Source organism: Rhizocola hellebori (assembly GCF_016862955.1).
In the GTDB taxonomy this organism is placed as follows: domain Bacteria; phylum Actinomycetota; class Actinomycetes; order Mycobacteriales; family Micromonosporaceae; genus Rhizocola; species Rhizocola hellebori.
Genome location: NZ_BONY01000005.1, coordinates 113,354 through 171,024, shown reverse-complemented (window position 1 = coordinate 171,024; position 57,671 = coordinate 113,354). Strand labels below are relative to the sequence as shown.

The 57,671-nt window shown below is 66.2% G+C and carries 48 protein-coding genes and 1 pseudogene (2 of these 49 running past the window's edge); 23 read left to right on the top strand and 26 right to left on the bottom strand.

Features of this window, described 5'->3' with window-relative positions; translation table 11 throughout:
• Positions 1 to 1,292, bottom strand: a pseudogene (locus Rhe02_RS05635) (acetoacetate--CoA ligase); it reaches 688 nt to the left of the window's first position.
• Positions 1,289 to 2,077: a crotonase/enoyl-CoA hydratase family protein gene (locus Rhe02_RS05630; protein WP_203906987.1), complete on the bottom strand. Its 789-nt coding sequence runs from the start codon at positions 2,075 to 2,077 to the stop codon at positions 1,289 to 1,291. Before Rhe02_RS05630 ends, Rhe02_RS05635 begins: the two are co-directional and overlap by 4 nt.
• Before the next feature lie 196 nt (positions 2,078 to 2,273).
• On the opposite strand from Rhe02_RS05630, the gene Rhe02_RS05625 reads away from it, so the two are divergent.
• From Rhe02_RS05625 to Rhe02_RS05605, 5 genes are read left to right on the top strand one after another with little or no spacing between them, the layout of a single operon-like run.
• Positions 2,274 to 3,251, top strand: a complete 978-nt coding sequence (locus tag Rhe02_RS05625; RefSeq protein WP_203906986.1) for an ABC transporter substrate-binding protein — start codon at positions 2,274 to 2,276, stop codon at positions 3,249 to 3,251.
• 52 nt (positions 3,252 to 3,303) lie between these two features.
• Entirely contained in the window at positions 3,304 to 4,107 is an 804-nt protein-coding gene (locus Rhe02_RS05620) for an ABC transporter permease (RefSeq protein WP_203906985.1), read from the top strand.
• Complete coding sequence (locus Rhe02_RS05615; RefSeq protein ID WP_239123419.1) at positions 4,104 to 4,910, top strand: ABC transporter permease; 807 nt, start codon at positions 4,104 to 4,106, stop codon at positions 4,908 to 4,910. Before Rhe02_RS05620 ends, Rhe02_RS05615 begins: the two co-directional genes overlap by 4 nt.
• Positions 4,903 to 5,688, top strand: coding sequence for an ABC transporter ATP-binding protein (locus Rhe02_RS05610; RefSeq protein ID WP_239123417.1), 786 nt, complete (start codon positions 4,903 to 4,905; stop codon positions 5,686 to 5,688). Before Rhe02_RS05615 ends, Rhe02_RS05610 begins: the two co-directional genes overlap by 8 nt.
• 29 nt (positions 5,689 to 5,717) lie before the next feature.
• The gene (locus Rhe02_RS05605; RefSeq protein ID WP_203906984.1) at positions 5,718 to 6,599 is read left to right on the top strand and encodes a PaaX family transcriptional regulator; all 882 of its coding nucleotides are present in this window, start codon (positions 5,718 to 5,720) and stop codon (positions 6,597 to 6,599) included.
• Positions 6,600 to 6,610: 11 nt separating this feature from the next.
• Here Rhe02_RS05605 and Rhe02_RS05600 read toward each other — a convergent pair whose 3' ends face one another.
• The 4 genes from Rhe02_RS05600 to Rhe02_RS05585 are packed head-to-tail and all read right to left on the bottom strand — an operon-like array spanning position 6,611 to position 10,839.
• The gene (locus Rhe02_RS05600; RefSeq protein WP_203906983.1) at positions 6,611 to 7,792 is read right to left on the bottom strand and encodes a mandelate racemase/muconate lactonizing enzyme family protein; all 1,182 of its coding nucleotides are present in this window, start codon (positions 7,790 to 7,792) and stop codon (positions 6,611 to 6,613) included.
• 2 nt (positions 7,793 to 7,794) lie between these two features.
• Positions 7,795 to 8,622 carry a carbohydrate ABC transporter permease gene (locus Rhe02_RS05595; RefSeq protein WP_203906982.1) on the bottom strand — a complete coding sequence of 276 codons (828 nt, stop codon included), beginning with the start codon at positions 8,620 to 8,622 and terminating at the stop codon, positions 7,795 to 7,797.
• Complete coding sequence (locus Rhe02_RS05590; RefSeq protein ID WP_203906981.1) at positions 8,622 to 9,566, bottom strand: carbohydrate ABC transporter permease; 945 nt, start codon at positions 9,564 to 9,566, stop codon at positions 8,622 to 8,624. Before Rhe02_RS05590 ends, Rhe02_RS05595 begins: the two co-directional genes overlap by 1 nt.
• Before the next feature lie 4 nt (positions 9,567 to 9,570).
• Entirely contained in the window at positions 9,571 to 10,839 is a 1,269-nt protein-coding gene (locus tag Rhe02_RS05585) for an ABC transporter substrate-binding protein (protein WP_203906980.1), read from the bottom strand.
• Between the two features lie 144 nt (positions 10,840 to 10,983).
• On the opposite strand from Rhe02_RS05585, the gene Rhe02_RS05580 reads away from it, so the two are divergent.
• The 5 genes from Rhe02_RS05580 (at position 10,984) to Rhe02_RS05560 (ending at position 20,577) form a co-directional block, all read left to right on the top strand.
• The gene (locus Rhe02_RS05580; protein WP_203906979.1) at positions 10,984 to 11,754 is read left to right on the top strand and encodes a FadR/GntR family transcriptional regulator; all 771 of its coding nucleotides are present in this window, start codon (positions 10,984 to 10,986) and stop codon (positions 11,752 to 11,754) included.
• A gap of 159 nt (positions 11,755 to 11,913) precedes the next feature.
• Positions 11,914 to 14,301 (top strand): RICIN domain-containing protein, encoded by a 2,388-nt coding sequence (locus Rhe02_RS05575; RefSeq protein WP_203906978.1) that lies wholly within the window; start codon positions 11,914 to 11,916, stop codon positions 14,299 to 14,301.
• 96 nt (positions 14,302 to 14,397) lie between these two features.
• A complete protein-coding gene (locus tag Rhe02_RS05570; RefSeq protein WP_203906977.1) occupies positions 14,398 to 15,858 on the top strand; it encodes an arabinofuranosidase catalytic domain-containing protein in 1,461 nt (486 codons plus the stop codon).
• A gap of 27 nt (positions 15,859 to 15,885) precedes the next feature.
• Complete coding sequence (locus tag Rhe02_RS05565) at positions 15,886 to 19,014, top strand: glycoside hydrolase family 2 TIM barrel-domain containing protein (protein ID WP_203906976.1); 3,129 nt, start codon at positions 15,886 to 15,888, stop codon at positions 19,012 to 19,014.
• Positions 19,015 to 19,272: 258 nt separating this feature from the next.
• Positions 19,273 to 20,577 carry a ricin-type beta-trefoil lectin domain protein gene (locus tag Rhe02_RS05560; RefSeq protein ID WP_203907036.1) on the top strand — a complete coding sequence of 435 codons (1,305 nt, stop codon included), beginning with the start codon at positions 19,273 to 19,275 and terminating at the stop codon, positions 20,575 to 20,577.
• A 90-nt stretch (positions 20,578 to 20,667) separates the two neighbouring features.
• Here Rhe02_RS05560 and Rhe02_RS05555 read toward each other — a convergent pair whose 3' ends face one another.
• From Rhe02_RS05555 to Rhe02_RS05540, 4 genes are read right to left on the bottom strand one after another with little or no spacing between them, the layout of a single operon-like run.
• A complete protein-coding gene (locus Rhe02_RS05555) occupies positions 20,668 to 22,383 on the bottom strand; it encodes an amylo-alpha-1,6-glucosidase (protein WP_203906975.1) in 1,716 nt (571 codons plus the stop codon).
• 39 nt (positions 22,384 to 22,422) lie between these two features.
• Entirely contained in the window at positions 22,423 to 23,241 is an 819-nt protein-coding gene (locus Rhe02_RS05550; RefSeq protein WP_203906974.1) for a carbohydrate ABC transporter permease, read from the bottom strand.
• Complete coding sequence (locus tag Rhe02_RS05545; protein ID WP_203906973.1) at positions 23,238 to 24,212, bottom strand: carbohydrate ABC transporter permease; 975 nt, start codon at positions 24,210 to 24,212, stop codon at positions 23,238 to 23,240. The genes Rhe02_RS05550 and Rhe02_RS05545 overlap by 4 nt, the downstream gene beginning before the upstream one ends.
• Positions 24,213 to 24,234: 22 nt before the next feature.
• Positions 24,235 to 25,470, bottom strand: coding sequence for a sugar ABC transporter substrate-binding protein (locus tag Rhe02_RS05540; protein WP_373320598.1), 1,236 nt, complete (start codon positions 25,468 to 25,470; stop codon positions 24,235 to 24,237).
• Positions 25,471 to 25,668: 198 nt separating this feature from the next.
• On the opposite strand from Rhe02_RS05540, the gene Rhe02_RS05535 reads away from it, so the two are divergent.
• Both Rhe02_RS05535 and Rhe02_RS05530 read left to right on the top strand, forming a co-directional pair.
• Complete coding sequence (locus tag Rhe02_RS05535; RefSeq protein ID WP_203906971.1) at positions 25,669 to 26,679, top strand: LacI family DNA-binding transcriptional regulator; 1,011 nt, start codon at positions 25,669 to 25,671, stop codon at positions 26,677 to 26,679.
• Between the two features lie 205 nt (positions 26,680 to 26,884).
• Positions 26,885 to 28,723: an RICIN domain-containing protein gene (locus Rhe02_RS05530; protein ID WP_203906970.1), complete on the top strand. Its 1,839-nt coding sequence runs from the start codon at positions 26,885 to 26,887 to the stop codon at positions 28,721 to 28,723.
• 72 nt (positions 28,724 to 28,795) lie between these two features.
• Here Rhe02_RS05530 and Rhe02_RS05525 read toward each other — a convergent pair whose 3' ends face one another.
• Positions 28,796 to 30,178, bottom strand: coding sequence for an RICIN domain-containing protein (locus Rhe02_RS05525; protein WP_203906969.1), 1,383 nt, complete (start codon positions 30,176 to 30,178; stop codon positions 28,796 to 28,798).
• Positions 30,179 to 30,439: 261 nt separating this feature from the next.
• Between Rhe02_RS05525 and Rhe02_RS05520 the strand changes: the two genes are divergently transcribed.
• From Rhe02_RS05520 to Rhe02_RS05500, 5 genes are all read left to right on the top strand, one after another.
• Complete coding sequence (locus Rhe02_RS05520) at positions 30,440 to 31,483, top strand: LacI family DNA-binding transcriptional regulator (RefSeq protein WP_203906968.1); 1,044 nt, start codon at positions 30,440 to 30,442, stop codon at positions 31,481 to 31,483.
• 488 nt (positions 31,484 to 31,971) lie between these two features.
• Positions 31,972 to 33,264, top strand: a complete 1,293-nt coding sequence (locus Rhe02_RS05515) for an extracellular solute-binding protein (protein ID WP_203906967.1) — start codon at positions 31,972 to 31,974, stop codon at positions 33,262 to 33,264.
• Between the two features lie 13 nt (positions 33,265 to 33,277).
• The gene (locus Rhe02_RS05510; protein WP_308441982.1) at positions 33,278 to 34,270 is read left to right on the top strand and encodes a carbohydrate ABC transporter permease; all 993 of its coding nucleotides are present in this window, start codon (positions 33,278 to 33,280) and stop codon (positions 34,268 to 34,270) included.
• 92 nt (positions 34,271 to 34,362) lie between these two features.
• Positions 34,363 to 35,124, top strand: coding sequence for a carbohydrate ABC transporter permease (locus Rhe02_RS05505; protein ID WP_239123415.1), 762 nt, complete (start codon positions 34,363 to 34,365; stop codon positions 35,122 to 35,124).
• Between the two features lie 114 nt (positions 35,125 to 35,238).
• Positions 35,239 to 36,225, top strand: coding sequence for a LacI family DNA-binding transcriptional regulator (locus Rhe02_RS05500; protein WP_239123413.1), 987 nt, complete (start codon positions 35,239 to 35,241; stop codon positions 36,223 to 36,225).
• Here the strand turns inward: Rhe02_RS05500 and Rhe02_RS05495 are convergent.
• The 3 genes from Rhe02_RS05495 to Rhe02_RS50475 form a co-directional block, all read right to left on the bottom strand.
• Positions 36,222 to 37,226 carry a methyltransferase gene (locus Rhe02_RS05495; RefSeq protein WP_203906964.1) on the bottom strand — a complete coding sequence of 335 codons (1,005 nt, stop codon included), beginning with the start codon at positions 37,224 to 37,226 and terminating at the stop codon, positions 36,222 to 36,224. The genes Rhe02_RS05500 and Rhe02_RS05495 overlap by 4 nt on opposite strands.
• Positions 37,227 to 37,262: 36 nt before the next feature.
• Positions 37,263 to 37,547, bottom strand: a complete 285-nt coding sequence (locus Rhe02_RS05490; protein WP_239123410.1) for a hypothetical protein — start codon at positions 37,545 to 37,547, stop codon at positions 37,263 to 37,265.
• A 96-nt stretch (positions 37,548 to 37,643) separates the two neighbouring features.
• On the bottom strand, positions 37,644 to 37,772 hold the full coding sequence (locus tag Rhe02_RS50475; RefSeq protein WP_275412593.1) for a hypothetical protein: 129 nt from the start codon (positions 37,770 to 37,772) through the stop codon (positions 37,644 to 37,646).
• A gap of 312 nt (positions 37,773 to 38,084) precedes the next feature.
• On the opposite strand from Rhe02_RS50475, the gene Rhe02_RS05480 reads away from it, so the two are divergent.
• Positions 38,085 to 38,348, top strand: coding sequence for a C1orf53 family protein (locus Rhe02_RS05480; RefSeq protein ID WP_203906962.1), 264 nt, complete (start codon positions 38,085 to 38,087; stop codon positions 38,346 to 38,348).
• A 24-nt stretch (positions 38,349 to 38,372) separates the two neighbouring features.
• Here the strand turns inward: Rhe02_RS05480 and Rhe02_RS05475 are convergent, their stop codons facing one another.
• The 4 genes from Rhe02_RS05475 to Rhe02_RS05460 all read right to left on the bottom strand — a co-directional run bounded on the left by Rhe02_RS05475 (position 38,373) and on the right by Rhe02_RS05460 (position 42,809).
• Positions 38,373 to 39,068: a YcnI family copper-binding membrane protein gene (locus Rhe02_RS05475; protein WP_203906961.1), complete on the bottom strand. Its 696-nt coding sequence runs from the start codon at positions 39,066 to 39,068 to the stop codon at positions 38,373 to 38,375.
• Between the two features lie 120 nt (positions 39,069 to 39,188).
• Positions 39,189 to 39,587, bottom strand: coding sequence for a Fur family transcriptional regulator (locus Rhe02_RS05470; RefSeq protein WP_203907033.1), 399 nt, complete (start codon positions 39,585 to 39,587; stop codon positions 39,189 to 39,191).
• Positions 39,588 to 39,707: 120 nt separating this feature from the next.
• Positions 39,708 to 40,244: a DoxX family protein gene (locus Rhe02_RS05465; RefSeq protein ID WP_203906960.1), complete on the bottom strand. Its 537-nt coding sequence runs from the start codon at positions 40,242 to 40,244 to the stop codon at positions 39,708 to 39,710.
• A 276-nt stretch (positions 40,245 to 40,520) separates the two neighbouring features.
• On the bottom strand, positions 40,521 to 42,809 hold the full coding sequence (locus tag Rhe02_RS05460; RefSeq protein WP_203906959.1) for a beta propeller repeat protein: 2,289 nt from the start codon (positions 42,807 to 42,809) through the stop codon (positions 40,521 to 40,523).
• Positions 42,810 to 42,942: 133 nt separating this feature from the next.
• Between Rhe02_RS05460 and Rhe02_RS05455 the strand changes: the two genes are divergently transcribed.
• Positions 42,943 to 43,452, top strand: a complete 510-nt coding sequence (locus Rhe02_RS05455; protein WP_203906958.1) for a hypothetical protein — start codon at positions 42,943 to 42,945, stop codon at positions 43,450 to 43,452.
• A gap of 15 nt (positions 43,453 to 43,467) precedes the next feature.
• Here Rhe02_RS05455 and Rhe02_RS05450 read toward each other — a convergent pair whose 3' ends face one another.
• A complete protein-coding gene (locus tag Rhe02_RS05450; protein WP_203906957.1) occupies positions 43,468 to 44,730 on the bottom strand; it encodes an MFS transporter in 1,263 nt (420 codons plus the stop codon).
• Positions 44,731 to 44,872: 142 nt separating this feature from the next.
• On the opposite strand from Rhe02_RS05450, the gene Rhe02_RS05445 reads away from it, so the two are divergent.
• Both Rhe02_RS05445 and Rhe02_RS05440 read left to right on the top strand, forming a co-directional pair.
• Entirely contained in the window at positions 44,873 to 45,436 is a 564-nt protein-coding gene (locus tag Rhe02_RS05445; protein ID WP_239123409.1) for a SigE family RNA polymerase sigma factor, read from the top strand.
• A complete protein-coding gene (locus Rhe02_RS05440; RefSeq protein ID WP_203906956.1) occupies positions 45,433 to 46,185 on the top strand; it encodes a hypothetical protein in 753 nt (250 codons plus the stop codon). Before Rhe02_RS05445 ends, Rhe02_RS05440 begins: the two co-directional genes overlap by 4 nt.
• A 168-nt stretch (positions 46,186 to 46,353) precedes the next feature.
• Here Rhe02_RS05440 and Rhe02_RS05435 read toward each other — a convergent pair whose 3' ends face one another.
• A complete protein-coding gene (locus tag Rhe02_RS05435) occupies positions 46,354 to 48,513 on the bottom strand; it encodes a 3-hydroxyacyl-CoA dehydrogenase NAD-binding domain-containing protein (RefSeq protein ID WP_239123406.1) in 2,160 nt (719 codons plus the stop codon).
• A gap of 8 nt (positions 48,514 to 48,521) precedes the next feature.
• Positions 48,522 to 49,739: an acetyl-CoA C-acetyltransferase gene (locus tag Rhe02_RS05430; RefSeq protein ID WP_203906955.1), complete on the bottom strand. Its 1,218-nt coding sequence runs from the start codon at positions 49,737 to 49,739 to the stop codon at positions 48,522 to 48,524.
• 92 nt (positions 49,740 to 49,831) lie between these two features.
• On the opposite strand from Rhe02_RS05430, the gene Rhe02_RS05425 reads away from it, so the two are divergent.
• Positions 49,832 to 51,025: a TetR/AcrR family transcriptional regulator gene (locus Rhe02_RS05425; protein WP_239123404.1), complete on the top strand. Its 1,194-nt coding sequence runs from the start codon at positions 49,832 to 49,834 to the stop codon at positions 51,023 to 51,025.
• Positions 51,026 to 51,029: 4 nt separating this feature from the next.
• Here the strand turns inward: Rhe02_RS05425 and Rhe02_RS05420 are convergent, their stop codons facing one another.
• The 5 genes from Rhe02_RS05420 to Rhe02_RS05400 are packed head-to-tail and all read right to left on the bottom strand — an operon-like array spanning position 51,030 to position 57,073.
• Positions 51,030 to 51,863: an oxygenase MpaB family protein gene (locus tag Rhe02_RS05420; RefSeq protein ID WP_203906953.1), complete on the bottom strand. Its 834-nt coding sequence runs from the start codon at positions 51,861 to 51,863 to the stop codon at positions 51,030 to 51,032.
• Complete coding sequence (locus tag Rhe02_RS05415; RefSeq protein ID WP_203906952.1) at positions 51,860 to 52,336, bottom strand: (2Fe-2S)-binding protein; 477 nt, start codon at positions 52,334 to 52,336, stop codon at positions 51,860 to 51,862. The genes Rhe02_RS05420 and Rhe02_RS05415 overlap by 4 nt, the downstream gene beginning before the upstream one ends.
• 17 nt (positions 52,337 to 52,353) lie before the next feature.
• Complete coding sequence (locus Rhe02_RS05410) at positions 52,354 to 54,621, bottom strand: molybdopterin cofactor-binding domain-containing protein (protein WP_203906951.1); 2,268 nt, start codon at positions 54,619 to 54,621, stop codon at positions 52,354 to 52,356.
• Positions 54,622 to 54,652: 31 nt separating this feature from the next.
• Positions 54,653 to 55,825 carry an oxygenase MpaB family protein gene (locus Rhe02_RS05405; protein ID WP_239123403.1) on the bottom strand — a complete coding sequence of 391 codons (1,173 nt, stop codon included), beginning with the start codon at positions 55,823 to 55,825 and terminating at the stop codon, positions 54,653 to 54,655.
• 24 nt (positions 55,826 to 55,849) lie between these two features.
• Entirely contained in the window at positions 55,850 to 57,073 is a 1,224-nt protein-coding gene (locus Rhe02_RS05400; protein WP_203906949.1) for an oxygenase MpaB family protein, read from the bottom strand.
• A gap of 196 nt (positions 57,074 to 57,269) precedes the next feature.
• Here Rhe02_RS05400 and Rhe02_RS05395 point away from each other — a divergent pair, with 196 nt between their 5' ends.
• Positions 57,270 to 57,671, top strand: partial view of a TetR/AcrR family transcriptional regulator gene (locus tag Rhe02_RS05395; RefSeq protein WP_239123401.1) — the 5' portion only. 270 nt of this gene lie beyond the right edge of the window; the window shows 402 of its 672 coding nt (coding positions 1-402); the start codon lies at positions 57,270 to 57,272; its stop codon lies beyond the right edge, outside the window.

The window sequence follows — 57,671 nt, the reverse complement described above, 5'->3', positions numbered from 1 at the left end:
GCCTGAACCAGGCCGGTGCAGACGTCCGTGCCGCCGCTGCCCACGTTCAACAGCACCGCTTCCCCGAATTGTTCGGCCACCCAGCGGTAGCCCTCTGCCGGGAACGGGCTTCCCGCTACGCCGATCTGCCGGAGCCGGGAAAGATCGAATTGTTGCGCCGGGCGCAGCTCGGCCTTGCGGCACGCCATCAGGAAACTCGGGCTGGCACCCATGAGCGTGGCCCCGGTCTGCTCCGCCAAACGCCACTGCTGCAATAGATCGGGGTAGAGCGGGTTTCCGTCGATCATCACGAGTGAGGCCCGCACCAGCAGCGCCGAGACCAGAGAGTTCCACATCATCCAGGCGGTCGTGGTGAACCAGAGCAACCGGTCGCCCGGCCCGAGATCCCAATGCAGGGCCAGATTCTTCAGGTGCTCCAGCAGAATGCCGCCGTGCCCGTGCACGATCGCCTTGGCCCGGCCGGTGGTCCCGGACGAGAACAGGACGTAGAGCGGGTGGTCGAACGGCACCGGCACGAACTCCAGCGGCTCAGGTGTCGGGGCTGTCAGGTCGTCCCAGGCGACGGCTGCGGGCAGGTTGTGCGGACCGTAGGGCACATGCACGATGTGCCGAAGGGAGGGGATTTGGGCGCCGATCTCGGCGACCTCGCCGCGCCGGTCGATTTGCTTGTCGCCGTAGGTGTATCCCGCCACAGCGAACATCACGCTCGGTTCGATCTGGGCGAACCTGTCCACGACGCTGTGCGGGCCGAACTCGGGCGCGCAGCTGGCCCAGATGGCGCCCAGGCTGGCCGTGGCAAGGAAAGCTATCAGCGCCTCGGGACAGTTGGGCAGGTAACCGACCACCCGATCGCCGCTTTTCACGCCCAGCCCGCGCAGCCCTTCACGGACGCGGCGCACCTGCTCGGCGAGTTCGGCGAAGGTCAGCTGCACGGGAGAGCGGGTCTGCGAGTAGGCGACGACGGCGACGGTGTCCGCGTCTTCGGACGTGCCGAAGCAGTGCTGGGCGTAGTTGAGGGTGGCGCCGGGGAACCAGCGGGTGCCCGGCATCGTCCGCTCCCCCAGCACCTTCTCGTACGGTGTGGGGGCCTGGATCGCGAAATATTGCCAGACCGCCTCCTAGAAAATGTCCAAATGCGACACTGACCACGCGTGCAGGTCGGCATAGGAGGGCAGGTCCAGCCTTCGTTCCGTCGCGAGCCAACGCTGGAAGTCTCTGACGCGGGTGCGCGCGACCCGCTCGGGGGCCAGCTGGTAGAGAAGCTCGGGCCGCAATTGATCGTTCACGCTCATTCACCGACCTTGCGCCCGTGGCCGTTGAGGAACGCGTTCATCCGTTCCTTGGCTTCCTGACTGCTCTGCGCGACCGCGGCCATCAATGATTCCAGCAGCAGCCCGGTCTCCGGAGCGGCCTGCACGATCCGGGGCAGGGCATGGATTACCGCGTAGTTGGTGATCGCGGAGTTGCCGGCGATGGAGGTGGCCAGCTCGAGCGCCTTCGCCAGCCCTTCGCCATTGGCCACCCGATAGTTGACCAGCCCGGCCACCGCGCCTTCGTCCGCGGTCAGCACCCGGCCGGTCAGCATCATGTCGGTCATCCGGTGCGCCCCGACCAGCCGGGGTACCCGCACCGAAGCGCCGCCGCCGACGAAAAGCCCCCGCTGCCCCTCGGGCAGGGCGAAGAACGCCGATTCCTCGGCAACGCGCAGGTGCGCCGCGGCGGCGAGCTCGAGGCCCCCACCGACGACCGCGCCCGTAAGCACGGCAATGACCGGCAGCGTTCCCGACTCGATGCGCGCGAAGGCCTCGTGCCACATCCGCGAGTGAAAGAACCCGTCGACCGCGTCGCGTTCGGTCAGCTCGCCGAGGTCCAGTCCGGCCGAGAAGTGTGGCCCCACGGCGGCAAGCACGACGGCTCTGGCCCACGACGGCGGCCGGGCGAAGAACTCGCCAATGGCGACGATCGTGGCATCGTCCAGGGCGTTGCGTTTCTCGGGGCGGTTGAGCATCAGGACGGCCGCCTCGCCGCTGCGTTCCAGGATCAGCGAAGCGGGAAGGGCAACCACCTCATCCAACATGGACGGATGTTACATGGCATCCAGTCGACCGTCATCTTTCAACTGAACCAAGACGAGCGTTATAGAAATATTGACTTTGAGTGTGCCCTGGCCCACGATGAGCGAACATACGGGCGTCCCCGCGCAGTGGACCAGCGATTCCGCGGCCCGGGCGCCCACTGCCCGTCCCGCACCCCGTCCCTTGGAAGGGCCTCCTATGAAGAAGGTTCTTGCTCTATCGCTGATCGCCACCGTGGCGATCAGCCTGAGTGGATGCACCGACTCCGATGCGCCGACGAACACCGCCCCGACCAGCGCGGGCCTGCGCCACGTTCGCGTCGCGGCCCTGCCCATCGCCGAGACGGCCGCGCTCTGGGCCGGCATCTCGCAGGGCATTTTCACGCGCCATGGCCTGGAGGTGGAGGTGCTGCCCGCGCAGGGTGGCGCGCTCGCCATTCCCGCCCTCACCAAAGGTGATCTCGACTTCGCGATCGGGCAGCCGTTCGGCCCGTTCCGGGCGGACCTTCAGGATCTCGGCGTGGTCATCATCGGTAACTATGCCTCGTCTTACGCCACCGGCGACGACATCAACGCGGTCGTAGCTTCGAAAGCATCAGGCATCACCCGCCCACGGGATCTGGCCGGCCGCAAGGTTTCCGTCAACAGCCTTGGGGCAGCAGGGGATGTCACCATCATGGAGTCCGTGGCCAAGGACGGCGGCGACCCCAGCACCGTCAAGTTCGTCGAGGTCGCGTTCCCCGACGTGCCGGCCCAGCTCCAGGCTGGAAACATCGATGCCGGTTGGGTTCCCGAGCCCTTCGTGTCACAGCTCAAGGGACGTGGAGACACCTTCGTGGTGGCGCCCTACCAGAACACCATCGCGGGCCTCACCACGCTGACCACCTTCACCACCACCAAGCTGCTCACGGAGAAACCGGCAGTGGTCAACGACTTCGCCGCGGCGATGAAGGAGACCCTCGCGTGGGCGAAGGAGGCAGCGAACAATGCGGCGCTGCGCCAGGCGCTCAAGGCCGGCCTGACCTCACTCCCGCCGGCGGTTGCCGACTCCCTGCGCCTGCCGAACTACGGCTGGCAGGTCGACAAGGCGAGCCTGCAGAAACTGGTCGACCTCGCCGTCAAGTACAAGGTGCTCCCCAAGTCGCCGAACCTCGACCGTCTTGTCCAGCAGAAGTAACCAGTCATCGGGTGTGCCCTCCTTCCACGGTTTGGGTGAGGGCACACCCGGCATGTCCTTACGGTCCGTCCCCTTGTTGCGCCGCGCCCGCAAGCCGTTGCTGGGCGCCGCCGGACTGCTCGGTTTCCTGGCCGTCTGGCAACTGATCCCGATGCTGGGTCTGATCGACCGGGAGTACCTGCCCTACCCCACCGATGTCGCGGCACGGCTCACGCAAGAGCTGGTGGACCTGGCGTTCTGGCGTCGGCTGGGCCTCACGATGCAGGCATGGGCGATCGGCCTGACCATCGCTTCGCTGGCGGCGCTTGCCCTGGGCGCGGTCATCGGCCTGGTCCCCTTCCTGCGGCGCGCCACCCACACCACGGTCGAGTTCCTGCGGCCCATCCCGTCGGTGGCCATCGTGCCTGTCGCCGTCATCATCCAAGGCATCAGCATCGAGGCAGCACTGATCATTACTGTCTATGCGTCGTTCTGGCAGATGTTCGTCCAGGTTCTCTACGGCGTCGCCGATGTCGATGCCGTCGCCCGTGACACCGCCCGCAGTTTCGGCCTCACGATGACCGAACGGCTGACGAAACTGGTCCTGCCCACCGCCCTGCCCTACGTGATGACGGGTCTGCGCCTGGCCGCATCTGTCGCGCTCATCCTCGCCATCACCGCCGAAATGGTGATCGGCAACCCCGGGCTGGGAACACTGATCATGCTGTCTCGCTCAACACCTGGAGACGCAGCCGGTCTCTACGCCTTCGTCGTCGTCGCGGGCCTGCTCGGCGTCACCATCAACGCCGTCTTCCGTCGCATCGAACGCCGAGTGTTGCACTGGCACCAGTCCATCCGCGGGGAGGAGATCCTGTGAGCGCCGCCGCCCGGATCAAGACCATCGTTGCCAACCTGCTTTTCGCGGCCGGACTGCCGGTGCTGATCCTGGTCGCCTGGAACGCGCTGGCCAAGAAGCCCGACGAGGCGGTCGGCGCCGAGAAGTTCTACCCAGACCCGGTGACCGTCGGCCGCGCGTTCGCCGACAACTGGATCGGCCCCGCCTTCGCCCACGAGGTATTGCCAAGTCTCTACCGGCTCGGCATCGGAATCGTCGTGTCCATTGTCGCCGGCGTCGCCGCTGGCACGGTGATCGGTCTGTTGCCGTGGCTGCGCGAGCTCACCGAGCCGGTGCTGGAGTTCTTCCGCGCCATCCCACCTCCCGCCCTGATCCCCATCGTCATGTTGCTGTTAGGCATCACCGACACCATGAAGATTGCGGTCATCGTCTCCGGGGCGGTGTGGCCGATCCTTTTGAACACCATTGATGGGGTACGGGCCACCGACAGCATCATGACCGAAACCGCCGACGCGTTCCGGATCACCCGGTGGCAACGCCTGTGGTACCTCGTTTTGCCGGCCGCCAGCCCGCGCATCATGACCGGCGTGCGAACGGGCCTGTCGGTAGCGCTGATCCTGATGGTGATCTCGGAGATGTTCGCCTCGTCGTCGGGTCTGGGCTACCGGATCGTCTACTTCCAGCGCAACTTCCTCATCGCCGAAAGCTGGAGCGGCATCGTGTTGCTGGGCCTCACCGGCGTCCTCCTCGCGGCGATCTTCGGTTTCGCCGAACGTCGCATCCTTCGTTGGTACCACGGAATGCTGGAGGTCGAGCGTGGCTGAGCGGACCACCATGTTGCGGGTGGACCACCTGCGCAAGGTCTATGAATCGCCCAGGGGCGACGTCGAAGCCATCGGGGACCTCAGCTTCACCATGGGCGCAGGCGAGCTGGTCTGCATCGTGGGACCCTCCGGCTGCGGCAAGACCACACTGCTCAAGTGCATCGCGGGTCTGCTACGTCCCAGCGATGGCGTGGTCGAGATGGACGGCGTGCGGGTGACCGGACCGACCCCCTCGATGGCATTGGTATTCCAGGAGTACGGCCGCAGCCTCTACCCGTGGCTGACCGTTCGATCCAATGTGGAGCTTCCGCTGCGGCACAAGAAGCTCCCCCGCGCGCGGCGCGATCGGCTCATCGATGAGTCGCTGGAGGCGGTCGGCCTGGCCCACGCCGCAAAGAGCCACCCCTGGCAGCTTTCCGGGGGGATGCAGCAGCGGGTGGCGATCGCTCGCGCCATCGCCTACGAGCCCGAGATACTGATCATGGATGAACCGTTCGCCGCCGTCGATGCTCAAACCCGTGCCGATCTGGAAGATCTGGTTCGCGACCTACACCGCAGCCGAGGTGTGTCGATTCTGTTCGTCACCCACGACATCGATGAATCGGTGTACCTGGGCGAACGCGTCCTGGTCCTGTCCAAGTCCCCGACGCGCGTGGAGGAGAGCCTGAAGATCGATCTCCCGGATGACCGTGATCAGATCACGACGCGGGCCCTGCCACGCTTCACCGAGCTGCGCACCCATGTGTACGGTCACATCCAGCGGGCCAAAGCACGTTGATCACGCAGTCGGCAGGGAGGGACAGGACAGTGCGGAGTCGTCAGCCCAGGCAGCTTCTCTTCGCGTTCCTGGGCGAACACGTCCTCGACGACGACCCCGGCCCGATCCGGGCGAGTGTCCTGCTCAACGTGCTTGAAGGGGCCGGCATAGCGGCCCCCGCGACCCGCGCCACCCTCGACCGCCTCGTCACCTCCGGCTTCCTCGAACGCAGCCGCAGCGGGCGGGAGATCCTTTTCGCGCTCACCGAGCACGGCACCGCGGTGCTCAGAGAAGCCGCCGGACGCGTGCGCAGCTCCCATCCCTTCGACCCGGTGGGCAGCGGCTGGACGCTGGTGACCTTTTCGGTTCCCGAGGAGCAACGGACCCTGCGGCATCATCTTCGATCCACCCTGACCTGGGCGGGGTTTGCCCCTCTGCGCGACGGGCTCTGGCTCGCGCCCGGCGAAGTCGACCTCGCCTCGGCCCTGCAACCCTTGCGCGAGGAGCTTCCACCCAACGCCGTCCTCGCCTTCCACGCTCGGGAGCTTCCCGGCTACCCCGTCGCGGAGAGTGTCAAAGCCGCCTGGGACATCGAGGCGATCCGCGGTGAGCATCTCAGCTTCATCAAGACCTGGACCCGCTCGCCCTCTCTGAACGCGGGCACCGCGTTGAGTCTGCGCGCGATGCTGGTGGCCGACTGGCTGGCGCTGCTGCGAGTAGATCCCCGGCTGCCGCGCGAGTTCATGGACCCGAAGTGGCCGGCCAGCCGCAGCTATGAAACCTACCGCCGCGTGCACGACGCCGTCGCGGCCGACGCCGAGGCCGAGTTCCGGGCTCTGCTGGCCCAGAAACCAGGCGGAGCACCACCCCCAGCGCGCAGCGCTGCCACGCCAAGGCAAGACGGCACCCGAGCCGGTCGCGCGACTCGCTGAACCCCTGCGGCTCAATATGCCTTCGCGGCACCGGTTTGGGCCACATGGTTGGTCGCGGCCAGCAGACGCCGGCCAGCATGCTCCGGCCGGATATTGGGACTGCCGGATGCCGAGATGTCGGCTGGCAGACGGCACGCGGCAATCGTGTCTTCGTCGACCTGAATTCCCACTCCGGGTGAGTCGCCCAGCGTGAACCCACCGTCCTCAATGGACAGGTCGAGGGACAGCCCGACCGGCGGAGACAGGTCTTGCAGCTCGCTCGCAAGATGGTTGGGCACCGACGTGGCTGCGTGCAACAACCCGATCGGCATGTTTCCGATCGGGCTCACCGGAAGGTCATGGGCATGGGCCAGGGCGGCGACCCGGAGGAAGTGGGTCACCCCCCAGACTGCCGCGGTCTGCACGATGTCGACCGCTCCGGCGGCCAGCAGCGGGCGGAATTGCTCCAGCCCGGTGAGGTTCTCCCCGGTTGCCACCGACGCGCGGATCCCCCGCCCGACCATGGCCAGTCCCTCGGCGTCCCAGCGCCGCACGGGTTCCTCGACCCAGATCAGATCCAGGGTCTGCTCCAGCTCGCAGACGTGGCGGACGGCCTGCTTGCGGCTCCAGGCCTCGTTGGCGTCGAGCATCAGGCCGGGCCTGATGTCGTTGCCCGCCAAGGTAAGCACGTCTCGCACCAAGGTGAGCCGTTGTCGGTCTCGTTCGACGTCGAGCCCGCCTTTGAGTTTGGCCGCGCGCAGGCCCCGCTCGGCATACGCCTGGTACGCCACCGCCAGCTCGTCATCGGTCAGCGCGATGTCCAGACCGGAGGCGTAGGCGGTCACTCGCCGGTCGAGCCCGCCGAGTAGCCGCCACAGCGGCTGCCCGAGCGCCTTCGCCTTGATATCCCACAGGGCCGTGTCGATCGCGCCGATGGCGCCGAAGACGACTCCGGCGTGCCCGGCTTTGAAGGTCTGCCGCAGCATGCGATCGTAGAGCGCGGTGACACCGCGCGGGTCCTGGCCGTCGATGGCCGCGAAGATGGAGTCCAGCTCCACATGCGGTCCTATCCCGACACCCGAGATGCCCTCGTCGGTGTCCACCACCACGAGGGGAATGGTGACGACTCCTTTGGGGTAAACGCCATTGGCATCGCCAACGGGCCGGCCCCATTCCTGCACGGTGGTCAAGGCACGATACCCAATGATTCGCATACTCAGCCTTTCATCGAACCGGCGGTGACGGCCTCGGCGATCTGCCGCTGGAAGAACAGATAGACCGCCAAGACCGGCACCGCGGCGATCAGCACTCCCGCGGAGAAAGTGGGGATGTCTGAGGAGTACTGCCCACGCAGCGAGGTGACACCGATCATGAGCGTCCGATGTTGCGCCGACGGCATCATCAGCAGGGCAATGAGGACGTCGTTCCAGCAGAACAGGGCGTCGAGGATGCCGACCGACAGCAGCGCGGGCGCCCCCAGCGGCACCATGATCCGCCGGTACACCCCGAACGGGCCGTTCCCATCGATCCTGGCCGCGTCGACGATCTCAGCCGGTATCCCGTTGTAGTAACTGGCCATGAGATAGATCGTGAAGGGCAGGAACTGGGCCACGTAGGCGAGAATCAGTCCGGGATAGGTGTCCATCAAACCGGTGTCGGCCATGGTGCGGGCGAGGGGCACCATGATCACCTGGAACGGGATGAACAGCGCGGCCAAGCATGCCAAGAAGAGCGTGCGCGAGCCGCGAAACCGCAGATGGCTCAACGCGAATCCGGCCATCGAGCCGAACAGCAAGAGCAGCGCGACGGCAAAGCCCACCACGATGAGCGAATTGATGAAGTACCTGGAGATCCCGCCACTCGTCCACGCCGCGCCGAGGTTGTCCCACCGCAACGATTCGGTGAGCGAGAATCTGTCCAAAATGTACTCGTGTCTCGTCTTCAGGGCGACGTTGAGTGTGAAGATCAGCGGGTAGATGGTCGCCAACGCGATCGCCATCATCGGCACGGCGGCGACCCATTTGGTCACGCGAAGCTCGCGCATCAGTCCTCCCTCCCCGCCTTGCGAAGCAGGCCGATCTGGGCCAGGCCCACCACGAGCATGACGAGGAACAGCACTGTGGACGCGGCGGAAGCCAACGCGGGCCGGTTCATCTGTCCTTGCTGAATCCAGATGTAGTACTCCGGCAGGTAGGTCGACCCACCGGGCCCGCCACTGGTCATCACGTAGAGCAGGCCGAACATCGAGGTCAACATGCCGATCATGGTGGTGACGAACACGAACTGGATGGTGCGCGACAGGCCGGGAACGATCACGTGCCAGATCACTTGCGGCAGCGAGGCTCCGTCCGAGCGTGCCGCGTCCAGCAAGGTGGTGTCCAGCGTGGCGAAGCCGGCCAGGAAAACCACCAGCGCCATCCCGAAGGTCGCCCAGATGTGCACACCTACCACGGTGAATATGGCCACCTTCGGGTCGCCGAGCCAGTCCACCGAGCCCAGCCCGGCGGTCTGGAGAAGTTCATTGAGGGGACCGTCGTAGGCGAGCAGCAGATTGAAAATGGAACCGATGATCACCGGGGAGAGCACCGCGGGGAAGAAGTAAACCGTGCGATAGAGCCGATTTCCCGGTACCCGCAAAAAAATAAATGTCGCGAGCAGGCCGGGGATCGCGACCGCGACCGGAAGCAACAGCACCAGCAGGCCGACATTGCGCAACGCGATCCGGAAGACCGGGTCGTTCCACAGGTCGGTGTAGTTGTCGAGGCCCACCGGCGTGCCGTTGCGGTCGCCGTCGCCGGTGAACGAGAAGTTCACGCCGAGCAGCAGCGGCCACAACCGGAACAGCACGATGACCAGAACAGCGGGAGCGATCAGCAGGTAGGGCGCCAGCCGCTCCCATCGCGCCCGGCCGCGATGGCTGGTGATGGCCGGCCGGTTGGCCCGCCCCACGATAGGGCGGACCAACGGCGGTGCGTCCCCGATCGGCACGAGGTCAGCTCGTCTTGTCGGCGGCGGCCAATTGGGTGACGGTGTCGTCGACGCTGACCGAGCCGGACAGCAGCTGCTGAGACAACCGGCCCATCAGCTCCTGGGTCTTGGCGGAGAGCGCGACGTGCAGCGCGGGCTTGCCGGTCTTGAGCTGCGACACGATTTTTGCCGCGGCCGGACCGCTTCCCGAAGTGTCCACAGTGGTGTCCGAGACAATAGCGCCAGCGCCGGTGTAGAAGGCGCGCAAGGCTTCTGTCGAAGTCAGCGACCGCACCAGGTCCGCCGCGAGAGCCGGATCCTTGGTCCATTTGGCAACCCCATAGCCGATGCCGCCATCGTAGGGAAGGCTCGGCGTGGCGCCACTGGTAATCACGAGTGCCGGCATCACGCCGACGTTGTCCGCGCCGAGGAACTCGTTGAAGTCCTTCCAGTGCCCGATGTCCGACATCAAGCCGATCATGTGCGCGGCCTTGCTTGACTGGAAGACTGTGAACGCGTCGGTGAACAGCGCGGTCGAGTTGGCCCCCTGGTTGTTGAGGCCGGTGTCGTTGGCCTCCTTCCAGAGCTGGAAGATGCGCTTGACATTGGGCGACTGCCAATCCCGCTTCCCGGCGATCCAGTTGTCGTATTCCGGTGGGGTGAGAATGCCCGAACCCAGTCCCGACATGAAGAACTGTATGCCCGCGCCTTCCTTGTTGCCCACCGCGAAGCAACTGGCGCCGGACGCCTTCGTGATCGCGGCACAATCACCGGCCAGGCCGCTCCATGTGGTCGCCGGCTTCTCCGGATCGAGACCGGCCTTTTTGTACAGTGCCTTGTTGTAGTAGATCGGGTGGCCTTGCAGCGTCACGGGGGCGGCGTAGGTCTTGCCGCCGGTGGCGAAGGCTTCCCACCCGGCAAGCCGCTGCTTGTCCTTGGCCACATATTCGTCCAGCGGCAACAAGGAACTCACCCGGTCGCGGATCTGGCCACCCCCGTTGAAGAGAATGACATCGGGTCCTTTGCCGGCCTGGATGGCCGCGCCGAGCAGGGTGTAGTACTGATCGAACGGCTGCGCGACGAACTCCACCGTCACGCCCGGATGTGCTTTGGCGAAGTCGGCTTTTGCCTTCTCTACATAGCTCGCCGCGGTCTTGTCGCCGGACTTCCAGTCCCAGACCACGAGCTTGCCGCTCGTGTCGCCGGAATTCGAACCCGTCCCCGTGGCGCTGCCGCAGCCCGCCATGACCAGCGCCGCGACCAGGACGGCGAGCCACATTGATCGCTGTTTCATGGCTACTCGCTCTCGAAGTAGAGGCCATACGATGGCCGGTCAGTCAGAGATAGATAGCCGAAAACATAAGTCGTATGATGTATGATGTCAACTCCCGGACGGTACACTTCCCCCAAGTTCGGTTGTCGGCCACCGGAGGACGTCATGACGCTGCCTGCGCGATCGACCGCGAGCACCCGGCAGCCACCGGCCTGGGTGCAACGGCCGGCGAACCTCACCCAAGCGCTGGCGGCCGAGCTGGTGGAGCGGATCGTCCAAGGACGACACCCGTCGGGCAGCCCACTTCCCCCCGAACCTGCCCTGTGCGCCACGTTCGGCGTGAGCCGCACGGTCGTGCGCGAGGCCGTCAAAGTGTTGCAGGAGAAGGGATTGGTTCAGGTCCGTCAGGGGGCCGGGACCATCGTGACGGCGCCGACCAAGTGGAACATGCTCGACGAGCTGATCCTGGGCGCGACCATCGCAGAAGACGACAGCCTTTCGGTGCTCGACGACCTCGTGGTCACCCGGCGCCTCCTGGAATCAGATATGGCCAACATGGCGGCCCGGCTCGCGACCGAGGAAGTCGTCGAGCGGCTGGGCGTGCTGGTCGACAAGATGGACGAGCTGGTCGACGACACGGCGACCTACCACGATCACGACCGTGAGTTCCACGACGTGATCATGCAGAGCTCAGGCAACCGCATAGCGCGCGCCGTGGTGCGCTCCCTTGAACGCCAGGTCATCAACACGGCCAGGTACGTGGGCCGGACCGAACGCTCGCTATGCGTGGCGTCCAACCGTGGGCATCGCCGGGTCTACGAACGCATCGCCGCCCATGATCCGGCGGGGGCCGCCGAGGCCATGTTCACGCATATCACGGAGGCATGGCTGGTCCGTCGCGGCGCCTCAGGCGACCCGGTCCGGCTGCAGCGTTAGATAGTCACGTATATTTGCGAATTTGCGCGTCTCGACGTTGACATCATACATCATACGACTTATGTTGCCCCTGGCACCAAACTCACTCGCGCGCATTCCGAGTAGGCCGGGATCCTTCGAATGCGCCGGTCGATGCATCCTTTTCATTGAGGAGCTCCCATGTCTCTATCGCCCTCCGCCCTGCGGAGGCTAGCCGGATTAAGCGCCACGGCGTTGGCGACAGCAGCCGCACTAATGATCCAGATCCCGGAAGCCTCAGCAGCCACCACCACCCTCTTCGCCTCCCCGACCGGCACCGGCTCCACCTGCACGGCCGCCCAGCCGTGTTCGCTTTCCGGAGCACAAGCCGCGGTAAGAACGATGAATAGCTCGATGTCCGGCGACATAGTCGTGGAGCTGGCCGGCGGCACGTACCGAATGTCGGCGCCGATGCGATTGACCTCCGCCGACTCGGGCAACAACGGCTTCCGCGTGATCTGGCAAGCGGCCGCCTCAGCACGTCCGGTGATCACCGGTGCGCGGGCGGTCACCGGATGGACAGTGGCCGACTCGGGCCGCAACATCTGGCGGGCCACCGTCGGCACCGGGATCGACAGCCGTCACCTCTACGTGAACGGCGCCGCCGCCACCCGAGCCCGTACCAGTCTCAACCGCGGCGACTTCACCGCCAACAGCAGCGGGCTTCGCTGGACCAATGGCGCCCTGAACTACCTGAACTCTCTGGCCAACCAGAGCCGCGTCGAGCTGCAGAGCATCGGCTCATTCACCGACCGGTATGTTCCAGTGCAAAGCATCAGCGGCAACTTCATGACTCTGCAGCAGCCCGCGTGGAACAACAACACCTTCGGATACGACACGTTCTGGAGCCCGTTCCGGGCCGGGCCGCTCTACATCGAGAACGCCTACGAATTCCTCGACGCGGCCGGCGAGTGGTACCTAAACACGAGCACCGGGGTCCTCTACTACATCCCACGGTCGGGCGAGAACATGAGCAGCGCGAGCGTGGAGCTGCCGGCATTGCAGTCGCTGGCCCAAATCGGTGGCACGTATGGCGCGCCCGTGCATCACGTCTCGTTCTCCGGCATCACCTTCACCGGCACCAGCTGGCTGGGGCCCAGCAGCAACCAGGGTTACGCAGACCAGCAGACCGGCTCGTACATTTTCGGCAACTGGAACTGGCCCACGTTCGGGACCTGTACCTCCGGCTGCACGCAGTTCGAGGCTGTCCGTCCAAACTGGAGGCAGATGCCGGCCGCGGTGCAGGTGTCGGCCGCGAACAACATCACTTTCAGCTACGACCAGTTCGTCAACCTCGGACAGACCGCGCTGGGCATCGGCAACGACGCCAACGCGCACGCCAGCGGGGTGGGCCTCGGCGCCAGCAGCATCACGGTTACCCGCTCGGAATTCGCCACCGGCGCGGCCGGCGCGATCGTCGCGGGTGGAGTGCAGGCCGACGCGCATCACCCCAGCGACTCGCGGATGACCAACCGCGACTTCACGTTCAGCAACAACCGGGTACACGACATGGGATTGGACTATCGAGGCGTCTCCTCGTTCCTGCCCACGTACGTCACCAATGTGACCATCACCCACAACGAGATCTACAACATGCCGTATTCGGGGTTGACCGTCGGCTACGGGTGGGGCGCCAACGATGCGGGCGGCAGCAACGACTACGCCAATCGCGGCCTTTACAACTACCAGCCGCGCTACAGCACCGCCACCACGGCCTCCAACTACCAGATCACCGGCAACTACATCCATGACGTCATGCGGCAGATGACCGACGGCGGATGCATCTATACGCTGTCGGCCAACGCGAACGGGATGATCAGGGACAACTACTGTCTGAGGCTGAACGGGTGGTTCGGAGTCTACTTTGATGAGGGCTCACGCTTCTTCACCGCCACCAACAGCGTCTACTCCACCAACATCGGCTTCAACTGGGCCACCGTCAACTACTGCTGCAACAGCAATACCGGAAACCTCACGCTGACCAACAACTGGTATGACGGTGGTGGCACCAACGTCACCGATCCGGGGCACAACAACTCGGTATCCGGCAACACTCAGGTCAGCAACGGCAACTGGCCCACGGGCGCACGTTCGGTCATCGCCTCCGCCGGGATCCAACCCGACGGTGGTGGCGGACAGCAGAACGTGATGCTTGCCGGCGTGCAGTCAGGAAGATGCCTCGACGTGCCCGGCTCCAGCACCACCAACGGCACCCAGCTGCAGCTGTGGGACTGCCACGGCGGAACGAACCAGCGCTGGACCTACACCTCGAGCAGGCAGCTGATGGTGTATGGCAACAAGTGCCTGGACGCCAACAATCAAGGCACCGCCAATGGCACCGCTGTCGTCATCTGGGACTGCAACGGGCAAGCCAACCAGCAGTGGAACCTCAACGCCAACGGCACCATCACCGGCGTCCAATCCGGACGCTGCGCGGACGCCAACGGCGCCGCCACCGCCAACGGCACCAGAATCATCCTGTGGGACTGCAACGGCGGCACGAACCAGCAGTGGAACGCCCGTAGCTGACCCGAACGATGGTGGGCCGGCAGCCGACCCTTGCTGGCCCACCCCCCATGCGCGTCATTGTCGAACCGCTTCGACCCGTCCCTCGGAAGGTTCTCCATGTTGACCCGAAGAATACTGCTTGCGTTAGCCACGACCGCGACACTGGCAGGTAGCCTGCTAACCGGTGTCCAGGCCCAAGCCGCAGGCACCCTGCCATGCGACATCTATGCCAGCGGCGGCACCCCGTGCGTTGCGGCGCACAGCACCACGCGTGCCCTGTTCGGCGCCTACAACGGCTCGCTTTACCAAGTGCGCCGCTCGTCTGACAACACGACCCGCAACATCGGCGTGCTCGCCGCCGGCGGCACCGCCAACGCGGCCGCCCAAGACTCCTTCTGCGCCGGCACCACCTGTGTCATCACCGTGGTCTTTGACCAGACGGGACGAGGCAACGATCTCTGGTATCAGGGCTCCAGTGTGGTACCCGGTTCAAGTCAAAGCCGCCCGGCGACCGCCACCACCGAGTCATTGACGGTCGGTGGCAGCAAGGCCTATTCGCTGTTCATCAATCCCAACACCAGCTACTGGCGCGATGGCCATCTCACCGGCATCCCCACCGGCAGCGCGCCCGAGGGGATGTACATGGTCACCAGTGGCACCCACGTCAACGGCGGCTGCTGCTTCGACTACGGCAACAGCGAAACCACGAGAACCGCCGATGGGGCCGGCGCCATGGACTCGATCAACTTCAGCACGCAATGCTGGTTCGGCGGATGCTCCGGGACCGGCCCGTGGGTTCAAGCCGACCTCGAGTTCGGGCTCTATTCGGGCGGAAGCCAATCGTGGAACCCCGGCCAGCGCGCCTTCACCAGCCCCTACGTCACCGCCATGCTGAAGAACAACGGGACCACCCGCTTCGCGCTCAAAGGCGCCAACGCGCAGTCCGGCAACCTGACCACCCTATGGGACGGCGCGCTGCCCAACGGATACAACCCGATGCGCAAGCAGGGTGCCATCGTGCTGGGAAGCGGCGGTGACTGCTGCAAGCCCGGCGGCGGGGCCAACCTCAGCGCGGGAACGTTCTACGAAGGGGCAATGGTCTCCGGGTACCCGTCGGATGCCACCGACAACGCGGTGCAAGCCAACATCGTGGCCGCCCTCTACGCGCGCGCCGGTGGCGCCGGCCCGCAGAACGCCATGCTTGTTGGCGCGCAATCGAACCGTTGCATCGACGTGAACGGAGTCAGCACCGCCAACGGCGCCCAGGTCCAGCTGTGGGACTGTCACGGCGGCACCAACCAGCGGTGGACAGCCACCGCGGGCAGGGAGTTGCGGGTCTACGGCAACAAGTGTCTCGACGCGTTCGGCGCCGGCACGAGCAACGGCACCGCCGCCATCATCTGGGACTGCCACGGTGGAACCAACCAGCAATGGAACATCAATGCCAACGGCACCATCACCGGCGTCCAATCCGGACTGTGCCTCGAAGCGGCCGGCAACGGCACCGCCAACGGCACCAGGCTCCAGCTGTGGTCCTGCACCGGCGGCGCCAACCAGCAGTGGAGTCCTCGTAACTGACTGCGTAATCCGAGACTGGGAAAGAAGATGCGAAAACTTACCGCCGCTCTGACAACGCTGTCCACCATCGCCCTCATGGTGACCGCCACGCCACAACCAGCGGCCGCCGCCCCATACGTGCCGCAGGCCTCCAACCGCGCAGTGCTCAACTTCAACACCCATTGGCTGTTCGCCGGCGAAGTGCCCGGTGGCAACGGTCAAGCCGTGGGGTTGGACGAGAGCGGGTTCGTGCCGGTGAGCCTGCCCTACTTCCGAACCCATCCGCACAAGGGCTTCCCCAAGGGCGACTTCGAGGTGCCTGTCTCGTGGTACCGCCGCCACTTCACGCTGCCCACCCAATACTCCGGCCGCAGGGTCGCGGTCGAGTTCCAGGGCGTCGCCAAAGTCGCCGACGTGTATGTCAACGGCAATTTCGTCGGTCAGCACAAAGGCGCATATACGTCGTTCACCTACGACATCACCCCGTTCGTCAACATAGGCGGCGCAGACAACGTCATCGCGGTGAAGGTGGACTCCATGACCCGCAACGACCTTCCGCCTGAGGGCGGCGCCATCGACTACTACGTCTGGGGCGGGATAGTGCGTGACGTCAATATGATCGTCACCGATCCGGTCCGCGTCGACTGGGCATTCCTGACCACTCCCAACCTCAACACGGTCAATGCGCGAACCAGGGTGCGCAATGACAGCGGGGTGTCCAAGTCGATCACCGTGGTCACCCAGGTGGTTGACGCCACCAATAACGTTGTAGCGACCGGCACCGCCACCCAGACCATCGCGGCGCAATCGGCGGCCGAGTTCAGCTACAACACCAGCACCATCACCAATCCCAACACCTGGCATCCGGATCGCCCATACCTGCACACGGTCTACACGCAGGTGCGCGACGGATCGGTCTACGTCGACGAACACAAGACCAGGCTCGGCATCCGCACCATCCAGTTCAACCGCACCGATGGCAGGTTCTACCTCAACGGGCAGCCGTTGAAGCTGCGCGGGCTGGATCGGCATGAGTCGTTCCCCTACGTCGGGCGAGCCGCGCCAAACCGCTTGCAGGTCAAGGATGCCGACATCCTCAAGAAAGAACTCGGCGTCAACATCGTGCGCACCTCGCACTATCCCCAGGATCCGGAGTTCCTCGACCGCGCCGACGAAATCGGCCTGTTGGTGATGGAGGAGATACCGGGCTGGCAGCACATCGGCAACACCGCCTGGCAGGACATCGCGGTGGAGAATGTGCGCGAGATGGTGATGCGCGACCGTAACCACCCCTCGGTGGTGCTGTGGGGAGTGCGGATCAACGAGTCCGGCGACAATCACAACTTCTATGTCCGCACCAACGATCTGGCCCACCAGCTCGATCCTTCCCGCCCCACCGGTGGCGTGCGCAACTTCAAGGGCAGCGAGCTCCTGGAAGATGTCTATACCTATAACGATTTTTCGGGTACCGCCGACAACCCGACCGTCCTCCCCTGGCTGATCACCGAGTCGGTCGGGCATACCGCCCCGCATCGCTCCTGGGATCCCGAGTCGGTGCAGACCGGAACCATGCGCGTGCACCTCAACGTCCAGAACACCGCTGCCAGCAAGGCAAACATCGCCGGCGCGATGGGCTGGGTCTCGTTCGACTACAACACCACCTTCGTGACACCTCCGTCCTGTGTGGACTTCACCTGTTACCACGGTGTCTCAGACATCTTCCGGATCCCGAAGATCGCCGCCACGGCGTTCTCGTCACAACGGGACCCAGCGCTCTACGGTCCCTACGTGTCGATCGCGAGCCAGTGGACTCCCGGCGTCTCCAGCAGCACCGTCCTTGTCGGGGGCAACTGCCAGCAGGTGGAGCTGTTCGCCAACGGCGCGTCCCGGGGACGCATCAATCCCAACGCCTACACCAGCCTGCCACATCCGATGTTCCAGTTCACCGGCGTCACTGTCACCAGCGGACAGCTGCGGGCGGACTGCTGGATCGGCGGGCAGATAGTGGCCACCGACACCAAGTTCACGCCCGGCGCGGCCACGCACCTGGCGCTGGTGGCCGACGACGCCTCGCTCAAGGCCGACGGCGCCGACATGACCCGCGTGGTGGTCAAAGCCCTGGACAACAACAATCAGGTGGTACCGACGAACAACACCGCGGTGACGTTCGCCCTCACCGGACCCGGGGCAATGGTGGGTGAAAGCCCGCTCGTGCTCGAAGCCGGGACCGGCGCGGTGTACTTCAAGAGCGCGCTGGGTCAGACCGGCACGCTGACGCTGACGGCAACAGCACAGGGTCTGTCCCCGGCAAGCGTAAGCGTGGCCACGACCGCCTTCACCGACCCGATCGTGCCGGCAAGCGGTTCCTATACCTTCGGGTTCCCGGTTGACATCAATGACCGACAACGCTTCTCCTACAGCGGAAGCTGGCAGGCCGCCGGAGACAACGCGGCCTTCAGCAAGGACAACACCTGGAGCGCCACGGCCAACGACGCCGCCACGCTGAGCTTCACCGGCAACCGCGTGGTGCTCTACGGCGTGCAGGACCCGTCGCACGGCTCCGCTGCCATCTCCATCGACGGCGGGGCGGAGCGGACAGTCAGCTTCCAGGCCTCCCCGCGTCGCGGCAACGTGGCGCTCTACAACAGCGGAACCCTCACCCAGGGGCAACATACTTTGCGGGTACGGGTCGCCGGCAGCGGCGCCGTCGCGCTGGATCGCGCCATCGTGGTGTCGGCCGCGCCGGCCATCGTGGCGCCGCCGCCTCCGCCCACCGGTGGTGGCCAGCAGGGACCGATCGTGGGCACCCAGTCCGGCCGGTGCGTGGACGTGCCTAACTCCACGACGGTCGACGGTACCCAAATACAGCTGTGGGACTGCAGCGGCGGCACCAACCAGCGGTGGACCTACCCCCCGAGCCGACAGCTGATGGTCTACGGCAACAAGTGTTTGGACGCCTTCGGCCAGGGAACCAGCAATGGCACCGCGGTCGTGATCTGGGCCTGCAACGGCGGCACCAACCAGCAGTGGAACGTCAACGCCAACGGCACCATCACCGGAGTCCAGTCAGGACTCTGCTTGGATGCCAACGCCGCGGGAACAGCCAACGGCACCAAGATCATTCTTTGGTCCTGCAGCGGCGGCACGAACCAGCAATGGAACCTGCGCACTTCTTAACCGCCGCACCTGGACAACGGCTGGGCCGCACATCGCGGCGGCCCAGCCAACACCTCGCTGTCAGCGAACCTGACGCTCCGGGCCGCCCGGCCTGGACGACCGCCGATAGGTGGCCGGTGTGCCTGGCCGCGCGCCCAGGCAAAGCAGGCTTCCCCGACGGCCCGACCACTTCCACACGCGCGCCCTCTTTCCCAGTAAGGAGATTCAGCTGTGTCGGCTCCCCGAACACCGCACCTCAGCCCGGGTTGGATTGCGGCGATGATCGCCGCGGTGACGATGGTTGCCGTGGGCACAATCGCCACCATCGTGACCCCATCCGCGTTCGCCGCGACGACCGCCGGGTGCGGCAAGACCCCAACGCTACGCAATGGCACGCAAACCATTCAGAGCAGCGGCCAGAGCCGCAGTTTCATCCTGCGGATTCCCGACGGCTACAGCAACACCCGCCCGTACCGGCTCATCTTCGCCTACCACTGGCGGGGCGGCACCATGAACGATGTCGCCTCCGGCGGCAGCAGCGGCACCGCATGGGCCTACTACGGCATGCAGGAACAGTCTGGCAACAGCGCGATTCTGGTCGCGCCACAGGGCATAGGCAACGGCTGGGCCAACAGCAACGGTCAGGACATCACCTTTACCGATGACATGGTCCGCATCATCGAAAACGACCTGTGTGTCGAGACCACCCAGCTTTTCGCCATGGGATTCAGCTTCGGCGGCGGGATGAGCTACGCGATCGCCTGTGCCAGGTCCACCGTCTTCCGGGCGGTCGTGGTCTACTCCGGCGCACAGATCTCGGGTTGCAGCGGCGGCACCCAGCCGATCGCCTACTTCGGGATCCACGGCATCTCGGACAACGTCCTCAACATCTCGTCGGGACGTTCGCTGCGTGACACGTTCGTGCGCAACAACGGTTGTGCCGCTCAGAATCCTGCCGAGCCCGCGCCGGGCAGCGGCCGGCACATCACCACCACCTACTCTTGCCGGGCTGGGTTCCCGGTGCAGTGGGCCGCCTTCGACGGCGGTCACGGGCCGGGTCCGGTGGACGGCTGCTCCGGTTGCGAGGACGGCGTCCGGACCTGGACCAAGGGCGAGGCCTGGCGGTTCATCTCCCAATTCGGAGGCGGCCAGCCACCGAGCTCGCCGCCGCCGAGCAGCCCCCCGCCGAGCCGGTCGAACGTGACGCTGGTCGGCCAGCAGTCGGGCCGCTGCATCGACGTGCCCAATTCCACCACGGCGAACGGCACTCAGGTGCAGCTGTGGGACTGTCATGGCGGAACCAATCAGCGCTGGACCTACACCGCCAGCCGCCAATTGACCGTCTACGGCAACAAGTGCCTGGACGCCAACGGCCAAGGCACGAGCAACGGCACCGCCGCAATCATTTGGGATTGCAGCGGCCAGGCGAACCAGCAGTGGAACGTCAATGCCAATGGCACCATCACCGGCGTCCAATCAGGACTTTGTCTCGACGCCAGCGGCAATGGCACCGGCAATGGCACCAGGATCCAGCTTTGGGCCTGCCACGGCGGCACCAACCAGCAATGGACCCTGCGCAACTGACCCTGTAGCGAGAAGCGCCGGCGGTCCAGACCTCCGGCGCATCCTTCAATTCCGTTCGGGTCGGGCGCAAGGGTCTGATCCGGGCCACCGCTAGGACGATTTCACATGCGCAGCAGCGAGGATCAGGTAGGCGCTTGCCGTCCAGGTGTACGCGCGATCGCGTAGCCCGGAGCCGGTGAGGGCGTTGAAGTTCTCGGCGAATCCTGACTTCTCGCACAAGGCCCGGAATCTGGCGCTGATGTCGTCGGCCAGTGCCTCGAATCCGGCGCGGCGCAGGCCATCCTCGATGAGTGTGGTGGCCGGTGCCCAGATCGGCCCGCGCCAGTATCCGTCGCCTTGATAGCTGGCCGATTGCGGCAGCTCGGTCGCCAATCCGTGGCGCGTCAGATGGGCCTTGACACGGTCGGCGAGGGCGTTGGCGATGTCGGCGGGCAGGTCCTGTCCAAGCACGATGGGCATGAGGTCGAGCAGGCTCGACGTGGTCCACGCCGTTTCGGATTCGACGGCGCGGGCGGTGAACGCGGCACCGTTCCACAACCGGCTCAGCATCGCGTCCCGGATCTGGCCGGCGGTGTGCGCCCATGAAGCTGCGGCGGCATCGTCACCTAGCTCGGTGGCGAGATCGGCGAGGACGCGCAACTGGATGGTCATGAACGCGGCCAGGTCACCGGTCTGGACGACCCGTTCTCTGTCGAAGGTGGTGGCGTTGTCCCATCCGGAGTCATTGCCGTGGTGATAGTGGGACAGCAGCTGTCCGGGGGCGCGTCGGGCGTCGAGCCAGAATCGGGTCCACGCCGACAACCTCTGGTAGACAACGGCCAGCTGCTCGCGGCTCAGGTCATCGGCAAGCCGCTCACGCAGGCGGGTGAGCGCCCAGCCGTGGATTGGGGGTTTCACGAAGTTGTAGAGGACCTCTGAGTGGGTCACCGAGTCAGGGATCGCGCCCGCCGGGTCCTGGTGGTCGAAGGGAATGAGGAACTGATCCCACGCCAAATCTGGTGCGCCTGCGGCGAGCGCGATCGCGTTGAAGCAATGGTCCCAGCTCCACACCTTGTCCATCCAATGTTTGGACATGAGAACGGCGGGGCGGCGAAGAAAGCCGCGCGGGCGCACAGTCGCCGACCACAGCACGTATGCGGCCAACTCCGCGGCCGGGGTTTCGGGGCCGCGCCAGGGTGCGACAGCGTCGGCGAACGAGGTGAACGTATCGTGCGCCGCGGCGGCGATCTGGTCGAAGTCATGGCTGAGGTGATAGGGAGGCCTGGCGTTGTCGAACTCCTCGATCACGATCTCCCACGGCGTGTCAGCAGGTAGCGTAAGTTGGCGTTCGGCGACCCCAAGCGCCTGTGCGCCAGTCACCTGCGTCTGTCTGGACAGGACGGTGATTCGGTAACGGCGTCCCGTCTCGTAGCTGGTGAAGATGAACGCGCCGTCGACCGGGTCACGATAGAGGTAGACGCCGCTGAACGGAGTCAGGGCCGGGATAGCCGCGCGGATGCGCATGCCGAGGCCCTGCCCGCGTACCCGGATAATGTCGGCGGTCTCAAAAGCGGCCTCGACACGTCCCCGCTGATGCTCCCAGGTGAGTTTGGCGGGTGTGGCAGTCACCGTCGTGTCGACCCGGTTGCGGCCGTCGCTGGGAATCAGCCGCAGGATGGCGTGCAGGCCCGTCTGGTGCGAGATCAGGTGTAGGTCCCCGGCATAGGTGTCCTTCGCTACCACGGGCGAGATGTTCAGCCAGGATCCGTAGTAGCTGAACGGAATCTCCTGGACCGTGAACGTCGGGCCGGACGGGGCGAGGATCATAGATAACGTCCGTTTCTTCGATATGCGTGTGGGTGACCGTCAGTCCTTGACCGCGCCGGAGGTCACGCCCGCGGCGACGTAACGCTGGGCGATGATGATCAGAACGGTGGCGGGGATCGAGGCGACCACCGCTGTCGCCATGATCGCATTCCATTCCTGGTTGTTGTTGCCGATGTAGTGGTAGATGCCGAGGGTGATCGGCCGTTGTGCGCCGCCGCTGTCGAGGGTGCTGGCGTAGACGAAGTCGGACCAGGCCCACAGGAACGCGAAGAGCGAAACGGTGACGGTCGCGTTGCGGCTGACCGGCAGCGCCACGGACCAGAAGGTGCGCCACGGGCCCGCGCCGTCGACCTTCGCCGCGTGCATGACCTCGTCGGGGATGCCGGCCATGAAAGCAGTAAAGATCAACACGGCGAACGGCACCGCGATGGTCGAGTCGGCCACGATGAGCCCGGCGACGGAGTTGAGCAGACCCAGGTTGAGGTAGATGGCGTAGAAGCCCATCGCCATGATGATGCCCGGAATCATTTGCGCCATAAGCAGGACGAAGCTGAGCGCTCGGCCGCCGCGCGGGTTCAGCTTGGCCAGCGAGTAGGCCGCGGGCGCCGCAACTATGAGGGTCAATGCCACGGTGCCCAGTCCCACGAGCAGGCTCGTGCCCAGGTAGGGCAGCTGGTCGCGGAGGACGCTGCGATAGCCTTCGACAGTGCCGTCGACCGGGAACCAGTTCGGCGGGCTCTTGCGCATGTCGCCTTGCCGCGTGAACGAGACGTTGATCATCCAGTACACCGGGAACAACATGACGCCGGTGAGCACCAGCCCGAGCACCGTCCTGGGCCAACTGCGCTGTGCTGTCATCGTTGGTACTGCCTCTTCTGCGCGCGTATGTAGATCAGACCGGCGGCGAGCGCCATGACGATGAGCAGATTGCCCACCGCGGCACCAGGCCCGAACTCGGGCAGCAGGTTCCCGAAGCTCAGCCGGTAGGACCACGTGGCGAGCGTCGTCGAGGAATCGCTGGGCCCACCCCGGGTCATGATCCAGATGAGGTCGAAGACCTTCAGCGTGTAGACCAGCCCCAGCAGCAGGGTGATCGCCGAGACCGGCCGCAGCAGCGGGAAGGTGACACGCCAGAATTGCTGCCAGCCGTTGGCCCCGTCGATCTGGGCCGCCTCGTAGAGCTGGGCCGGGATCGATTGCAGGCCGTTGTAGAGCACCACCAGATTGAACGGAATGCCGATCCAGACATTCGCGAGGATCACCGATAGCAATGACCATTGCGGCGAGGTCAGCCAGTGCACCGGAGCGATCCCCACCAGACGCAGCGCGGCGTTGACAACGCCGGAGTCGCTGTTGAGCATCCACGACCAGGTCGACGCCGAAACGATCAGCGGAAGCAGCCACGGTACGAGAAACAGCGCCCGAAGGATCGCCGACAGCCGGAACGACTTGGCGAAAAACACGGCCAGGGCGAGGCCGATGGCGAACTGGAAAGCCAGCGACACCAACGTGAACACGACGGTGTGGGTCAGCGCGGGCGCGAACGCGGGGTCGCCGAGCACCTTGCGGTGATTGGCCAGTCCAATGAACTCGGCACCGCCGGACACGAAGGACCGCACGGTGTAGTCGCGCAGGCTGAGGTCAAGGTTGCGGTAGAGCGGGTAGGCGAAGAACGCCAACAGATAGACGGTTACCGGGGTGAGGAAGGCCCAGGCCGCCCACTGCTCGGAGTGCAACCGGCGCCGGGCGCGGGCCCTCGGCGGGCCGGATGCAGACCCGCCGAGGCCACGCACAGACAACCCGGTCGGTGTCTGCGTCGTCTGATTCATGGGCGTCGCCGTCTTCGCCCGGCTACTTGGTGGCTGCGGCAGCGGCGGCCTGCGCCGTGGTCAGCGCGGCTTGCGGCGTCGCCGATCCGGACAGGGCCGCCTGCATCGCGGTCCACAGTGGCTGCGAGATTTTGGGGTACTTGGTGCCCAGGTTGTCACCGGTGCGGCCCTTGGCTGCGCCGACCGCCTCGACCCACACTTTGAGCTCAGGGTTGGCCGCGACCTGCTTGGCCTGCACGGCGGCGGTGGGGGCGATGTAGGACAGCGTGGTCGTGGTGGTCAGCGAGTTGTCGCTGTCGGTGAGGCAGGCCACCAGCTTCTGCGACACCGCGTACCGGCTGGTCGTCTTCTGCACCGGAACGGAAACGAACTCGCCGCCGGTCGGTGCGGCGGCGGTGCCACCGTTGATGGCGGGGATGGCGATGATGCCGTACTCGAACCCGGTCTTCTTGGCGTTGGCGAGCTGCCAGGTGCCGTTCTCGGCGAACGCGTACTGGCCGGTGGCGAACTCCTGCCAGCTGGTGGTCTGGGTGTTGTTGATGGCCGAGTTCGGGGCGTAGCCCTTCTTGAGCCAGTCGGTCCACAGCGTCACCGCGGACACCGCCTCAGCGGAGTCGAGTTTGGTCAGGTGCGCGCCGGAACCCCAGAACCACGGCAGGAATTGGAAGCTGCCCTCCTCGGTGCCGATCGCCGAGAAGGTGATGCCCTTCTTTCCCGCGGCCGTAGTCTTCGCCAGCGCCGCGGTCAGCGACGCCCAGTCCTTCACCGAGGCGATGTCCACTCCGGACGCCTGCAGCACCGCCTTGTTGTAGTAGAGAGCCAAGGTGTTGGCGCCGATGGGGATTCCGTAGGTCTTGCCGCCGCTCTGCCCGGCGCCGAGCAGGTTCTGGTCGATCGCTGAGGTGTCGAGCTTGTTGTCGTCGCTGGTCGTGAGAACGCCCGCCTCGGCCAGCGTGGAGATGACCGGGTTGTCGACGATCAGGACATCGGGCGCGTTGCCCTGCTGCGCGGCCAGCAGCGTCTTGCTGGTCAGGTCGCTGGTGTCGAACGCGGTCCGCTTGACCGTGACGCCGGCCTTGCTGCCGCAGTCGGACAACAGCTTCACCCAGTTCGACGAGTCATCGAACTGCGGGTAAGGATCCCAGATGGTGTACGTGGAGCCGCCGGTGGTGCCGTCCGATGACGAGCAGGCGACCAGCCCACCCGCCGTCACCAGCGCGACCAGCGTGACACCCAGGCCACGCCACCGTGATGCCAGTTGGTTCACAGCTCATCCCTTCGCCGCGTTGTCGAACCGATTCGACGAATCGATTCGACAAAACATAGGCGCGTTGTCGCCACGCGTCAACGGGCTCGTGGACGCAAGCACGCTAACCTGGCTATCCTCAGCGAATCGGTTCGAGGGATTACGCCGCCAACGCCGGTATGGCAGGCTCAGGCCGACGTGAGGAGTGCGATGAACATCGGGGAGATCGCCCGCCGGGCGGGAGTGTCACGCAGCACGGTCTCCTACGCGATCAGCGGCAAACGGACGGTCTCCGAGGCCACCCGCAGACGCATCCAGCACGTCATCGACGAGCTGGACTACCGCCCGAACGCCAACGCCCGCGCGCTCAAGGAGGGCCGCACCCGCACCATCGGCCTGGTGATCCCACCGGCGAGCCGGCGGCTGACCGACATGCAGCTCGACTTCGTCGCAGCCGTCGTGGACGCCGCCGCCCATGCCGATCTTGACGTGCTGCTGTCGCCCTCCGGTGGTGATCACGACCGCTCCTTCGAGCGGGTCGTCACCGGCCGGCGGGTCGACGGCGTCATCCTCATGGAGATCCGGCTGGAGGACGCCAGGGTCGGCCGCCTGCAGCAAGCCGGGCTTCCCTTTGTCGGCATCGGCCGCACCTCACATCCCGACGGCATGTGGTGGGTCGACATCGACTACACCGCGCTGATCGCCAAGTGCGTGAACCACCTGGCCGATCTCGGCCATCGCCACGTCGCGCTCATCAACCGCTCCGCCGAGCTCGTCGCCGCGGGTTACGGTCCGGCTCATCGCGCTCTGGCCGGATTCAAGGAGGCCATCCGCCGGCGCGGGATCACCGGGGTCGACTATTGCTGCGCCGACGACAGCGCCGCCGGAGAAGCCTGTCTCCAGCAGATCCTGCGTGAGCATCCCGAGGTGACGGCCGCCGCCACCATCAACGAGGCGGCGCTGCCCGGCATCCAGCGGGCCCTGGAGTCAGCCGGGCTCACCGTCCCCGGCGACTTCTCCGTCACCGGCGTCGCCGCTTCCCACTGGGCCGAGAACTTCCGGCCACAGCTGACAGCAGCCGACGTCCCCGCCCTCGACATGGGCGCCCACGCGGTAAGTCTGCTCACCGAGTGCATCTCCGACCCCGATGCGGCGCCGAAGCACCTGCTGCTCACCCCGCCCATTTCGTTGCGCGGCAGCACCGGCCCGGCCCGCCGCTGACCACGGCTCACGCCGCCCTCGCGATGCCCGTCGTTGACACGCCCGCGTGGCAAACCTACGCTCGTGGCGAATCGATTCGACAAACTGATGAACGTCACCGCCCGGAGTCTTGTCATCACAGCTAAACCAGCACCACTGATCATCGAATCGATTCCCTGGACTCACGCAACCCCAGCGGCCCGCTGGTCTTCCAAAGGAGTCGCATGTGACTACCGCCCCAACATCTGTCCCCCGCCGCAGACGCGGCACCTTGGCGCATCTGCTCGCCGGAGTCCTCGTGACAAGCTCCATCGCGTTCGCCGCCTCACCCGCCGCGGCGGCAGACGAGACGATCACCGTCAACTTCTCGAACGCCGCAGGAACCCCCTCCTACCGCGCCTCCGGCTGGATTTACGGCATGACCGAGAACGCATCTGGCCCAGCCGACCACTTCTACACCGACGTGAGGTTCCGCTACATGCGTGCCGGCGGGGCCCAACTCGACTCCCCCGGCGGCTGGGTATCCGGACGCTACCAGCGCCGCTGGGACGCCACGCTCGCCCAAGCCCGGCGCACACTCGCCCTCGGCGGGCAATTCGTCATCCTGCCGCACGATCTGTGGGGCGCCGACGGCTTCCCGATTTCCCGATTCCCCGGCGACAGCGGCAACTGGAGCGACTACGACGCCTTCCTTTCGAGGCTCATCAGCGACGTCCGCGCCGCCGGGATCACTGTGCAATGGGACATCTGGAACGAGCCGAACCTGTCGCTGTTCTGGAACCGGCCCCAGTCTCAGTATTTCGAGCTGTGGCGGCGTACCTATCAGCGGCTGCGCGCCGAGTTCCCCAGCCATCTGATCGTCGGTCCAAGCCACGCCGGAGTACCCACCACCTCAGCCGGCTGGTGGACCCAATACCTGGACTTCGTCAAGGCCAACAACGTCGTGCCGGACATCTTCAGCTGGCACAGCCTGCCCAGCGACCCGGTCGCCAACGTCAACGCCGCCAACAGCAGCCTCAGCGCACGCGCCATAGCGCACCCGCGTCCCTACCAGATCAACGAATACGGCGCGAGCAACGAGCAGAACCCTGGCGACGGCTCCTGGTACATCGCCCGCCTCGAACGGGCCGGCGCTGACGGGCTGCGCGCCAACTGGGCCAGCGCCGGCAACCTGCACAACGACCTGGCCAACCTGCTCACCCGCAACTCCGCTGGAGTGCACCTGCCCAAGGGCGAATGGTGGGTCTACCGCTTCTACGGCTCACAGACCGGCCTGATCTCCTCGGTGACACCCAGCCCCGCTTACGACGCTTTCGCCACAAAGGATTCCGGCGTCGCCAAGATTCTGGTTGGCGGCGGCGGGACCACCGGCAACATCGCTGTCAACATCCAGCGGCTGGACACGACCAGCGGCATAGTGCAGAACAATCAGGTGCGCGTGCTGGCGCAGCGCATCCCTCACAACGGCGGCGGCGCTGTCCAGGGCCCGATCACCATCTCCAACACCGTGGTCAGCCTCTCCGGCAACGCCACCACGGTGAACCTGCCGCACAGCAATGTCGACGACACTTTCACCATCACCTTGCTGCCGCCGTCGAACACCGGCTTCATTTCGGTCGCGGTCGCCCAGCACTCCCAGCAATGCCTCGACGACACCAGCCGGTCCACCGCCAACGGCACACAGCAGCAGCAGTTCTCCTGCGAGGGCGGAAACCAGCAGCTGTGGAGCTTTGTGCCGGTGACAGGGGCCGCCGACACTTACACCATCGTCAATCAGCACAGCGGCAAATGCCTTGACGTCAATGGGGTTTCGACCGCCGATGGCGCTGCTGTCATCCAATGGACTTGCAACAGCGGTTCCCTGAATCAGCAGTTCACCTTGCGCAAGGTGACCTATGCCGGCAACGACACCCATGACTATCAGCTCGTCGCTCGCCACAGCGGCAAATGTGTTGATGTCAGCGGCGTTTCGACTGCCGCGGGCGCGCTTGTCCACCAATGGACCTGCAATGCGGCCGCCCAAGGCAGTCCGCTCAACCAGACCTGGCGGCTGTGGGGCCGCTAGTTTGGCGGAGAGGCCACCGGGCCAGCTGTCACCCAGCAGACAGCTGGCCCGGTGGTAGTCACCGCAACGGTTTCAGCGCAGAGTCCATTGCTGGTTGGACTGACCGCCGGAGATACAGTCGTAGATCTGCAGTTGGGTACCGTTGGCGGTGCCGCGGCCGGAGGCGTCCAGGCATCTGCCCGACTGGGTGTTGACGATGTTGCCGTTGGCTTGCACCGTCCACCTCTGCGCGCCACTTCCGTTGCAGGCCCATAGGTTCACCGCCGTGCCGTTTCCGGTGCCGCCGCCGTTGGCGTTGACACACTTGCCGCTCTGCGGATTGACCAAGGTGTTGTTGGTGTATCGCCACTTCTGGTTCCAGTTGGTGTGGCAGTCGTAAAGCTGCAACCGCGTGCCGTCGGCGGTGGAAGGACCGGTGATGTCCACGCATCGGCCGCTACCTGTACCCACGATCTGCTGACCATCGGCGGGCGCGCTGCCGGTCGGCGTGGGCGTCGGCGAACCGCCGGTGGGCGTCGGCGTGGGCGAGGTGTTCTGGAACTGGGTGAAGAACTCCCAGATCAGGCTCGAGGTCCAGGTCCTGACGCCGCTGCTGGAGGTGGACCCGTCCACCGGATTCGGGGTGTGGTCGCCGTCGAACGCGGCCCATCGCACCGGGAGCCCAGCCCGGCAGCCCGAGTAGGAGGTGACGATGTGCGTCAGGCTGTTCAGCCCCGGCTCGGGCGGGTTCTGGTTGGTGCAGCCGTTGTTCCTGACGAACGTGTCGCGCAGCGTCCGCCCGTTGGAGATGTTGAGCACGCTGTCATGGGTGCCATGGATTCCCAGGTACGCGACGGCCTGAGTGCCGCCGTTGCAGCCGCTGAGGTTGGCGCCGGAGAGCACCGCGACGGCGCGGAAGATGGTGGGCCGGGCACACGCGACGGCGTAGCTCATCGCCCCGCCATAGCTCCATCCCAGGGCAAACCGCAGCGTCGTGTCGACGCAAAGATCGTTCCCGATCAGGTTGTTCAGATCGTCGACCAGGGTCAGGTCGCGGCCGTTGGTGTTGGCCCAGCCGGCGTCGATGCCTTGGGGCGCAACGAAGATCGTACTGTTGTTCGACCGCTGATGCAGGCCGTAGTAGGCCCAGGCGGCGCCGTCAGCTCCGCCGGAGGCGACGTCGTTGGCGGATCCGTTGAGCCAATGGAAGGCGAAGACCAATCGATACGGGCGGTTCCGGTCGTAGTTGTCGGGGATCCTCAGGATGTAGGAGCGATTCTGGCCGCCGCTGGAGATCGAGCGGGTGCCACTGGTCAGCGTTGGGGCCTTGCCACATCCGGCGGTGTTCGCCAGGGTGCCAGCGCCTGCCGCCAATGCTGGGTCGTTCACCACGCCGCGCAGCATCCAGCTGGCCGTGAACACCACCAGCAGTGCCGCGAGCGCGACAGAAAAGACGAGAGATCGATGCTTTGACATGCAGAACTCCCCTATCGATAGGGCCTTTGCTCGGCTTGATGCCATCGACAATCAACGATCGCAGAGCGTCACAGAAATAGCAACATAGATCGACAGAAACTTTCCAAGCGTAGACGCTGCCGAGAACGGCCCTGGCCAGCTGCGCACGCATCTCGGGCACTCGATTCCCAGCTGAGCCGTCCGCCGGGGCCGAAGAAGACGACAGGATCGTGACGGAAAGTTTCTGGAGACGTGGCGTGGGTGGACGTTAGACTTCGGGCCATGGTCCCGACGAGCGGTGCGCAACCGCCGCACGCCCAACGATCGACCACCATCGCCGAGATCGCCCGGCTGGCAGGCGTTTCCGCGCCGACCGTGTCGAAGGTGCTCAACGGCCGCACCACGGTGGCGGCCGATACCCGCGAACACGTGCTGGAGGTGTTGCACGAGCACGGGTACAGGTCGACGCGGAAGGCCTTGAAGCTGTCCTCCCTTGTGGAGCTGGTCTTCCACGAGCTGGTGGGCATCTACCCGGTCGACATCCTCCGAGGTGTGCAGCGGATCGCTGTCGAGCACCAGGTCGCGGTCGTCGTGTCGGAGTCGCAGGGCAGCCAAACCCCGGGCCGGGGCTGGCTCGAGGGGGTGCTGCGCCGCCGCCCGATCGGCGTCATCCCGGTGTTCTCCGATCTGTCCACACAGCAACGAGCCCAGCTGGCCACCGCCGGCATCCCGTTGGTGGTCCTGGACCCGAACGGAGTGCCCGACGACGACGTGCCCTCGGTCGGCTCGACCAACTGGATCGGTGGCCTGTCCGCCACCCGGCATCTGCTTGAGCTGGGGCACCGCCGCGTCGCCGTGATAACCGGTCCGAAGTGGGCGCTGTCGAGCCGGGCCCGGCTGGACGGGTACAGGGCCGCGCTGGACGCGGCAGGCGTGCCGATCGATCCGGCGCTGATCCGGGAAGGCAGCTTCGAGATCGCCGATGGCCTCACCCACACCAACGAGCTGCTCCGGCTCTCCGACCCGCCAACAGCGATCTTCACCTTCAACGACGGCATGGCCATCGGCGTCTACCACGCGGCCAGCCTGGCCGGGCTGCACGTCCCGCGCGATCTGAGCGTGGTCGGCTTCGACGACTACCAGCCCCTGGACCGATGGCTGGTGCCACCGTTGACCACCGTCCGCCAGCCGCTGGCCGAGATGGGTGCGGCAGCTGCCCGCATGGTGCTGGACCTGGCCCAGGGCACGGTGCCGCAGCCCAAACGGCTGGAACTGGCCACGGAGATGGTGATCCGGGAAAGCACCGCCCCGCCCGCCCGGCGGTAGATCCGCGCCGGATTCGCCAGCTTCGTCTGGTACCAGCCGATCTAAAATATTTCGGAAATGTTCCGATACAACATGGGCCGTGAACCGACTCGCGCGGGCGGCCGACCATCCCTCAGCCTGCCCCATCTGGGCGATGCCGATCCGCAAGCTTCGTATTTGTGCAGCCAGTAGCCGCAGGGTCCAGCATGATGGCCACAAGATCAGATCCCCTGGAAGTTTCGGAAAGATTGCTTGTATTTTTCCGCCACGTCTGCGACTCTTACCGAACGGCGGCCCGGCTTCTCTGGGGCCGACTGCGACCGGCGGCGGGCACTGGCAGCGCCTGTCGGCACGGGGAACAGCCCTCGGTGTCCACAGTGGACATTTGGGCCGGACGGCTCCATTCCCTCAAAGGAATTCAGATGCGATCCGTTAACGGCCTCCGATGGGTGGCCGGTTGTTGGCTGTTGAAGCCCCACGTGGGCTAACTCAGCAGAGAGGACAGGTTGATGAGGGCGAGAAAGCTTTTAGCGACGTCGGTTGTCCTGGCGACTGCGGTCCTGGGAATCGCCGCCTGCGGTGATGACGACTCGGGGGACGGCAGCGGTGGCAAGGTGACGATGAGCTTTTGGCACAACGCCACAACGGGTGATGGCAAGGCCTTCTGGGAGAAAACCGTCGCCGACTTCCAGGCCGCCAACCCGAACGTGAAGATCGAAATCCAGTCGATCCAGAACGAGGACATGGACGGCAAACTTCAGACCGCCCTGAACTCCGGCGACGCACCCGACGTCTTCTTGCAGCGCGGCGGCGGCAAGATGGCCGCGATGGTCAAGGCGGGCCAGCTGATGGACATCACGGGCTCCATCACCGAGGCCACCAAGAAGGTCATCTCGGCGGGGTCATTCAAGGCGCAGACGATCGACAACAAGGTTTACGCGATGCCGGTGGCTGTCCTGCCCGGTGGCTTCTTCTACAGCAAGGATCAGTTCGCCAAGGCCGGCATCGCCCAGACGCCGACCACGCTTGCCGAGCTGCGCAGCGCTGTCGACAAGCTGAAGACCGCCGGCGTCCAGCCGATCGCGCTCGGGGCCAAGGACGCCTGGCCGGCCGCCTTCTACTACTACTTCTTCGCGCTGCGCGAGTGCAGCCCAGCCACGCTCAGCGAGACCGCCAAGACGCTGGCCTTCGACAACGCCTGCTGGCTGAAGGCCGGTCAGGACGTCCAGGACTTCGCCGCGACGAAACCGTTCAACAACGACTTCCTGACCACCTCGGCCCAGCAGGGCGCGGGCAGCTCGGCCGGTCTCCTCGCGAACCACAAGGCAGCGATGGAACTCATGGGCGCCTGGAACCCGGGGGTCATCGCCTCGTTGACGCCGGACCAGAAGCCGTTGCCCGACCTCGACTGGTTCCCCTTCCCCAGCATCGAAGGCGGCGCCGGTGAGCCCGGCTCCATCCTCGGCGGCGTCGACGGTTACTCCTGCTCGGTCAAGGCGCCCAAGGCGGAATGCACCGCCTTCCTCAACTACATCGCCAAGACGGATGTGCAGTCGGCCTACTACAAGGCCTTCAACGCGCCGCCGGTGAACAGCGAGGCGCAGGCCATGGTGTCCGAGCCGTACTTGAAGTCCGTGCTCGCGGCCTACAGCAAGGCTCCCTATGTCTCGCAATGGCTCGACACGGTCTACGGGCAGAACGTCGGCAACGCGCTCAACACTGCAGTGGTGAACCTGTTGGCCGGCAAGGGTACCGCCCAGGACATCGTCAACGCGGTCAAGACCGCCGCCAAGAGGGCATAGAGATCCCCCACCCATGTCTAGCTCGAACCACAACAACGTTGGAGGTGGCGCGGTCGTCGCGCCACCTCCAGCCCTGCCCCGGATGCGCAAGGGCCGCAAAGGGATCGGGTGGCCCGCCCGGCTGGAAATCGCCCTGATGACCGGGCCGACGCTGCTGGTGTTCGTCACCTTCGTCATCCTGCCGGTTGCCGTAGCGGCGTATTACGGCTTCTTCAGCTGGCAGGGCTACGGCCCGCCCACGAATTTCGTCGGCTTTCGCAACTACATACTCATCTTCCAGGACACCACTTTCATCGACGCGCTGAAGCACAATGCCATCATCGTCGTGCTGTCACTGGTCATCCAAGGTCCGGCCGCCATCCTGCTCGCCTTGCTCCTCAACCGCAAGATGCGCGGGCAGACGCTCATCCGGGTGCTCGTCTTCGTGCCCTATGTGATTTCCGAAGTGGTGGTCGGAACCGGCTGGAGCCTGATGCTGCAAGGCGACGGCGCCTTCAACGCCCTGCTCGAACGTTTCGGGCTGGGCTGGCTGCACAACGATTGGCTGTCTGACCCCGGGATGGCGATCTGGACACTGATGGGCATCCTCACCTGGAAGTACATCGGCTTCGCCGTCATCCTCTTCCTCGCCGGCCTGCAGGGCATCCCCGACGAGCTGACGGAGGCCGCGGCGATCGACGGGGCGTCGTACTGGCAGATCCAGCGCCGGGTCACGCTGCCGCTGCTCGGGCCGACGATCCGCATCTGGGCGTTCCTGTCGATGATCGGCGCTCTCCAGCTGTTCGACCTTGTTTACATCATCTGGGGTCAGTACGTGGCCGCAACGGCCGGGACGTCCACCATGGCCACCTATATGGTCGCCAACGGGCGCATCGCCGGGGAGTACGGGTACGGCAACGCCGTGGCTGTGGTTCTGTTTCTCATCTCGCTCACCGCTGCCCTGCTGTACCAACGGTTCGTCCTGCGCCGTGACACCGAAGGCGCGATCACCGGAGCGGGGATTTGATGGCAACACCAACTGTAGCGATCCGATCCGGCCGGAGACCCGCGTCGGGGAACCAGCCGGTATACCTTCTTGCGCTGTTGCTCATCGGGGCGATGCTGGCCCCGGTCGTCTACATCATCATCGGTGGCTTCCGGACGAACGCGCAGATCACCACCGACCCGGCGGGGTGGCCAAATCCCTGGAATGTGAACAACTATCTCGACGTGCTCGGCGGCGAGGTGTTCTGGCGCGAGGTGATCAACTCCACCGTCGTGGCCACAAGCACCACCGCAGGAGTGGTCACCCTCGGCCTCATGACGAGCTTTATCCTTGCGCGCTACCGGTTCCGGGGCCGAGGGGCGATGTACTCACTGTTCGCCGCCGGCCTGATGTTCCCGCTGACCGTGGCGATCACGCCGCTGTACATCCTCGTCAAGACCGTCGGGCTGATGAACACGCTGCCCGGGGTGATCCTCCCCCAGATCGGGTTCGCCATTCCGATGACAATCATCATCCTGGTCCCGTTCCTGCGGGCAATCCCCGACGAAATCCAGGAGGCGGCAGCGATCGACGGCTGTGGCCGGTTGGGCTTTTTCTGGCGGATGGTGCTGCCGCTGTCCATGCCGGGCGTCATCACCGTGGCTATCCTGACCTTCATCGCCAGCTGGAACAGCTATCTGCTACCGCTGTTCATCCTCAACCGGGAGACAACGTTCACGCTGCCCCTTGGTGTGCAGGCCTTCGCGTCGCAGTATTCGGTCGACACAGCAAAGGTCCTGGCGTTTACCTCCTTGTCTATGGTGCCAGCGCTGGTTTTCTTCAGCCTGTTCCAGCGCCGGATCGTGGGGGGCCTGACCGGAGCCGTGAAGGGTTGACGATTTAGCGAACAGATTCCGGTCGAAGAGGGAGGTGAGGCCATGGAGGGTGGAGATTCGGCTACAGTCCGCGGCTTCGGTGCGCGCCGTGGGCGTCGACGCGGCGAGTTGACTGTGGCAACGATCGCGCGGCTGGCCGGGGTGTCGCCTCCCACCGTGTCGAGGGTCCTCAACGGCCGCTCCGACGTCGCGGCCGACACCCGCCGCAGGGTCGAACAACTGCTGCGCGAGCACGGATACCGCCGCCCCGGGGCGATCCTCCCCTCGCCCCGGATCGAGGTGGTCTTCTACGGTTTGGAGACCAACCTGGCCATCGAGATGATGCGTGGCGTGCAAGCGGTCGTCAATGAGCACGATCTGGGGTTGGGCTTCACCGAAGTGCCGGCCGATCCGTCGGCGCGGCAGCGATCCTGGTGCGATCGGCTGCTGACCCAGCGGCCCACCGGCGTGATCATCGTCCATTCGCAGTTCACCGCGGAACAGCATGCGCAGCTAGCGGCTGGCGCGATCCCCCTGGTCGCCGCGGACCCCAACGGGCAGCCGACTCAGCCGGTGCCCTCGGTGAGCGCGGCCAACTGGCAGGGCGCGGTCGCGGCCACCCGGCACCTGCTCGAGCTGGGCCACCGGCAGATCGGTGTGATCGGCGGACCCGTTGAATCCCTGTATGCCAGGGAACGTATGGAGGCTTGCCGTGCGGCGCTTGAGATTGCGGGGGTACCCCTGCGGCCTCGGCTGGCCAGGACAGGTGAGTTCTCCTTCGAATCCGGTCTGGCGCATGGCAGCGAGCTGCTCAGCCAACCCGATCCGCCCACGGCCCTGCTGTGCGCCAACGACCTTCAGGCGCTGGGAGTCTGCAAGGCAGCCCGCCAACTGGGCTTGCGCATCCCCCAGGACCTGAGCGTCGTCGGATTCGACGGCATTGACGCGGGGAACTGGTGCGACCCGGCTTTGACCACGGTGCGGCAACCGTTTCGGGACATCGGCGCCGCCGCCGCCAACCTTCTGCTTGCGTTGATCGCCGGCCCGGTGCCGGCCCTGACCCGCGTCGAGCTGCCGACCACCCTGGTGGTCCGGGACAGCACCGCACCACCTCGGTCCTAGTTATCGGCCTTGGCTTCCACGATCCAGAATCCGCTGTCGGTGGGAATCGCCTTGGAAAGCTTAAGTCCTGCCGCGATCAGAAGGCGCGCGTACTCGTCTTCGGAGCGTTCCTGGCCGCCGGGGCCGACCAGCATGTTCAGATCGGACATGACCGAGGACAGCAAATACGGCGGACCGCTGATCACCCGTTCTATCAGCAGAATTTTCGAGGATGGCTTCATCGCGGCCCGGCAGCTTCGCAGGATGGCGATGGCTTGCTCGTCAGGCCAATCATGCACCACCGACTTGACCAGATAAGCGTCTACATTGGACGGAACTGCCGCAAAGAAGTCACCGCCGACGATTTCGCATCGATCGGCCACGCCCGCCAGCCGCACCGGCTCAGCCGCGCCGGCCACCACATGCGGCTGATCAAACAAAATACCCTTCATCGCCGGGTACCTGGTCAGCAGGGCGGCGAGCAAGGCACCGTGCCCGCCGCCGATGTCTGCCACCGAGCCGATACCGGAAAAGTCGTAGGCCGCCAGCATCGCCTCCACGATGTTATTGGCGATCGCGGTCATGGCAGCGTCGAAGATCTGTCCTTCGGCCGGATCCTCCGCGCGAAACTGCCACACGTCGCGCCCATGCACACTGACGAAAGCGTTCTGGCCCGTGCGCACGCTGTGCTCCAGCGCCCCCCATGCCTGCCACGTCGAGGGCCGGCCGACGAATCCCGCCCAGTCCCCGAGCTTGCCTGGGGCATCGCTGCGCAGCTGCTGACCCAAGGGGGCCAACGCAATCCGGCCATCATCGAGCTCCGCCAACACCTCGACGGCCACCAGTCCCCGCACCAAGCGCCGCAACGCCGGCCCGTCGCAGCCCACAGTGGAGGCCAACCCGGCTATCGTCATCGGCTCGTCGGCCAAGTGATCCGCCAGACCGAGCCGAGCGGCGACGTAAACCGCCTGAGACACCCTATAACCGTTGATTAGCCCCAGCAGTCTGGCCGATGCATCCATGGCCAGACCCTACCGGAGATCACGGCACTTCCAAGATCAGAAGGGGGCCAGGCCTTCACCAAGGAGAGCTAACACGACGTTCTTCGACGCACCTTTGAGCCTCTGGACGACCACCTGGCCCGACCGGCCATCCGGCATCTCCAGAGTCAAGATCTTGCCAACGGGGTTCTTTATGCCGGGGGAACCGGCTGCGAGCCGGAAATCGCCCGCCCAAGGCGCAATGCCACCTTTATGCGCGGGCTCGGTGAAAAGCGCGGCGGTGCCGGATGTTCTTGTGCCGTCCGCGGACAGCAACACTGCGGGACTTCGATAGGTAGCCATATGTCCCATACCCTACACGGCGCAAGGCGAGCTGGCGGTTATCAGCGCGGAATGCCAAGCCTGCCGCGCCGGACACGGCACGAAATCCGGCAGGTGTCAGTGGCGACCGTCGGCGCCGGATATCGCCGCCGGATCGATCCGCAGCATCCGCAGGAGGGCCTCATTCGCCCGGATGTCGACCAGGGCGGGAAGTTCCCGGTCGACCCAGTCGGCTCTCTCATCCATGCCCCTGGATCGCAGCAGCGCGACGATCTCCGCTCTATCGATGTGGACTGCGGTTGGATGATCCGGGCTTATCTGGTCGGACATGCTGTCCCTCATAAAGGCTTAGGCCGGTGTGGCGCGCACCTCACGATTTGGGATGTCGTCGAGTCCGGAATACCTTCACCGTACACCGGCGCAACGAAGGCAGGCCGTTTGTTTACGGCGCGCCATGTTCGGTGCAGGCGATGGCGCTGTGGAATCGCCAGCGGCGCAAGGCACCACCGGTTATGCTCATCGCCGCCTGCGACCGGACTCAGACGGGAAGCGCCCAGAATGGACAAGCAAGATGGCGGTGCCGGTGAGCGTCGCCTGCCGCTGGCCGCGCGCGGCCTCGCCGAGCCCGCGCTGTCGCGCCTTCCGGCCGATCATCCCGGCCGGAAAGAGATCCTGCTCGCACATGACGAATCGCTGCGGTCGGCCCAGCCGGGTTACCTCGACCCGGTGACTGGCCTGTTCGTGTTGAACGCACGCTTCCTGGCCGACCGGGGCACGTGTTGCGGGCGCGGCTGCCGGCACTGCCCTTACGTTGTCGACTGACCGTCGCGACGGCGTCGTAGCACGCTAGCCAGCGGGCGGTGCGGGACGGCGCAGGCTCAGCCCCAAGGCCGCCAGCGAGACCAGCAGGGCCACCGCACCGAGCGCGATCGCCCAGCTGACGCCGCTGCCCTCGCCGCTTTCCTCTTTCGCGGCGGGCGCGGGCGCGGCAGCCGCAGCCGCTTTGACGACTTTGAGCACCGGGGCGGGATGCTCCACCTCGGCCCCTTCCTTGGGCTCATCGATCCAGCGCACAATCGTGCCGTCGGAGTAGGTCTGCAAGGCCTTGAAGATGATCTGCTTGACGTCGGGTACCGGCCCGACCGACAGGTCGAACTCCTGGAACTGGCCGGGCTTGACCGCGGCTGACCCGTCGGCGGTCCAGGTGATCTTCGACACCGCCTCGGTGATCTCCGAGTCGTGGTTCTTTATCGGCTTGCTCAGCTTGCGTTTCTCCGTGGCGACGGTCCAGCCGGCCGATGGCTTGACCGACACGCTCGCGAACGGCGCGTCCTCGGGGAAGGCCACCTCCACCTTCACCGTGGACTCGGAGTCGCTTTCGTTGGGGACCCGGAAGTTCAGCCGCGCGTAGCCGCCGACCGTGGCCTCCTTGGGGTTGACCGTCACGTGAGCGGCCGCGGGCAGGGCCGAAACGCCGATCATCGCGGTTACGGCTGCCAGCACGGCAGCGGTCCGCAACCCGTTCTTGCCTGTCAGTTTCATTTCGTCGTCCTTCGTCTGCGACACCGGGGGGCGGCGCGCCTGCGGGGGCACGCGCTTCACACCAGTCGGCCGATTGGCCCGGACAGTTCCCAGCGTTTTTTGCTGTCGGTCAGGACCGGCCTAGTCGTTGACGGCCAGCTCGCGGCAGCCTGGGCACAGGCCCCAGAAGGTGACCTCGGTCTCGTCGATGTCGTAGCCGTGGGTGTGGGGCGGGTCGAGGCAGGGGCTCTCCCCGATCGCGCCTTCGACGTCGACGATGGCGCCGCAGGCGCGGCAGACGATGTGATGGTGGTTGTCGTTGACTCGGGCCTCGTACAGCGCCGGTGAACCAGCAGGCTCGATGCGCCGGGCCAGGCCCGCTCGGGTCAAGACACCGAGCACGTCGTAAATCGCCTGGGTGGAAACCGAATCCAGATGGGCACGAACCTGACGGGTGACTTCCTCAACCTCCAGATGGCCGCCGCGGGAAAGGATATCGAGCACGGTGAGACGAGGTTTTGTCACCCGCAGACCCCGCATGCGCAAGAGCTCGGCGAAATTCAGCACACCAGACACCTATCCATTCCAACAACCATCAAGCACTCACCCGCCACCGTGCCCGCGCGGGAAGCGTTCACGGTGGCGGGTGGGGGCATCTGCTCAGTCGTTCGGGTCTGCCGTCGCCCGCACTCGGGTGAGCAGGACGAGCGCGGCCGTGATGAGCACGACGTTCTTGACCACAAACTCGCCCGTCATGGTCAGCTCCAGCGGGTTGCCGTTCTGGAACGCGACCGTGGGCTGGACCACCAGCACGAGGAACGTGCCGGACAGGTGGGCGATCATTACCGCCACCACTGCGGTGGTCCATCTTCCGAGGAGCAGCGCGATTCCTATCACCACTTCGAGCGCGGCCAGGGTAGGTACGAGGACCCGGGCCGGGACGAACGGAACCGTGTCGGCGACGAGCTTCGCCACCGGGCTGACGGGGGTGAATTTGAGTAGGCCGAACCATAGGAATACCAGGCCCAGCGAGATGCGCAGCAACGTATGCGCATAGAGTTCCGCGACTGTTTTCAGCTGCGCGACTCTTCGATTCCAGAGCCTGCTGCTTTCGATTTGCCAGGGCCTTTTTTGGGCAGGGTTGATCAGCTGGTCCATAATCGCCTCCAGGGGAGCGGGCTGCGGCGATGCACCCATTTCAATGACGCTTGCGCCGAATCCGGCGCTTGCCGGTGTTAAATCACCATGGCATGCGGTCAGAGGATATGTAAAGTAATCTATATAGACTGGAGTGACTACAATTCTTGCTTATTTGCAGCGAATTGGAATACCCACTTTCGTTTCACTTGTCATCCACTTGCGAATGACTTGTGCCAGCCACTCGACCGCGCGGATCAAACCTGGTACTCAGCACGGCGGCCGGGTGCGCCGGCGATTGCTCGCCCGCGCCCCGGCCGCGTTTTGGCGGTGCGATTAGACGGCGACGCGATACATGCCCAGGCCATAGGTGGCGGCGGTGAGTTGGGTGACTCCCGCGGAGACTGTCGTGTCGAGGTCGAGCACGGGCACGTTGGGCAGGCCGGTGCCGGCCGTGGTCCAGGTGACTCCGGTGTCGCTCGAGGTGAAAACCCCGACATCGGTGGCGACGAAAAGCACGGTGCGGTTTTGCGGGTTGTAGACGATGTCGTTGACCGGGGCGTTGGGCAGGTTCCCCGAGATGTCCTGCCAGCTCGTGCCGCCGTTCGTGGTACGGAACACGTGCGGGGCGATGTCACCGGCGGTGTAGCCGGACACCGTCACATAGGCGAGGTTCGCATCCGTCGGGTCGACGGTGACCCGGGTCATGAACCGGGTGGGTAGCCCGGCGGTGATCTCGGTCCAGCTGCCACCGGTGTTCCGGGTGATCCACATGCGGCCGTCATCGGTACCCACATAAATGACGGCGCCATTCGACGGAGCGACACCAATCGTGCTGATGGTGTTGAAGGTGGAGCTACCGCTGCTGCCGCGGCTCAGGTCCGGGCTGATCGCCGCCCAGGTCTGCGCCGAGTTGGTGCTGCGGTTGAGCCGCTCGCCGCCGTAGTACATGATCGCCGGGTTGGTGGGATCGAAGGTGACCGGGGTGAGCCAGGCGCGCCGGCTCGAGGTGGTCGAGCCGAAGTTCGACATGCTGGTGCCGCCGTTGGTGGACCGGCCACAGCTGCCGTTCTGCGAGCAGGCGTAGACCTTGTTCTGGTTGGTCGGATCGATCAGGTTTTGAAGCCCGTCGCCGCCCCAGTAGGATCCCCAGTTCGACCATGAGCGCCTGGAGCCGTTGTCCTGCAAGCCTCCGCTGATTCGAGATATGTCCTGTTTGGACACAGCGACGGTGTAGAACTGCATATTGGCCAGGTTCGTCGTCTTGGTCCAGCTTCCGGAGAGCGAACCGTTGGCGGTGGAACGGTAGATCCCGCCGTCGTTGCCGATGAAGACCCGGTTGGCCACCAACGGATCGAAGCCTACCGCGTGCTGGTCGGCGTGGAACGAGCTGGAGTTGCTCGTCCAGCTGCTACCGGAGTTGGTCGACTCAACCATGGGCACACCCGGCACCCACAGATGCGACGACGACACGGGGTCGACGAAGATGCGGCCGAACCACCAGCCGAAGGTGGATTGCGAGCTGGAAACCGGGCCGGTGTTGGTCAGCGCCGTCCAGCTGGTGCCGCTGTTGGTCGAGGTCCACATGCCCAGGAAATTGCCAGAGGTGTTGGCGGCTATGGCATACAGGCGAGTGGGGGTGCTCTTGGAGACCGCGATGCCCATGCGCCCAAGGTTCGAGCTTGATGCGGGCAGTCCGCCGGCCAGGCGTGCCCAGGTGGCGCCGCCGTCGGTCGATCGATAGATCCCCGAACCCACGCCACCGTAGACGCGCGTTCCGGGGGTGCGCACGTGATCCCACATCGACACATACACACTGGTAGTACTGATGGCGAGATCGATCGCGCCGGTGGTGGAGTTCGCGCCCGCGAGCACCAGCTGCCAGGTCGCGCCGGCATCGGTGCTGCGGTAGAGGCCGCGCGCCCCGCCCGGCACGAACAGGTTCCCGGCGGCGGCCACGAAGATGCGGTTGGCGTCGGCCGGGTCGATCACGATGCGCCCGATCCGGTTGGTCCCCGTCAGCCCGAGCAGCGTCCAGGTCACCCCACCGTCGCTGGACCGATAGATCCCGTTGCCCGGGAAGGAGACGCTCCCGCCGCCCGGGTTGCCCTCGCCGGTGCCCGCGTAGAGCACCCCGGCCGGGCTGATCGCCAGCGCGCCGACCGACTGGGGCAAGGTGATGTTCCAGGAGTAGCTGAAACTGGTGCCGCCGTTGGTGCTCTTCCACACCCCGCCCGAGGCGGCGCCGGCATAGACCGTATTGCTGCGCACCGGATCCACCACTATGTCGGTGACCCGGCCGCCGACGTTCGTCGGGCCAAGCGACGTCCAGGCTGCCTGGGCCGCGAACCCGCCCGAGGCGCGTACCACGTTGGCCTGTTCGATCGCCTTGGCGCGCGACTGTCCTAAGTCGACAGCCTTGTCGGGATAAGTCCGCTGGGTCGTCATCCATTCGTCAGCGCCGTAGGGCGCCCCGATTCCACCGCCGGCTGCCATCTCCTCGAGCTCTTCCTCGGGATCCTCGCCGATGATGAAGTTGCACAACGGGCACTGGCTTGCCGTTGGGGTCACCAACATCGCCAGACCCAACAACGCCGCGGTCAACGCGCGTATCACGGGGTTCATACCAGTCACTATGAAGGACGTCGATGCACTTCACAATGCACGTCTCGATCCAGAAGCGTCTGGAGTGCGTCCAGATTAGACGACGCCTACAATGCTATCGCTAGATTTCCATCTATCAGATTAAGGAGTCGGTATGAAGATCCTGCGCCTGGCTTCCACGATCGCGCTCGCGGTCGTCGGCGGCCTGCTCGCGACCGCCGTCCCCGCCCAGGCGGCCTCCGCCTCGTTCCCGTTCCGGGCCGACTCGGGTGACAACTGCCGTTACGGCAGCACCCAAGGAACCCTGATCTGGCGATACAGCAGCACTGCCCCGATTCGCCCGATCGCGGTGGAAATCCGGGGCACCGTCATCGACCACCCCATCCCCAACGAGAACTTCCTCTGCGCCGACGACGGCTTCTTCACGATCGCGAGCTACACCGCCTTCGCCGGCTCGGCGCAGCTGCGCCAGGAAGCCAGGGCCAACAACGCCGTCGTCGCGGTCAGCCTGACCCTCGGCCCTTCCGCCCCGACGACGGCCGGGATAACCCGCGTCACCATCCAGGTCTGCCGGCACCCGCTTTTCGGAACGCGCCCAAGCTATTGCGGCGTCGCCCAGCATTACGCTCCCATCGTCGCCGACCCCCCAACACCATCGAGCTGACAGCCGGCCGCATCGTCATGCCAGACCGGTGTGCCTCTGCCGCCACGCGGGCACCAGGATGGTGATCAGGACCGCCGCGGTGCACAGATATCCCGCCGCGTAGCCGATCGGGCCGAGCAGGAGTCCGAAGCCGACCGCGCCGATCCCCATGCCACCGTCATAGGCGAGGTTCCAAAGCGCGCTGGCCCAAGCGAAACGGGAGGTGGGCACCCGGGCGAACATCAGCGTCAGCGTCACGTTCTGGGCTACCCCGAACCCGATGCCGAACAGGCCGACACCGGCCAAGACCGCCCAGGGGTTGGGTGCCCACGCAAGCGCGGCGGTCCCTACGGCGACCGCGACGACCGCGGGCAGGAGCATGCGGCCGCCGTACCGCGCGCCGTAGCGGCCCGCCGCCCACCGCGCCAGCGGCGTGGTGCAGGACTGTACGAGCAGCGCCACCGCGGCCAGCCGAGGCGACGCCCCGGACAGGCTCAGCGGCAGGAAGGTCAGAAGCACACCGGCCACCAGCGCCACGGCCGCGAAGACCATCGCCGGTCCGGCAAGACCTTCGGCCGACGCAGAACCGACCGACACGGAACCAGCCGACACGGAACCAGCCGACACGGCACCGACCGGCACGGCACCGACCGGGACGGCACCGACCGGCACGGCACCGACCGACGCGGAACCGACCGGCACGGAGTCGGCCGGCACGGCACGCCCGGGCAGGCCCGGCACGGCAGCTAAGGCAAGCAATGCCAGCACGGCGCCGGCGAGAAAGACGGGCGGATACCCGATGCGTCCGCTCAGCCACACGCCCGCGGGGAGGCAGGCGATGGCCGGAATCCCGACTGCCGCCCCGTACAGGCCCAGGCTTTCGCTGCGGCGACCGGCCGGCGCCAGCTCCGCCGCCAACGCTGCGCCCGCTACGAAGACGATCCCCAACCCGGCTCCGCGTACCAGGCAGACCCCGAGCACCACCGGCGGCCACGACGAAATCAGCAGCACAGCGGCCGGTGCCCCGAGCACCAGCAAGGCAAATGCCATCGCCGTGCGGTAGCCCCATCTGCCGACCCAAGCCGGCGCGGCTAGCTCGGCCAGCACCGTGCCGAGCATCAGGGCACCGGTGGAAAGACCCGCGCCCACCCCGCCCGCGCCGCCCGTGGCCACGTAGGACGGGACGACAGGCATCAGCAGATAGAAACTGCCGAGCGCGCCGATCGACGCAACGAGCAACCGGGCCATGGGGCCGGTCACGATCGGCCGAATCGGGGCCTCCGGCGCGGAATGAACCATGAGCGGAACACTAGGGCCGCAACCGGTCCAGCGGTAAGGTCCAGTTCCCTGTCCGGCCCGTGGGCCGGTTGAGTCCCGGGCCAATGGATAGATCTTCCGAGCCCGTGACAACGTTCCGCGATGTCGCTGCGTGGTGGCTGTTGTGAGCGTTGACAGCGAACCGTCCGCCGTGGGCGCGGACGTGCCGCCGATCGGGGGTGACGGGCGGGCGGCGGGGCGGCGTGACCAGGAGTTCCTTGAGTTCGTGGCCGTGTCCGGCCGCTACCTGCTGCGCACCGCCGTGTTGCTGTGCGGTGATCCTGCCCGGGCGGAGGAGCTGGTCCAGGCCACCTACGAGCGGACCTATCGCTCCTGGCGGGTGGCGCGAGACGGCGACCCGCAGGCCTACGCGCGGCGGGTGCTGGTCAACCTGCGCATCGATGGGTGGCGGCGCACGCGGCGCGAGGTTCTCGTCGATCCGGGCGCGCTGCCCGATCAGGCCGGACCAGACGATATGGGGGCCGTGGTCGCCCGCAATGCCGTGGTCAAGGCTCTGGCCCGGCTGCCGCTGGCGCAGCGGCGGGTCGTGGTGCTGCGGCATCTGCTCGACCTCACCGAAGCCGAGGTTGCCCGGGAATTGGAGATTTCGGTCGGCACCGTCAAGTCCCACCATGCGCGGGGCATCGCGCGACTGCGCGAGATCTTCGCGGAAGGGGATCTGAAATGAGCGTCCAGCTGCACGATGACGATGTCGTGGCCCGCCTGCGGGCCGGTGCCCCCGGACTGCCCGCGGCCGGTCCCGACGCCAGGCTCACCCTCGCCGCCGCCCGGCGAGCGTTGCGCCGCAGCCGGGGCCGGCGTGCGCTGGGCGGCGTGGCTGCCGTGCTGGCCGCCGTCCTTGGACTCGCCGCGATCGGCCCGGTCGAGCTGCCCGGCATCGGCACATTCACCATGCCTTTCGGGTACGACGAGAATGCGCTGCCGAATCAAGGCAACCCGCCCCTGTACCCGCGTGAGCGGATGCTCCGCGATGTCGCAAGCCTGGAGTCTCGGGCGCTGCCGGCTACCCAAGAGCTGGGAGTTCTCCTGTACATCGAGGAGCCTGCGGCGTGGGGTCGCCCGGCGTGCCGCGTGTTCACCTGGTCGCAGGGCGCCTATCGGGACCGCGACCGGGAATGTGTCAATCCCGACGACCCCGAGCCGCCATTCGACCCCGCGAGCGAGGCAGCATTCGCCCGGATGATCGACGCGATCGACCAATCCCACGTGGACATTTTTCGGATCGAGAAAGGTGGATGGGGCCCCGGCACTTCGTTCCACCTTCGCGACGACTCGTGGCGATGGAATTGGTACTACTCCTACGTTCCCGGCACCCCACCCGACGCGCCGGCACAGCGGACCGAGACGAAACTCGGCCCCAGGCTTCAGGTCCATGTCACCGGCGACTGGTGGTTCACCGTGGAACCCGACGACTGATCCAGCGCCCGCGGGTCGGCGGCGCAGCCGCCGGGCGCGGCCAAGCACGGGCGTGGCGTTGCCGCCCGGGAGGTGCGGCGACGGACCACCACGAAGCGGCGCAATAAAGGTTTTGCTTCTCAGGAAAGCCCGGCCAGCGGAGCTTAGCGCTGGCCGGGCATGCCTGGTTTAGCGGAACTCGTCGCCGCTGGCGGCCTTGTCCAGCAACAGTTGCGGGGCGGCGAAACGGACCCCGTAGCGTTCCTGTAGCTCGGCAGCGCGCTTGACAAAGCCGGGCAGCCCGCCAGGGTATTGGTTGACGTATTGCAGCACACCGCCTGTCCAGGCGGGGAAGCCGATGCCGAGGATAGATCCGACGTTGGCATCGGCGACAGAGGTGAGCACGCCCTCCTCGAGACATTTGATGGACTCGAGCGCCTCGGCGAAGAGCATGCGCTCCTTCATGTCTTCGAACGGAATCTCGGTGCCGTTGCCGAAATGCTCGGACAGGCCCGGCCACAGCCCGGCTCGTTTGCCGGTGTCGTCGTAGTCGTAGAAACCGGCGCCGGTGGAGCGGCCACGCCTGCCGAACTCATCGATCATCCTGTCTATGACGAGGTCGGCGGGGTGCGCCAGCCAGGTGCCGCCCGCGGCGCGGACAGCCTCGGCGGTCTCCTGCCTGATTTTGCGGGGCAGGGTGAGGGTGAGCTCGTCCATCAGCGACAGCACAGGCGCCGGGTATCCGGCTTGGGCGCTGGCCTGTTCGATGGAGGAAGGGTTGAGCCCCTCACCGAGCATGCTGATGCCCTCGTTGGTGAAGGTGCCGATGACGCGGCTCGTGAAGAAACCGCGACTGTCGTTGACGACGATCGGCGTCTTGCGGATGAGCGCGACCAGATCCAGTGCCCGCGCAACGGATTCTTCACTGGTGTGCCGGCCCTTGATGATTTCGACGAGCGGCATCTTGTCGACGGGCGAAAAGAAATGCAGCCCGATGAAATCCTCGCGGCGCTTGACTCCCTCGGCCAGCAGGGAGATGGGAAGGGTTGACGTGTTGGAGGCCAGCAGGGCATCCACGGCGACAACATCTTCGATCTCGCTGAACACCTGATGTTTGATGGCAGGGTCTTCGAACACCGCCTCGATGACGATCTCCACGCCGGCGAGGTCGCCCGCAGCCGCTGTCGCCGTGATGCGCTCCAGCAGGGCCGCACCGGCCTCCGCGGTGGACCGGCCGCGAGCAACCGCCTTTTCCACCAGGCGACGCGAATAATCCTTGCCCTTTTCCGCGCTTTCGACAGTGACATCCTTGAGTACGACGGCAAGCCCCGCCTTGGCGCAGACGTAAGCGATGGCGGCTCCCATCATGCCTGCGCCAAGGACCCCCACCCGGGCGGGCTTGCGCGGGGTGTGCGACGCGGGCCTGGGCCGGTTGTTGACTTCCTGCATGTCGAAGAAGAACGCCTTGATCATGTTCTTGGCGACCGGCCCGATCATGAGGTTGACCAGGTAGCGGCTTTCCAAGGTGAGCGCGGTGTCGACGTCGACCTGCGTGCTCTCCACCGCGGCGGCCAGGATGGCCCGCGGCGCGGGGTAAGGGGCGCCCTTGAGTTCCTTGCGAAGGTGCGCCGGGAACGAGGGCAACATCGCCGCCAGCGACGGCGTGGTGGCTGAGCCGCCCGGGATCCTCCACCCCTTGGCCGCCCACGGCTGCGCAGCCTCCGGGCCGCTGCGGATCCAGGCCCGCGCGGCCTGCAAGAGCTGGTCGGGTGCGATCACCTCGTGCACCAGGCCCAGTTGCGCCGCGGCCGCCGGGCGCAGGCGCTGCCCCTTGAGCAGAAGCTCGGTCAGCGCGGTGGCCAGGCCCAGCATGCGCACCGTCCGCACGATCCCGCCGCCACCGGGCAGCAGCCCCAGCGTCACCTCGGGGAAGCCGAGCTCGATGCGCGCGTCGTCGGCGACGATGCGCCGGTGACAGGCCAGCGCGATCTCCAGCCCGCCGCCCAGCGCCGAGCCGTTGATGGCCGCAACCACCGGTATACCAAGGGTTTCCAGCCGCCGCAGCTGTCCTTTGGCCGCCTCGACGTGACCGAAGACCTCGGCAGCGGTCTCCGGGGTGGCCAGGCGCAGCATGTCGAGGTCGCCGCCGGCGAAGAAGGTTTTCTTGGCGGAGGTGAGGATGACGCCGGTGATGCTGTCGCGCTCGGCGGCCAGACGCTCCAGTGTGGACGCCATGCTCTGGGTGTAAATGAGGTTCATGGTGTTGGCGCCACGGGTGGGGTCGTCCATCGTCAGCGTCACGATGCCGTCGGCGTCGCGGTCCCATCCGATCATGTTCTGCTCAGTCATCCGTGTCCTCACACCCGCTCGATGATGGTCGCGATGCCCATGCCGCCGCCGACGCACAGGGTCGCCATGCCGTAACGCTTTTCGCGGCGCTCCAGCTCGTCCAGGAGCGAGCCGAGGATCATCGCGCCGGTCGCGCCCAGCGGATGACCCATGGCGATGGCGCCGCCGTTGACGTTGACTCGGTCCAGCGACAGGCCCATGTCGCTGACGAAGTGCAGCACGACCGCCGCGAACGCCTCGTTAATCTCCACTAGGTCGATGTCGTCGACGGTCAGCCCGGCCTTGGCCAGCGCCTTGCGGCAGGCGGGCGCGGGCCCGGTCAGCATGATTGTCGAGTCGGCGCCGGACAGCGCCGTGGCCACGATGCGGCCACGAGCCCGCAGCCCGGCCGCTTCGCCGGTGCGTTCGTTGCCGATGAGCATCAGCGACGCGCCATCGACGATGCCGGAGGAGTTGCCCGCGGTGTGGACGTGGTTTATCCGCTCGACCCAGTGGTAGCGCTGCAGGGCGACGGCATCGAAGCCGCCGAGCTCGCCGATGCTGGCGAACGACGCGGGCAAGGCCCCGAGCGTCTCCACGGTCGTGCCCGGTCGCACGTGCTCGTCGCGGTCGAGGACGGTCACGCCGTTGCGATCGCGTACCGGTACCACCGACTTGGCGAAGTGCCCGTTGGCCCAGGCTTTGGCGGCCCGTTCCTGGGAGAGCGCCGCGTAGCGATCGACATCCTCGCGGCCCAGGCCGTCCATGGTGGCGATGAGGTCGGCGCTGACGCCCTGCGGCACGAATCGGCTGTCGTAGTTGGTTTCCGGATCCATCGCCCAGGCCCCGCCGTCAGAGCCCATCTTGACCCGCGACATGGACTCGACTCCCCCGGCGAGCACCAGGTCTTCCCAGCCGGAGCGGACCTTCTGCGCGGCGATGTTGACCGCTTCCAGGCCGGACGCGCAGAAGCGGTTGAGCTGGACGCCGGCGACCGTTTCCGGATACCCGGCGGCGATCGCTGCGGTCTTGGCAATGTCGGAACCCTGCTCCCCCACCGGCGAGACGACACCGAGCACGATGTCGTCCACGAGCGCCGGGTCGAGCCCGGGGTTTCGGTGGCGGATCTCGCCGAGCAGCCCGGTCATCAGCGATATGGGCTTGATGCCGTGCAGCGCCCCGTTGGGCTTGCCCTTTCCCCGCGGGGTTCGGATCGCGTCGAATATATACGCCTCGTCGGCAGGCATGTCACACCTCCATGCGAATTTCGGTTAACTTTCCTAGCCTGCTGGGGGCTGTGTCAAGATGGCGTACGACACTGGCGGTGAGAGGACGGGAAGTGACGGCACGACCAGCGCTGGATCCCCCGGCACCGGCGAAGCGCCCCAAGGATCGCAAGGCGCAGATCGCGCTGGCCGCGGCGGAGCTGTTCTGTGAACGCGGGTACCACAGCGTGGGCATCGACGACATCGCCGCCGTCGTCGGCATCAGCGGCCCCGCCATCTACAACCACTTCCCCAACAAGTACGCGATGCTGCGACACGCGACGCGGGAGCTTTCCGACGCCCTACTGGCCGCAACCGTTGCGCCCCAGGAGGATTCAACCCCGAGAGACCGCCTCGACGCCATCCTGGCCGACCTGGTCCAGCTCGGCGTGCAGCGGCGCAAGGTGGGCGGGCTCTACCAGTGGGAGGGCCGCTACCTCGGGCCCGAAGACCAGGCACAGCTGCGCCACGACGCGAGAACAGTCATCAATCGGCTGGCCGTCCCGCTGCGGGCGATCCGCCCCGAGCTCGACACCCACCAGGCGCGGCTGCTGGCCCGGGGGGTGCTGAGCCTGGTGGGCAGCCTGTCCACACACCGCGCGGTCATCGCGCCGGCAAGGGCGCAGGAGCTGCTCGGCGCCGCCGGTTGGCGGTTGCTGAACGCCAAGCTGGCCGAGGTGCCGACGGCCGCGGGCCGCCGCCCAGCAGTGGAGGCCGGCCTGCGCTCACGGCGGGAAACCATCATGGCCGAGGCGCTGCGCCTGTTTCACCTCAACGGCTATCACGCGGTGACGATGGAGGACATCGCCGCCGCGTCGGGCACCCGGGCGTCCAGCCTTTACCGGCACTTCTCTTCCAAGAGCGAGCTGCTGGCCGCCGTCTACTACCGGGCGGCCGACCGGGTGGCGGCCACCACGGCCGCCGCACTCACCGCGGCGACGGATCCCGCCGACGCCCTTGCCCGGCTGGTGGACTCCTATGTCGACCTGGTGTTCGGGCAGAGCGACCTGGTGGCGGTGTACCAGGCGGAAAACACAAACCTGCCCGAGGACGACCGGCACGAGCTGCGGCGCGCCCAGCGCTCCCACGTCGAGGAGTGGGTGCGGGTGCTGAGCATGCAGCAGCCCGATCTGGGCACGGCCGACTGCCGGGTGCTGGCCCACGGCGCGCTGAACCTCATCGCCGATCTGGGCCGCGCCGTGCGTTTCGACGAACGCGGCGGCGCGGACAGGGTGATCGCCGCGCTCGCCCTCGATCTGCTCGGCTGAGCTTTCACACCAACGGTTTGCCACTGCGGATGCGGCGGCGCACGTCCCAGAGGACGGCATTGAACGGGAACCGGCGCAGCGGTCCCGGCAGGATCCGGTAGAACAGCGCCGTCGCTTTGATCATGCGGTCGAACCGGCGTTGCTGGCGCGCGCTCCACCGCAAACCCATGCGCTCGCGGAAAGGCGGTGGCAGAAACCCGATCGCGGTGAAGCGATGAAATGGTCCTAATAGGACGCTCATCGGCCGGGCGGCGTAGCGCAGCAGCATGATCTGTTCGAGGTGCTCACGGACCGGGTCGTCGAAGCGGATCCGTTCCAGCTGCGCATTCCAGTAATCTTCGAACGCGGCGCGATCCGGCGGCCAGCGCTCGGGCTTGAGCTGCAACGTGGTGCCCAGGCGGGAGCAGACCTGGTAGAGCGCCTCCGCCTCGGCATCGGTGAGCGGACCCACGAACAGGCGATGGGTGTCGGCGAACCCGCGATACAGGCACGCCGCCACCCACAGCTGCAGATCCTGATCGAAGGCGTTATATGTCACCGGGCTGGATTCTGTGCTGCGCACCGGGGCGTGGGAACGGTCGACCGCCCGGCGGTAGAGCCTGCGCTCCTCATCGGTGCCGATGGCGGCCACCGCCAGATAGGCCAGCGTGGTCCGCGTCCGCTTGACCGGGTGCAGGAAGAGCTTGCCACTGTCGACAGTGCTTTCCACCACGCCGTATCCGACCTCGGGCCGGGCCAGCTGCATGATGACGTTCGCCGTCCCGCCCAGCAGACCGGCGCCCAGCATCGCCGCCTCCAGCAGCTGCTCGGGCGTTCTTTCCACGGCTACGGTTCTCACATGTTCCTCGCCCCGGCCTTGATGGCTTCCCTGATCCGAAAGTAGGTGCCGCATCGGCAGATGTTGCGCAGACTGTCGAGGTCGGCGTCGGTGATGGCGCGGCCCTGCGCGGCGGCCCGCCTGACCAGATCCACGGCCGCCATGATCTGGCCGGGCTGGCAGTATCCACATTGGACAACATCCTGGTCGAGCCAGGCCTGCTGCATGGGATGCAGCTCCCGGCCGACGGTGGCGGCCAGGCCCTCGATGGTGGTGACCTCATCGGCCGGCCGCAGCTCACCCACCGGGATGGCACACGGGCTCACCGCCACCCCGTTGAGGTGGCTGGTGCACGCCTTGCACACGTTCACCCCACAACCGTACTTCGGGCCGGTGATGCCCAGGATGTCGCGCAAAACCCACAGCAGGCGCACGTCATCGGCGACGTCGACGGTGACCTGCTCGCCGTTGACGCGGAAGGTGTGCTCGGGCAATGCAATCTCCTCCTTCTTCAGCGGGCGGCGGTGGCGCCGTCGATCGGGGACGCCGGGATCGGCGGGACGGTGGGTTTGGGGACGAAGGAAAGCGTGGCGTGATTGATCGGGAAGGTGGTGGGCATGACGCCGGTCGCGCGGCCGTAGGCGCATGCCACCGCCGCCACCGATGCCGCGACGCCCAACTCGCCTGCCCCACCCGGGTTCTCCGACGTGCTCGGCATGACGATGATCTTAAGATCGGGCGGAGTGTTCCACTGCCGGGTGTAGAAGTAGTTGTCCCAGCTGGATTCGAGGAAGTATCCGTCGCGCAGGTGCAGACCGGAGGTCAGCGCCAGCGCGATGCCGTCCATGATGCCGCCCATCATCTGCGCCTCCAGACCGCGCGGGTTGACGGCGAGGCCGACGTCCACGGCGAACACCACCCTGGTGACCCGCGGCCCGGCCACCCCATCGCGGATCGGCCGGTTGACGGTCTCGGGCCGGCAGTCGATTTCCACCAGTGCGGCGCTGACACTCTTGTACTCGGCGTGAAACGCGATGCCCTGCGCCATGCCGGCCGGCATCGCCCGGCCCCAGTTGCCGACCTGGGCCACCTTCTCCAGCACCGCCTTGGCGCGGTCGTCACGCAGATACGCCCGCCGCATCTGGTACGGGTCGCGCCCCCGCCGCGCGGCGAGCTGATCGACCATCAGCTCCCGGGCGCAGGCCACATCGGGCGAGTACACGTTGCGCATGCTGCCGGTGTTGAAGCCCTTGTCCACCTCACTCAGCAGCCGGCTGTTGAGCCCGAACTCGTAGGGCATGTTCTGGCTGAGCTGGAAGAAGGTTTCCGCGAAACCGATGTCGCCCACGGGAAGCTGAGCGGCGAAAGCAGTGATGATCTCGCCCAGCCCGTGGCCCAGATCGGTGGCCACGCTGGTGTGCCGCTGCGTGTAGCTCAGCACGGCGTCGCCGAGATAGGCGATGCGCACCCGGGAGGTGGCCATCGGGTGGGCGCGGCCCTGGCGGAAGTCGTCGGCGCGATGCCACATGAGCTTGACCGGCTTGCCGATCCGCTGCGACACCTCGGCCGCTTCGAGCGCGGCGTCGAAGAAAAGCTTGCGCCCGAAGGATCCGCCGCCCTCGGCCACATGCACCGTCACCCGGCCCACCGGCAGCCCGAGCCTGGCGGCGATGGTTTCCTGGGCGACGATGGGCGACTTGAGCGCCGACCAGATCTCGGCCCGATCGGCTCGTACATCGGCGATGGCGCAGTTGGGTTCCACCGCGCCGTTGCTGCGGAAGTGGAAGGTGAATTTGCCTTCCACCACCGGGGTCGGCGGCCGCAGCCCGAGCGGAATCTCGGCCAGCTCCAGCTCTCGCAGCACGCTGGCGTCGGACTTGCCCTCCGCGGTGCCGGCCCGCCAGGTGACCCGCAGGGCGCGAACGGCGTCGATGCATTGGCCGAAGGTCTGTGCCCGCACCGCGACACCGGTGGCGATGGTAACGACATCGGTCACTCCGGCCATGGCGCGTACCTCGGCCAGGTTGGCCACCGAACCCACCTTGCCGTTGATGGTCGGCGGCCGGCAGACCATGGTGGGCAACGCGCCGGGGACGGCGAGATCCATGGCGAACTTCTTGCGCCCGGTCACCGCCTCCAGCGCGTCGATGCGGTTGGTGGGCCTGCCGATGACAGTGAAACTCTCGCGCGGCGTGAGCTCCACGGCCACCTGGCCGGTCTGCGCGCTTGCCGCCCGCTGTGCCAGCGCGCCGATGTCGACGCCGCGCCCGGAGCGGTCGGTGACCACCCCGGCGGCCAGAGTGAGGTCGCCGGGCGCAGCGCCGAGCACGCCGGCCGCGGCTTGCAGCAGGCGGCTGCGGGCGATCGCGGCCGCGACCCGGATCGGGGTATAGGTGGCGATGGTGGTGTTGGAGCCGCCGGTGAGCTGGTTGAAAAGCAGCTCCGGCCGGGCGTCGGCCAGCGTTATCCTTACCCGGCTCAGCGGCACCGAAAGCTCTTCGGCGATCAGCATCGCCGAGGAGGTGGTGATGCCCTGCCCCACTTCGGCCCGCGGCAACGCGAACGACACCGTGCCGTCCGCGTTGACCGCGACCGAGATGAGCCCGGAGGTGGGCAAGGCCGCAACGGTCATCAGGTCGTTGAGATCCAGCAGCTCGGTGATTTCCGCGGAGGGTACCGCGGCGCTCGCGGGGGCCAGGCTCAGCTCGGCCGCGGTCACCAGAGTGGGAGCGGCCAGCACGTATCCCAGGAACCGCCGCCGTCCTATGTGCTCACTCATCTTCCATCCGATCCGTTGCGTCATCTACTGATCAGCTGGGCCGGTTGCCCGTCGGAATCACAATCTTTGTTTCCCTGCCCTTGGTGAGGAAGAACAGGATGTACTGGCGCAGGGCCTCGTCGATGACCCAAGCCATCTCGGGCACGAGCGGCAGCGGGACCAACCCCTCGCGGAACCTCACCAGGATCGGCCACACGTTGCGGATCACCGACTCCCACACCCATTCGTGCGGGATCTGGTCCCAGTCGGCCACCTGGTCGCCGACCAGGAATCGGCCCAGCGCGTTGCACAGCGGCCGGCTGATGCTGCCCGGGCTGGTCTGCTCGGCCAGCTGGCCGAGCAGGATGTCGGTCAGCTCGACGCCCTCACGGGTCGGCCCCATGTTGGGCGGCAGCACCTGATCCGACTGGGCGTAGGCGGCTTCCCAGGTGGCCGGGATGAACTCGTCGCGGACGCCGAGCATGTGCACGGTCACCTGCCAGGAGTGCAGGTAGGCGTCCGCGTCGGCGGCGCTGATCGGCACCCGCCACTCGCGCAGCTTGCGCATCGCGAAGGTGGCCAGGGTGTGCCAGGTGACCAGGATGTCGGTCTGGCTGATCGGGATTCCGCTTGTCCAATGTGGAGACTGTTGCAGCAGATGGCGGACACCCGCGTGCACCAGACGTGTCTTCACCGAGTTGACGATGCAGTTGCCGTCGGGCCGGTAAGCGTTGAGCGATCCGACCGCGAAGCCGAGGATGCTGGTCTTGGCGACCCGGTCCTCCATGTTCGCGCCGCCGGCCGAGTAGTAGACCGCCCGCGCCTCCTTGGGGATGGCGGTGCTGAGCATCCCGCCACCGACGCCGTTGAGCAGATTGAGGTAGAACCCGCGTGACTTGTTGAACTCCGCCGCGAGTTCCAGCTTGCGCTGGTCGGCCCACGACGGCAGCTGACGCGCCCCGTCAATGAACGCGACCAGGTCGGCGGGAAGCCCCGCGGGCAGCGGCTGGTCGTTGCGGGTCCAGTTCCACAGCAGACGGTTCACCTCCGGCACGGCCCCACGGTCGAGCAGCGAGGCCACCAGCGGGTCGGCTTCGGCGTCCCACACCCAGCGTGGGTCCAGCCCGGTGGGCGGGCCGATGCCGGCCTGGGCCGCGGCCCCGATCCCGAGTGCGCCAAGTGCTCCCAGGGCGCCGCCCGAGATCAACACCTGGCGCCTGCTCATCTCCGACACGATTGAAACCTTTCTCTACGTTGGGCGGTTGGTCAGGGGGATTTCGATGCTGATCGGCCGGGCGTTGGACAGGAACAGCAGAGCCGCCTTGCGGATGAACTCGTCGAACAGCCAGTAGGCCGCCGGTGCCAGCGGGAAGGGCAACAGCCCTTCGCGTACCGCGATGAAAGGCCGCCACGCGACGTTGAGCAGCGTCTCCCACACGGGCTCGCGCGGGATGCTTAGCCAGCCGGCGATCTGATCGCCGAGCATGTACCGGGTGAACGCGCCCAGGATCGGTTTGGAAAGAATGCCGGCGTCGACCGGCGTACCCAGGCTGAGCAAAATATCGGAAAGCCTGACCCCTTCGGGCGTCGGCGCCAGCACCGGGGTGAGCACCTGAGCGGCCTGGCTGTTGGCCTCGGCCCACGAAGCGGGGATGTATTCGTCGCGCACGCCGAGCATGTGCGCGGCGACCTGCCACGAGTGCAGGAAGCCGTCGGACTCGGCGGCCGGGATCGGCACTCCCCACGCCTGCAGCTTCTGCATCACCGTGGTGGGCAGGCTGTGCCAGGTGACCATGATGTCGCGCTGGCTGATCGGGATCTGTTCGTCGGCAACCGGTGTCCAGTAAGGCGACTGGGGCAGCAGATGGCGCACGGCAGCATGCACGAGCCGGGTCTTGACACAGGTGACGATCATTTCGCCGTCGGCCTGGTAGGCGTTGAGCGCGCCGACGTCGTAGCCGAGCTTCGCGGTCTTGGAGATGCGGTCCTTCATGTCCGCGCCGCCCTGCGAGTAGTAGACCGCACGCGCTTCATGGGGGATGACCGTGCTCATCATGCCGCTGGCCAGACCGTAGAGCACGCCGAGGTAAAGCCCTCGCTTGGTGTTGAACTCGACCGCCTTGGCCAGCTTGCGCTGGTCTGTCCACGACGGAAGCTGGCGGGCGCTCTCCATGAAGTCGCGAAGGTCCGCCGGCAGCCCGGCCGGAAGCGGCTGGCTGTTTCTCTTCCAGGTGCGCAGGAGTTCGTTGACCCGGGGCACATCGCCCCGGTCGATCAGCGAGGCGACCACCGGGTCGGCCTCGGGGTCCCACACCCATCTCGGGTCGGCGCCTGCTCCCGTTCCTGCCACGGATCCCTGCGGGGCCCATGTCCACGGCGCCTTCGCGTGCGCGGGCGCGGCGACGCTCAGCGCGCCGATCGCCCCCAGGGCACCACCGGCTTTGAGCACGTTGCGCCTTTGAATTTTGTCCATGCCTTTTCTCCTCCGCTCCTCCTAGTCGAAGCCGAGCGCATTGACTGATACGATGATACGGATGTTGCATCCGTGTTTCATCCATGACACCACAACGCATTCGCCACCACAAGGGCCTCAAGGAGGTAAAGGTGGAACTTTGTGAATGCCCGACATCGGGCGACCTTGAGGCACAATGGATCCACAGGAGGTGATCGTGGAACCTGCGCCACCCGTGCTGATCGCACCGTCCGGTTCGGAGTCGCTGCTGGAGCGCGCCTTCGTCGACGCCATCGAGGGAGTCGGCGACACCGACGAGGCCCGCACCCGCATCCTCGACGCGGCCTATGTGCAGTTCTCCAAGATGGGGATTCTGCGCTCCACCATGGAGGATGTGGCGCGGCGGGCGGGCGTTTCGCGCATCACCGTGTACAGGCGCTTCGCCACCAAGGACGCCCTCGTCGAGCATGTCATCCGCCGCGAGTTCCGCCGCTACTTCGACCAGTTCCTCATCGACATCGAGCAGGCCGACAACGCCGCCGACCGGGTGGTGCTCGGGTTTGTCAGCTCACTGCGGGCCATCCGCGGCAACCCGCTCATCGGCGGGCTGATCGCGGCC

Excerpts from the sequence above, each read along its gene's own strand:
- Rhe02_RS05440 (WP_203906956.1), top strand. The coding sequence starts at position 45,433 with ATGAGCGTCCAGCTGCACGATGACGATGTCGTGGCCCGCCTGCGGGCC.
- Rhe02_RS05535 (WP_203906971.1), top strand. The coding sequence starts at position 25,669 with ATGAACATCGGGGAGATCGCCCGCCGGGCGGGAGTGTCACGCAGCACG.
- Rhe02_RS05400 (WP_203906949.1), bottom strand. The coding sequence starts at position 57,073 with ATGGACAAAATTCAAAGGCGCAACGTGCTCAAAGCCGGTGGTGCCCTG.
- Rhe02_RS05435 (WP_239123406.1), bottom strand. The coding sequence starts at position 48,513 with ATGACTGAGCAGAACATGATCGGATGGGACCGCGACGCCGACGGCATC.
- Rhe02_RS05570 (WP_203906977.1), top strand. The coding sequence starts at position 14,398 with ATGTTGACCCGAAGAATACTGCTTGCGTTAGCCACGACCGCGACACTG.
- Rhe02_RS05490 (WP_239123410.1), bottom strand. The coding sequence starts at position 37,547 with ATGGCTACCTATCGAAGTCCCGCAGTGTTGCTGTCCGCGGACGGCACA.
- Rhe02_RS05460 (WP_203906959.1), bottom strand. The coding sequence starts at position 42,809 with ATGAACCCCGTGATACGCGCGTTGACCGCGGCGTTGTTGGGTCTGGCG.
- Rhe02_RS05510 (WP_308441982.1), top strand. The coding sequence starts at position 33,278 with ATGTCTAGCTCGAACCACAACAACGTTGGAGGTGGCGCGGTCGTCGCG.
- Rhe02_RS05470 (WP_203907033.1), bottom strand. The coding sequence starts at position 39,587 with ATGCGGGGTCTGCGGGTGACAAAACCTCGTCTCACCGTGCTCGATATC.
- Rhe02_RS05405 (WP_239123403.1), bottom strand. The coding sequence starts at position 55,825 with ATGAGCAGGCGCCAGGTGTTGATCTCGGGCGGCGCCCTGGGAGCACTT.
- Rhe02_RS05450 (WP_203906957.1), bottom strand. The coding sequence starts at position 44,730 with ATGGTTCATTCCGCGCCGGAGGCCCCGATTCGGCCGATCGTGACCGGC.
- Rhe02_RS05595 (WP_203906982.1), bottom strand. The coding sequence starts at position 8,622 with ATGCGCGAGCTTCGCGTGACCAAATGGGTCGCCGCCGTGCCGATGATG.
- Rhe02_RS05525 (WP_203906969.1), bottom strand. The coding sequence starts at position 30,178 with ATGTCAAAGCATCGATCTCTCGTCTTTTCTGTCGCGCTCGCGGCACTG.
- Rhe02_RS05495 (WP_203906964.1), bottom strand. The coding sequence starts at position 37,226 with ATGGATGCATCGGCCAGACTGCTGGGGCTAATCAACGGTTATAGGGTG.
- Rhe02_RS05560 (WP_203907036.1), top strand. The coding sequence starts at position 19,273 with ATGATCGCCGCGGTGACGATGGTTGCCGTGGGCACAATCGCCACCATC.
- Rhe02_RS05545 (WP_203906973.1), bottom strand. The coding sequence starts at position 24,212 with ATGAATCAGACGACGCAGACACCGACCGGGTTGTCTGTGCGTGGCCTC.
- Rhe02_RS05430 (WP_203906955.1), bottom strand. The coding sequence starts at position 49,739 with ATGCCTGCCGACGAGGCGTATATATTCGACGCGATCCGAACCCCGCGG.
- Rhe02_RS05625 (WP_203906986.1), top strand. The coding sequence starts at position 2,274 with ATGAAGAAGGTTCTTGCTCTATCGCTGATCGCCACCGTGGCGATCAGC.
- Rhe02_RS05475 (WP_203906961.1), bottom strand. The coding sequence starts at position 39,068 with ATGAAACTGACAGGCAAGAACGGGTTGCGGACCGCTGCCGTGCTGGCA.
- Rhe02_RS50475 (WP_275412593.1), bottom strand. The coding sequence starts at position 37,772 with ATGGATGAGAGAGCCGACTGGGTCGACCGGGAACTTCCCGCCCTGGTC.
- Rhe02_RS05550 (WP_203906974.1), bottom strand. The coding sequence starts at position 23,241 with ATGACAGCACAGCGCAGTTGGCCCAGGACGGTGCTCGGGCTGGTGCTC.
- Rhe02_RS05580 (WP_203906979.1), top strand. The coding sequence starts at position 10,984 with ATGACGCTGCCTGCGCGATCGACCGCGAGCACCCGGCAGCCACCGGCC.
- Rhe02_RS05410 (WP_203906951.1), bottom strand. The coding sequence starts at position 54,621 with ATGAGTGAGCACATAGGACGGCGGCGGTTCCTGGGATACGTGCTGGCC.
- Rhe02_RS05480 (WP_203906962.1), top strand. The coding sequence starts at position 38,085 with ATGGACAAGCAAGATGGCGGTGCCGGTGAGCGTCGCCTGCCGCTGGCC.
- Rhe02_RS05520 (WP_203906968.1), top strand. The coding sequence starts at position 30,440 with ATGGTCCCGACGAGCGGTGCGCAACCGCCGCACGCCCAACGATCGACC.
- Rhe02_RS05600 (WP_203906983.1), bottom strand. The coding sequence starts at position 7,792 with ATGCGAATCATTGGGTATCGTGCCTTGACCACCGTGCAGGAATGGGGC.
- Rhe02_RS05565 (WP_203906976.1), top strand. The coding sequence starts at position 15,886 with ATGCGAAAACTTACCGCCGCTCTGACAACGCTGTCCACCATCGCCCTC.
- Rhe02_RS05630 (WP_203906987.1), bottom strand. The coding sequence starts at position 2,077 with ATGTTGGATGAGGTGGTTGCCCTTCCCGCTTCGCTGATCCTGGAACGC.
- Rhe02_RS05515 (WP_203906967.1), top strand. The coding sequence starts at position 31,972 with ATGAGGGCGAGAAAGCTTTTAGCGACGTCGGTTGTCCTGGCGACTGCG.
- Rhe02_RS05585 (WP_203906980.1), bottom strand. The coding sequence starts at position 10,839 with ATGAAACAGCGATCAATGTGGCTCGCCGTCCTGGTCGCGGCGCTGGTC.
- Rhe02_RS05555 (WP_203906975.1), bottom strand. The coding sequence starts at position 22,383 with ATGATCCTCGCCCCGTCCGGCCCGACGTTCACGGTCCAGGAGATTCCG.
- Rhe02_RS05620 (WP_203906985.1), top strand. The coding sequence starts at position 3,304 with ATGTCCTTACGGTCCGTCCCCTTGTTGCGCCGCGCCCGCAAGCCGTTG.
- Rhe02_RS05465 (WP_203906960.1), bottom strand. The coding sequence starts at position 40,244 with ATGGGTGCATCGCCGCAGCCCGCTCCCCTGGAGGCGATTATGGACCAG.
- Rhe02_RS05575 (WP_203906978.1), top strand. The coding sequence starts at position 11,914 with ATGTCTCTATCGCCCTCCGCCCTGCGGAGGCTAGCCGGATTAAGCGCC.
- Rhe02_RS05505 (WP_239123415.1), top strand. The coding sequence starts at position 34,363 with ATGCTGGCCCCGGTCGTCTACATCATCATCGGTGGCTTCCGGACGAAC.
- Rhe02_RS05455 (WP_203906958.1), top strand. The coding sequence starts at position 42,943 with ATGAAGATCCTGCGCCTGGCTTCCACGATCGCGCTCGCGGTCGTCGGC.